This is a genomic window from Caulobacter endophyticus (assembly GCF_029543245.1).
GTDB lineage: Bacteria > Pseudomonadota > Alphaproteobacteria > Caulobacterales > Caulobacteraceae > Caulobacter > Caulobacter endophyticus_A.
Map to the genome: position 1 here is coordinate 55238 of NZ_JARQWV010000006.1, position 57671 is coordinate 112908.

At 69.2% G+C, this 57671-nt stretch carries 47 protein-coding genes (2 of these 47 running past the window's edge); 27 read left to right on the forward strand and 20 right to left on the reverse strand.

The annotated features are described in order from the left end of the window. Positions 1–724, forward strand: partial view of a Ku protein gene (locus P7A99_RS07390; RefSeq protein WP_277793267.1) — the 3' portion only. Its footprint begins 122 nt before the window's first position; the window shows 724 of its 846 coding nt (coding positions 123–846); its start codon lies beyond the left edge, outside the window; its stop codon occupies positions 722–724. A 116-nt stretch (positions 725–840) separates the two neighbouring features. On the opposite strand, the gene P7A99_RS07395 is transcribed toward P7A99_RS07390, so the two are convergent. Together P7A99_RS07395 and P7A99_RS07400 are read right to left on the reverse strand one after the other, a co-directional pair. Next, positions 841–2154, reverse strand: coding sequence for an MFS transporter (locus P7A99_RS07395; protein WP_277793268.1), 1314 nt, complete (start codon positions 2152–2154; stop codon positions 841–843). 86 nt (positions 2155–2240) lie between these two features. After that, positions 2241–4787: a TonB-dependent receptor gene (locus P7A99_RS07400; RefSeq protein ID WP_277793269.1), complete on the reverse strand. Its 2547-nt coding sequence runs from the start codon at positions 4785–4787 to the stop codon at positions 2241–2243. Between the two features lie 367 nt (positions 4788–5154). Between P7A99_RS07400 and P7A99_RS07405 the strand changes: the two genes are divergently transcribed. The 5 genes from P7A99_RS07405 to P7A99_RS07425 all read left to right on the forward strand — a co-directional run bounded on the left by P7A99_RS07405 (position 5155) and on the right by P7A99_RS07425 (position 9496). Further along, a complete protein-coding gene (locus P7A99_RS07405; protein WP_277793270.1) occupies positions 5155–5709 on the forward strand; it encodes a TetR/AcrR family transcriptional regulator in 555 nt (184 codons plus the stop codon). 146 nt (positions 5710–5855) lie between these two features. Beyond that, positions 5856–6683, forward strand: a complete 828-nt coding sequence (locus P7A99_RS07410) for a hypothetical protein (protein ID WP_277793271.1) — start codon at positions 5856–5858, stop codon at positions 6681–6683. A 1-nt stretch (position 6684) separates the two neighbouring features. After that, on the forward strand, positions 6685–7896 hold the full coding sequence (locus P7A99_RS07415) for a serine hydrolase domain-containing protein (RefSeq protein ID WP_277793272.1): 1212 nt from the start codon (positions 6685–6687) through the stop codon (positions 7894–7896). Next, on the forward strand, positions 7893–9068 hold the full coding sequence (locus P7A99_RS07420; protein ID WP_277793273.1) for an aromatic ring-hydroxylating oxygenase subunit alpha: 1176 nt from the start codon (positions 7893–7895) through the stop codon (positions 9066–9068). The genes P7A99_RS07415 and P7A99_RS07420 overlap by 4 nt, the downstream gene beginning before the upstream one ends. Positions 9069–9082: 14 nt before the next feature. Then, positions 9083–9496, forward strand: coding sequence for a DUF2141 domain-containing protein (locus P7A99_RS07425; RefSeq protein ID WP_277793274.1), 414 nt, complete (start codon positions 9083–9085; stop codon positions 9494–9496). 164 nt (positions 9497–9660) lie between these two features. On the opposite strand, the gene P7A99_RS07430 is transcribed toward P7A99_RS07425, so the two are convergent. Further along, the gene (locus tag P7A99_RS07430; RefSeq protein WP_277793275.1) at positions 9661–10575 is read right to left on the reverse strand and encodes a hydroxymethylglutaryl-CoA lyase; all 915 of its coding nucleotides are present in this window, start codon (positions 10573–10575) and stop codon (positions 9661–9663) included. Between the two features lie 182 nt (positions 10576–10757). Here P7A99_RS07430 and P7A99_RS07435 point away from each other — a divergent pair, with 182 nt between their 5' ends. From P7A99_RS07435 to P7A99_RS07455, 5 genes are all read left to right on the forward strand, one after another. Then, positions 10758–13241, forward strand: a complete 2484-nt coding sequence (locus P7A99_RS07435; protein ID WP_277793276.1) for a TonB-dependent receptor — start codon at positions 10758–10760, stop codon at positions 13239–13241. Positions 13242–13369: 128 nt separating this feature from the next. Continuing rightward, complete coding sequence (locus P7A99_RS07440) at positions 13370–15427, forward strand: hydantoinase/oxoprolinase family protein (protein WP_277793277.1); 2058 nt, start codon at positions 13370–13372, stop codon at positions 15425–15427. A gap of 3 nt (positions 15428–15430) precedes the next feature. Next, on the forward strand, positions 15431–17314 hold the full coding sequence (locus tag P7A99_RS07445; RefSeq protein WP_277793278.1) for a hydantoinase B/oxoprolinase family protein: 1884 nt from the start codon (positions 15431–15433) through the stop codon (positions 17312–17314). An 8-nt stretch (positions 17315–17322) separates the two neighbouring features. After that, on the forward strand, positions 17323–18516 hold the full coding sequence (locus P7A99_RS07450) for a CaiB/BaiF CoA transferase family protein (protein ID WP_277793279.1): 1194 nt from the start codon (positions 17323–17325) through the stop codon (positions 18514–18516). A gap of 144 nt (positions 18517–18660) precedes the next feature. Then, complete coding sequence (locus tag P7A99_RS07455) at positions 18661–19302, forward strand: isochorismatase family protein (protein WP_277793280.1); 642 nt, start codon at positions 18661–18663, stop codon at positions 19300–19302. Here P7A99_RS07455 and P7A99_RS07460 read toward each other — a convergent pair. Then, positions 19299–19754, reverse strand: coding sequence for a hypothetical protein (locus P7A99_RS07460; RefSeq protein ID WP_277793281.1), 456 nt, complete (start codon positions 19752–19754; stop codon positions 19299–19301). The two genes, P7A99_RS07455 and P7A99_RS07460, sit on opposite strands and share 4 nt — an antisense overlap. Before the next feature lie 103 nt (positions 19755–19857). After that, positions 19858–20472 (reverse strand): TetR/AcrR family transcriptional regulator, encoded by a 615-nt coding sequence (locus P7A99_RS07465; protein ID WP_277793282.1) that lies wholly within the window; start codon positions 20470–20472, stop codon positions 19858–19860. Between the two features lie 138 nt (positions 20473–20610). Here P7A99_RS07465 and P7A99_RS07470 point away from each other — a divergent pair, with 138 nt between their 5' ends. The 3 genes from P7A99_RS07470 to P7A99_RS07480 are packed head-to-tail and all read left to right on the forward strand — an operon-like array spanning position 20611 to position 24812. Further along, the gene (locus tag P7A99_RS07470) at positions 20611–22050 is read left to right on the forward strand and encodes an efflux transporter outer membrane subunit (protein WP_277793283.1); all 1440 of its coding nucleotides are present in this window, start codon (positions 20611–20613) and stop codon (positions 22048–22050) included. 23 nt (positions 22051–22073) lie between these two features. Then, positions 22074–23234, forward strand: a complete 1161-nt coding sequence (locus P7A99_RS07475; protein WP_277793284.1) for an HlyD family efflux transporter periplasmic adaptor subunit — start codon at positions 22074–22076, stop codon at positions 23232–23234. 24 nt (positions 23235–23258) lie between these two features. After that, positions 23259–24812, forward strand: coding sequence for a DHA2 family efflux MFS transporter permease subunit (locus P7A99_RS07480; protein WP_277793285.1), 1554 nt, complete (start codon positions 23259–23261; stop codon positions 24810–24812). 82 nt (positions 24813–24894) lie between these two features. On the opposite strand, the gene P7A99_RS07485 is transcribed toward P7A99_RS07480, so the two are convergent. From P7A99_RS07485 to P7A99_RS07520, 8 genes are all read right to left on the reverse strand, one after another. Further along, positions 24895–26130, reverse strand: a complete 1236-nt coding sequence (locus P7A99_RS07485; protein WP_277793286.1) for a histidine-type phosphatase — start codon at positions 26128–26130, stop codon at positions 24895–24897. An 88-nt stretch (positions 26131–26218) separates the two neighbouring features. Beyond that, positions 26219–29122, reverse strand: a complete 2904-nt coding sequence (locus P7A99_RS07490) for a TonB-dependent receptor (RefSeq protein ID WP_277793287.1) — start codon at positions 29120–29122, stop codon at positions 26219–26221. Positions 29123–29232: 110 nt separating this feature from the next. Further along, entirely contained in the window at positions 29233–30171 is a 939-nt protein-coding gene (locus P7A99_RS07495) for a FecR family protein (protein ID WP_277793288.1), read from the reverse strand. Next, positions 30168–30677 (reverse strand): RNA polymerase sigma factor, encoded by a 510-nt coding sequence (locus P7A99_RS07500; RefSeq protein WP_277793289.1) that lies wholly within the window; start codon positions 30675–30677, stop codon positions 30168–30170. The genes P7A99_RS07495 and P7A99_RS07500 overlap by 4 nt, the downstream gene beginning before the upstream one ends. 98 nt (positions 30678–30775) lie before the next feature. Next, complete coding sequence (locus P7A99_RS07505; protein ID WP_277793418.1) at positions 30776–32188, reverse strand: glycoside hydrolase family 30 protein; 1413 nt, start codon at positions 32186–32188, stop codon at positions 30776–30778. After that, on the reverse strand, positions 32188–34473 hold the full coding sequence (locus P7A99_RS07510; RefSeq protein WP_277793290.1) for a beta-glucosidase family protein: 2286 nt from the start codon (positions 34471–34473) through the stop codon (positions 32188–32190). Before P7A99_RS07510 ends, P7A99_RS07505 begins: the two co-directional genes overlap by 1 nt. Positions 34474–34609: 136 nt before the next feature. Beyond that, on the reverse strand, positions 34610–37363 hold the full coding sequence (locus P7A99_RS07515; RefSeq protein WP_277793291.1) for a TonB-dependent receptor: 2754 nt from the start codon (positions 37361–37363) through the stop codon (positions 34610–34612). A gap of 147 nt (positions 37364–37510) precedes the next feature. After that, the gene (locus P7A99_RS07520; RefSeq protein WP_277793292.1) at positions 37511–38554 is read right to left on the reverse strand and encodes a LacI family DNA-binding transcriptional regulator; all 1044 of its coding nucleotides are present in this window, start codon (positions 38552–38554) and stop codon (positions 37511–37513) included. A 97-nt stretch (positions 38555–38651) separates the two neighbouring features. Here P7A99_RS07520 and P7A99_RS07525 point away from each other — a divergent pair, with 97 nt between their 5' ends. From P7A99_RS07525 to P7A99_RS07575, 11 genes are all read left to right on the forward strand, one after another. Then, positions 38652–39887: an MFS transporter gene (locus tag P7A99_RS07525; RefSeq protein WP_277793293.1), complete on the forward strand. Its 1236-nt coding sequence runs from the start codon at positions 38652–38654 to the stop codon at positions 39885–39887. 158 nt (positions 39888–40045) lie between these two features. Then, positions 40046–41128 (forward strand): hypothetical protein, encoded by a 1083-nt coding sequence (locus P7A99_RS07530; RefSeq protein ID WP_277793294.1) that lies wholly within the window; start codon positions 40046–40048, stop codon positions 41126–41128. Then, positions 41125–41709, forward strand: a complete 585-nt coding sequence (locus P7A99_RS07535) for a hypothetical protein (RefSeq protein WP_277793295.1) — start codon at positions 41125–41127, stop codon at positions 41707–41709. The genes P7A99_RS07530 and P7A99_RS07535 overlap by 4 nt, the downstream gene beginning before the upstream one ends. Beyond that, positions 41702–43504, forward strand: a complete 1803-nt coding sequence (locus tag P7A99_RS07540; RefSeq protein WP_277793296.1) for an OmpA family protein — start codon at positions 41702–41704, stop codon at positions 43502–43504. Before P7A99_RS07535 ends, P7A99_RS07540 begins: the two co-directional genes overlap by 8 nt. Then, positions 43501–43992 (forward strand): hypothetical protein, encoded by a 492-nt coding sequence (locus tag P7A99_RS07545; RefSeq protein ID WP_277793297.1) that lies wholly within the window; start codon positions 43501–43503, stop codon positions 43990–43992. Before P7A99_RS07540 ends, P7A99_RS07545 begins: the two co-directional genes overlap by 4 nt. A 12-nt stretch (positions 43993–44004) precedes the next feature. Then, the gene (locus P7A99_RS07550; RefSeq protein ID WP_277793298.1) at positions 44005–44802 is read left to right on the forward strand and encodes a hypothetical protein; all 798 of its coding nucleotides are present in this window, start codon (positions 44005–44007) and stop codon (positions 44800–44802) included. A 21-nt stretch (positions 44803–44823) separates the two neighbouring features. Further along, a complete protein-coding gene (locus tag P7A99_RS07555) occupies positions 44824–45408 on the forward strand; it encodes a hypothetical protein (RefSeq protein WP_277793299.1) in 585 nt (194 codons plus the stop codon). Further along, positions 45405–46544, forward strand: a complete 1140-nt coding sequence (locus tag P7A99_RS07560; protein WP_277793300.1) for a hypothetical protein — start codon at positions 45405–45407, stop codon at positions 46542–46544. The genes P7A99_RS07555 and P7A99_RS07560 overlap by 4 nt, the downstream gene beginning before the upstream one ends. Continuing rightward, complete coding sequence (locus P7A99_RS07565; RefSeq protein ID WP_277793301.1) at positions 46544–47197, forward strand: hypothetical protein; 654 nt, start codon at positions 46544–46546, stop codon at positions 47195–47197. The genes P7A99_RS07560 and P7A99_RS07565 overlap by 1 nt, the downstream gene beginning before the upstream one ends. Then, positions 47194–48762 (forward strand): hypothetical protein, encoded by a 1569-nt coding sequence (locus tag P7A99_RS07570; protein ID WP_277793302.1) that lies wholly within the window; start codon positions 47194–47196, stop codon positions 48760–48762. The genes P7A99_RS07565 and P7A99_RS07570 overlap by 4 nt, the downstream gene beginning before the upstream one ends. Before the next feature lie 3 nt (positions 48763–48765). Then, positions 48766–49407, forward strand: a complete 642-nt coding sequence (locus P7A99_RS07575) for a PASTA domain-containing protein (protein ID WP_277793303.1) — start codon at positions 48766–48768, stop codon at positions 49405–49407. A 55-nt stretch (positions 49408–49462) separates the two neighbouring features. On the opposite strand, the gene P7A99_RS07580 is transcribed toward P7A99_RS07575, so the two are convergent. The 3 genes from P7A99_RS07580 to gpmA all read right to left on the reverse strand — a co-directional run bounded on the left by P7A99_RS07580 (position 49463) and on the right by gpmA (position 52969). Beyond that, on the reverse strand, positions 49463–50725 hold the full coding sequence (locus P7A99_RS07580; protein ID WP_277793304.1) for a pentapeptide repeat-containing protein: 1263 nt from the start codon (positions 50723–50725) through the stop codon (positions 49463–49465). 106 nt (positions 50726–50831) lie between these two features. After that, a complete protein-coding gene (locus P7A99_RS07585) occupies positions 50832–52091 on the reverse strand; it encodes a pentapeptide repeat-containing protein (protein ID WP_277793305.1) in 1260 nt (419 codons plus the stop codon). A gap of 164 nt (positions 52092–52255) precedes the next feature. Then, on the reverse strand, positions 52256–52969 hold the full coding sequence (gene gpmA, locus P7A99_RS07590) for a 2,3-diphosphoglycerate-dependent phosphoglycerate mutase (RefSeq protein ID WP_277793306.1): 714 nt from the start codon (positions 52967–52969) through the stop codon (positions 52256–52258). 99 nt (positions 52970–53068) lie between these two features. Between gpmA and P7A99_RS07595 the strand changes: the two genes are divergently transcribed. Further along, a complete protein-coding gene (locus tag P7A99_RS07595) occupies positions 53069–53311 on the forward strand; it encodes a hypothetical protein (protein ID WP_277793307.1) in 243 nt (80 codons plus the stop codon). A 34-nt stretch (positions 53312–53345) separates the two neighbouring features. After that, on the forward strand, positions 53346–54842 hold the full coding sequence (locus tag P7A99_RS07600; protein WP_277793308.1) for a phosphomannomutase/phosphoglucomutase: 1497 nt from the start codon (positions 53346–53348) through the stop codon (positions 54840–54842). A 65-nt stretch (positions 54843–54907) separates the two neighbouring features. On the opposite strand, the gene P7A99_RS07605 is transcribed toward P7A99_RS07600, so the two are convergent. The 4 genes from P7A99_RS07605 to wrbA form a co-directional block, all read right to left on the reverse strand. After that, positions 54908–55894, reverse strand: a complete 987-nt coding sequence (locus P7A99_RS07605) for a hypothetical protein (protein WP_277793309.1) — start codon at positions 55892–55894, stop codon at positions 54908–54910. Between the two features lie 67 nt (positions 55895–55961). Continuing rightward, a complete protein-coding gene (locus P7A99_RS07610; RefSeq protein ID WP_277793310.1) occupies positions 55962–56345 on the reverse strand; it encodes a response regulator in 384 nt (127 codons plus the stop codon). Between the two features lie 105 nt (positions 56346–56450). Next, entirely contained in the window at positions 56451–57095 is a 645-nt protein-coding gene (upp, locus tag P7A99_RS07615) for a uracil phosphoribosyltransferase (protein ID WP_277793311.1), read from the reverse strand. 372 nt (positions 57096–57467) lie between these two features. Further along, on the reverse strand, positions 57468–57671 hold the end of the coding sequence (wrbA, locus tag P7A99_RS07620) for an NAD(P)H:quinone oxidoreductase (protein ID WP_277793312.1). It continues 396 nt past the right edge of the window; only the last 204 of its 600 coding nucleotides appear in the window; its start codon lies off the right edge, out of view; it ends in the stop codon at positions 57468–57470.

The window sequence follows — 57671 nt, forward strand, 5'->3', positions numbered from 1 at the left end:
CCACAACCGCATCAAGATGGTAGCCACCGATCCGGACCTGGGCCCCGTCGAGCGCTCGGATCTCGTCAAAGGGTACGAGGTCGAGAAGGACCGCTACGTCATCGTCACGCCGGAAGAGATCGAGAGCGTGCGGCTGGAAAGCACCCGCACCATCGACATCGAGCGCTTCGTCGACGTGGCCGACATCGACCGGCTGTTCTGGGACAATCCCTATTTCCTGGTCCCCGACGGCAAGCTGGCGGTCGAGGCCTACAGCGTGATCCGCGACGCCATGGCCGGCGCCAAGCGCATCGCCCTGGGCCGCGTGGTCATGCACACCCGGGAGCGCCTGCTGGCCATCGAGCCGCGCGGAAAGGGGCTGGTGGCCTGGTCGCTGCGTGCCTACGACGAGGTGCGCGATCCGGCCGACCTGTTCGACGACATCCCGGCCAAGAAGGCCGATCCGTCGATGATCGCCATCGCCCGCAAGATCATCGAGCAGCAGGACGGCCCCTTCGAGCCCGAGGACTTCAAGGATCGCTACGAAGAGGCCCTGCGCGACCTGATCAAGCGCAAGGAAAAGGGCGGCAAGACCAAGGTCACCGCCGCCCCTCCCGAGGACACCAACGTCGTCGACCTGATGGAGGCCCTGCGCAAGAGCCTGGGCGGCAAGGCGCCCGCCGCAAAGGTGCCGGCGAAGAAGGCTGCGGCCAAGAGCACTGCCAAGACCAAGAAGGCGTCCTGAGTAAAATTCCGAGTATCCCCCCGAAGGCGGGGATCCAAGCTGAGGCGGCCGTCGTGGCGCAGCACATGCCGCAAGCTCGACTTGGACCCCCGCCTTCGCGGGGGATCGGGGTGGGTTTAGGCCTCCTGCCCCACCGGCGACCTGGCCTCCTTCAGCCGCAGGTAGATGCAGCCGAAGCCGACCACGGCGTTGAGGATGCCGACCAGCACGAACGGCGAGGCCGGGCTGATCACGTCGAACAGCACGCCGCCCAGCGTACCCAGCACCAGGATGCCGAAGGCGCCGCACAGGTTGAAGAAGCCGATCACCGCGCCCCGGCCCTCTTCCGGCGCTTCCTTGCCGATCAGGGCCTGGGAGCCGATGAAGGCGCTGATCTGGCCCACGCCCAGCAGCACGAACAGCGGCAGAGCCGCCTTGCTCAGCGGATCGTCGATGAACATGGTCGCCAGATAGCCGACCGCGCCCAGCAGCATGCAGGCGGCCAGGGCCGTCAGGCGGTGGGCCTTGTCGATCATCAGGGCCACGACCACCGGCCACAGCAGCGCCGCCGACTGGGCGACGATGAACGGGATGCGACCCTGGTCGAGGGCGTCGGCCAGGCTGGCGCCGTCCTCCAGCGCCGCCTTCTTGCCCCACGCGATGGCGTAGGCGCCGACGATGGCCAGGTCGCCCCGGGCCACGAAGGCCGAGGCGTAGGCCAGGACGATGCGCGGGTTGGACTTGGCGGCGGCGACGCCTACGCCCAGCTGGGTCGAGAGCTTGACCCGCTCGACCGAGCGCGTCGCCGCGCCCGGCTTGAGGCCCAGCCACATGACCGCGGCCGAGACCAGGCAGATGGCGGCGGCGATGGCCAGCGCGGCCTGGCCGGCGGTCTTTTCGTCCATGCCCTGGCCGACGAACACGGCCGGCAGCTTGCCGATGGCCAGGGCCAGAACCACCACGCCCAGGCCGTTGAGGATGCCCGACAGGGCGACGATCTTGCCGCGGTCGCGGGCCTTCACATAGTCGGCCAGGATGGTCGACAGCATGCCGGTCGTGGCGCCGATGCCGATGGCGTAGACCACCTTGTAGAGTGACAGGTCCCAGATGTTGGTGGCCAGCGGAAACAGCAGATAGCCGGCCGCCGTGGCCAGGAAGCCGATGGCGTAGACCGCACGGCGGCCGACCCGGTCGGCCAGGGCGCCGGCCAGGCCGAACACGAATAGCAGCGCCACCTCGTTGACGAGGTTCAGGATGCCCAGGACCGAGCCCTGACGATCCAGCGGCACGCCGAGATTGGCGCTGAGCACGTAGGGCGTCATCACCGCGACCGTCGTGGCCAGGCCGATGTTGACGAAGGCGGCGTAGAGCGCGGTCCACATGTGGCCGGCGCGCACGCCGGGCTCGGTCGCCAGAATGCCGAACCGCTCGGGGTTCTTGGGCGCTGCCATCGGGAACTCCAGAAAGAACTTTGGGGGCAAGGAAAAGGCCCGGCGCGCAGGGGCGCCGGGCCTTGAAGGTCACGCGATCAGCGCGATCAGAAGGTCTTGCTGATGCGGATCGAGGCGGCGCGCTTCTCGGGCAGAGAAACCACGTAGGAGCGCGGCGGCGTGTTGTTGTTCAGATCGAAGAAGCCGAAGTCGGTCGCCGCGATGGCGTTCTTCGGGGTGTCGTCGTCGAACAGGTTGGTGACGGCCAGATCGATGCCCCACGACCCGTCGGTGATCCCGGCCCGCAGATCCGAGACGAAGTAGCTCGGCAGCCAGGTCAGGTTGTTCTGGGTCATGTAGCGCTTGGACTGGTAGCGGCCCGACAGTTCGGCGGTCCAGGACCAGTTCGACATCTTCGGCAGCTCGCCGGTGACCAGCGCCGAGATGTTGAAGCTGTGCTTGGGCGTCAGCGGAACGGCCTTGCCGGTGTAGTCGCCGTTGGTGGACTCGATCCGGTCGAAGTAACCGGGGGTCGGGACCTTGTAGTCGGTGAACTCGGCGTCGGTGTAGGTGTAGTTGCCACTCAGCGTCAGCCAGTGGGTGGCCCGCCAGTCGCTGGTCAGGTCGATGCCCTTGCTTTCGCTTTCACCGGCGTTCTCGACCGACGGCACCGAGGTGCCGCCGAGCACCTTGGTGGTGCCGATCTGCTGGTTCTTGTAGCGGTTGAAGAAGATCGCTCCGTTCAGGACTAGGTCGCCGTCGAGGAAGACGTTCTTCGAGCCGATTTCGAAGCTTTGCAGCTTTTCCGGCTTGAAGGTGGAGTCGACGCTGCCGCTGGTGCCGGTGGTGTCGACGCCGCCCGGCTTGAAGCCTTCGCCGTACGACGCATAGACCGAGTTGCGCGAGGTAAGCTTGTAGTTGGCCACGAAGTTCGGCGTGAAGGCGTCGGCGCGGACGGTCTTCTTGTCGATCTGGGTGGTCCTGGCCAGCTGGGCGTTGCGAGCGGCGACGGTGCCGGCCGGACCGGCGGCGCAGCCCAGCTGCTGCAGGCAGACCAGCTGCACGCCGAACAGACGGTAGTACATCGGCTGGTACGGGCTGCCGCGATAGGCGACGCGTTCCTCGATATAGCGACCGTCGAAGCGCAGGGTCAGGGCGTCGGTGACGTCGTATTCGACGCTGCCGGCCCACGACAGCGAGTCCGTTTCGCGCGAGATCTTCAGCGGATAGTCCGCCGTGGCCTTCGCGGTCGTGGTCGGCGCCTGGAAGGCCCCGGTCGCCGTGGCGCCGCCGCCCATGAAGAGCGCCGTCAGGATGGTCAGACGCGGGTCGGAACCCTCGCGCATCCAGAACTGGTCCTTGTTGATCTGGCTGGCGGTCTCGTGGAAGTACAGGCCTTCCAGCGAGGTGCGCAGCTTGCCGAAGTCCTTGCTCCAGCGCAGGGTCTGGCTCTGCTGCTTGGTGTCGAAGTCATCGTCCAGCATCACCGAGAAGCCGATGGCCGGCAGGCCCCCGGTCGGCGCGACGGTCGAGTAGTTGACGCCATAGGCGCGCAGGAAGCCCAGGTACTGGTAGAGCGAGCCGTAGAACGGCGCCATGCCCGCATAGAGCGGCAGGACATTGCCGCTGAGGCTGTTGTTGGAGTTGTCGAAGTCCTGGATCTGGGTGGTCTCGCCGCGGGTGATGCCGGTCAGCGAGGTGAAGGTGCCCCAGTCGCTCTCGTAGTTGACCTCGAACGAGGCGCGGGTCGCATCCGTGACCGTGCCCTTGAAGTCCTTGCCCGTGCGCGGATCCAGCGAGTAGGCGATGGTCTGGCTCTTGACCACCGCGGCGTCGCTGAGGTCGCCCTTGACCGTGAAGCCGGGGCGATTGTTGCTGGGATCGGTGACCGCGACGCCGAGATTGGCGGTGTTGGCCGTGCCGGTCCGCGGGTTCACCGCCGTGATGTAGGCGCGGGCCATCTGGTCGTATTCTTCGTGCGAGGTCTGCACCCGGGCGAAGACGCTCAGCTTCTCGGTCGGCTTCATCAGCACGCTGAAGGCCGCGCCCTTGGCTTCACCGCCGCCGACGCGCTTGCCGCTGACGCTGTTGAGGTACTGACCGTCGTTTTCCCAGGCGCCGGCGTTCAGGTTGATCGCCAGCTTGTCCTGCACGAGCGGGACCGAGAGCGAGACCTTGCCTTCCTTCAGGCCGAAGTCGCCGGCCTCCAGGCTGAGCTTGCCCTCGAACTCGCCAAGGTTCGGACGCTTGGAGATGTAGTTGATCGCGCCCGAGAAGGCCGAACGGCCGTAGAGCACGCTCTGCGGACCCTTCACGATCTCGATGCGCTCGGCGTCGACGAAGCGCAGGGACGCCAGGGCGCCGCCGCCGGCGGTGGCGAAGGCTTCCGACGACGTGTCGACCCCATCCACCAGGATGGCCACGTTCGGACGGCCGCGCACGGCCTGCACGCCGCGGATCGCCGGGCGCGTGTCGCTGGGCGTCAGGCCCTGATCGAAAGTCAGGCCGGCGGTGGATTGAGCCACGCGGCTGATGTCGGAAATATTGCGACGCTCGATCGTCTCGGCCGAGACCGCGTTGATCGTGATCGGAACCTCTTGCAGAGATTCAGACTTGTTACGCGCCGTGACGGTGATCTCCCCAATCACCGTCATATCTTCTGAAGTCGTCGTTTGCGCGAGGGCTTGCCCCGAACAAATCAGAAGCGTAAGAGCGCTCGCGCTCGCGCCATAGATACTCATAGCTGACTTGGTCATGACTCCCCTCTTCAAATCTTGACCACACCCCGCCGCGTTCCCCGCGACTGTTCCCCGACGGTCAAGATGATGGAGCCGGACCAATACAGGTCTTGCGATAAAGCGTTTGTCCGTCCATCGGATAGGAGTTCAGGAAAGTCCCGCCATGCTGACAGACGTAGCGCCCGCAACCAAGCCTCGGCAATCGCGCCGGATCGCCACAGAAGCAGCGATCGTGGAGGCGTTCGGGCGTCTTATGGAGCGCGGAAGCGTCCACGACGCGGGTGTGAATGCCCTAATCAAGGAAGCCGGCGTCGGCAAGAAACAAATCTATGACTATTTCGGCGGCCTGGGCGGGGTGGCTGACGCCTGGGTGCGTCGCACCGGGATCTGGCCGCGACTCTCCGACATGCTGGACGAACCGCTGGAGACCTTTCACCAGCGCCCGCCGATGGAGCGCCTGCGCATGCTGGTGCGGACCTACGCCTCGTCCCTGCGCGCCCATCCGGCCGTGGCCACGATCATGGCCGGCGAATTCGCGGGCCCGCCCGAGCTGCGCGACGCCGTCACCGCCGTGCGCATACGCATCTGGGAAGAATATGAGCGCCTCTTCATCGGCCAGCGCAGCGAGGACAAGGAATTGCTGGCCATCGCCATGACGATGCTGTCAGCTGTCTCCTACGTCGGCATGCGCGCCAAGTTCGAACCGAACTTCTTCGGCTTCGACCTTCACGACGACGTGGCGTGGGAACGGGTCGTGGGCATGCTGGACCACGTGATGGGCCGCTACCAGACCGGCGTCGACACCGCGACTTCTCGCCAGGTGGATAGCGCCGATTGAAAAATTGACCGGTCGGTCCCTTTTTGAAAGCCTCCGAGCATCCCGCCAAGCGCGGGCCTGAGCGCACGGAGACCCTCTATATGTTCGGCGACCCTCTTTCCCTCCCCGTCAATCCCCAGGCGGGCGACCTCTGGGTAGCCGCAACGATGGTCACCGACGACAAGCTCAAGCTGGGCCTGTCGCGGATCCTGCTTCTGGGACCCGACCTGCAGATCAAGGCGGCGCTGCATACGGGCGATTTCGGCATGGTTTCGGGCCTGGCGGTGAATCCCCGCACCGGCGAGCTCAACGCCCTTGATCCGTTCGCCCGCAACGTGACCCGCATCGACGCCGCGGGCCGCCGCGTCCCCGGCCAGGCCTCGCTGCTCCCCGGCCGAGGCCTTGGCTCGATGGTCTTCCTGCCCGATGGCGGCTCGCTGGCCGGCGAGCATCTTTCGGGCCAGGCCCCGCCCTTCACCGGTGACGGCCGTCTGGTGCGGTTCGACGCCGACGGCCGCGTGGTGCGCTTCTATCGTCCCGAGTACCACGGCGGCGTCATGGGCTTCCTGGGCGTCACCCACCTGACCGTGCTGTCGGACGGCAAGACGGCCGCCTACGTCTCGGAGACCGGCAACACCGTCTTCCGCTATGACATCGAGGCCGACGCCCAGCTTTCGCCGCTCTATGTACGCACCGACCCGCCGGGCATGGTGTTCGGCATCGCCGCCACGCCCAGCGACGACGTGCTGGTCAGCTGCGGCAATGAAGTGCGCCTCGTGGCTCAGGACGGTTCGGTGGTGCGCACCTACGCCGTGCCGGAAGGCCGCGGCTGGTCGTTCCTGCGCGTCACCGACGACGGTGCCCACTTCTGGGCCGGCGACTTCTTCTCAGGGCAACTGGCCAAGATCGCGCTGGACAGCGGCGAGCTGGTCGCCAGCGTCAAGCTCGACATCCCGTTCGGCGTGACGTCCATTGCCGAAGTGAAGGCGGCCTGAGGTGAAGAAGCGCAAGATCCTGCTGATCGGCCTTAGCGCCGTCGTCCTGGCGGGCGCGGCGACCTATGCGACCGCCCCGCTCTACTGGAACCGCTATTTCCGCGCCCTGACGGTCAACCCGCTCGAACCGCCGATCGACTGGTACAAGCCGGTCGCCGTGGTGAAGGGCGCGCCCGGCGCGGCGCTGCCGAAGACGACGCCGGAAGCGGCCGGGATCGATCCCGCCGCGCTGGAGGCCGCGGCGAGCTATGCGGGCGCGCGCAAGTCCGACGCGCTGATCGTGGTCAAGGACGGCGCCATCGTCTACGAGCGCTACTGGAACGGCATTGGCCCCAACAGCGTGATGAAGGCCCACTCCTTCACCAAGACCATGACCGGCATGCTGATCGGCGCGGCCATCGCCGATGGCAAGATCAAGTCGGTCGACCAGCCGGCCGCCGACTTCATCACCGAGTGGAAGGACGACGAGCGCTCGAAGATCACCATCCGCGACCTCCTGCAGATGTCGTCGGGCCTGGAGCCGCCGGACTATTCCTACGCCCCCTGGTCCAGCACCATCCGCACCTTCCTGTCGCCGGACCTGGCCAAGGACAACCTGGCCCTCAAGGCGGTGCACCCGCCGGGCACGGTGTTCGGCCACCACAATCCCGACCCGGTGGCGCTGAGCGTCATCGTCGAGCGGGCCACGGGCAAGACCTTCGCCGACTACATGTCGGAGAAGCTGTTCCAGCCGCTGGGCATGCACGACGGCTCGCTGTGGCTGGCCAAGGAAGGCGGCCTGGCGCACGGCGACTGCTGCATGATCTCGCAGGTCCAGGACTGGATGCGCATCGGGATCATGCTGGCCAATGGCGGGTCGTTCGAGGGCAAGCAGGTCCTGCCCGCCGACTACGTCGCGGCCATGAGCGCGCCGGGCAAGGCCAATCCGGGCTACGGCTTCCAGATCTGGCGCGGCCGTCCGTTCGCCAAGAACCGCATCTACTCGCCCGAGCGTCCCGACAAGGCCAGCGTCTCGGCCGAGCCGATCGCCGCCGAGGACGCCATCTTCCTCGACGGCTGGGGCAAGCGGCGGCTCTGGATCGTGCCTTCGCAGAAGCTGGTCGTCCTGCGCGACGGCGTCGATCTCGACGACTGGGACGACACCAAGATACCAAACCTCATTCTTCGCGGTCTGGCGGCCCCCGCCGCCCCGCAGCCGGAGAAGGCGCCATGATCAAGAACCAGTGGTACGTCGCCGAGTACAGCGACGAAATTCCCAATGGCGGCCACAAGCGGGTGAAGATGCTGGGCCTGGAGTTCGTGGTGTTCCGCGACTCCAAGGGCAAGGTCAGCTGCCTGTCGGACGTCTGCATTCACCGCGGTGCCTCGCTGGGCAGCGGCATGGTCGTCGACGACGCCATCGAGTGCCCCTATCACGGCTGGCGCTTCAACGGCGGCGGCAAGTGCGTGAAGATCCCGTCGCAGGAGCCCGGCGTGAAGATCCCGCCGCGCGCCAAGGTCGACTCCTATCCCGTGCAGGAGAAGTACGGGATGATCTGGGTGTTCATGGGCGACCTGCCCGAGGCCGAGCGCCCGCCCCTGCCGCCCTTCCCCGAGTTCGAGGATCCGGCCTGGCGCTGCATCCGCGGCACCTACGAGTGGAAGGCCAACTACGCCCGCATCACCGAGAACGGCATCGACCCCTCGCACGCGGCCTTCGTCCACCCCAGCTTCGGCGACAAGGAAGCCCCGCAGGTGCACGAGTTCACGCTCGAGCAGGACGAGTGGTCGGCCTATGCCGAGCTGAAGTTCGTGCCGCCCGAGTACAAGGGCATGTGGAAGTTCTTCCGCAAGGCCAAGCGCAGCATGGTCACCGTGCGCAACGGCTTCCACGTCTCGGGCGCGCACGTGCGCATCCAGATCCGCCCGACGCCAACCTGGTCGACGGTGATCTTCGACGTCAACACGCCGATCGACGAGACCACCACGATCACCCGCTGGATCATGGCCCGCAACTTCCTGACCCAGAAGATCTGGGACGGCGACAGCCGCCGCCGCACCCTGCGCATCTTCGAGCAGGACCGCGTGATCATGGAGAAGGTCTGCCCCGAGCTGCTGCCCGTCTATCTGCACGAGGAAGTCAGCGTGAAGTCGGACGGCATCATGGTGGCCTGGCGCAACAAGCGCCGCGAGCTGATCGAGAAGGGCTGGGCGCTGGACGTCGACGCCATGGAGCGCGACATCCAGGGCAAGCGGGCGATGGTGATCCCCTCGCCCGACCGCGCCAACCCTGCGGAAGCCAAGGACTTCCTGCTCAAGACCGTGCCGCTGGTCGATGGCGAGCGGGTGCGGGCCGAGGCCCTGAAACAGCGCCACGGCGGCTCCGCGCCGGCCGCGGCCCAATAGCCGGAGCGACGCGCATGAGACCGAGCATCCTCATCCTCGTCGCCGCGCTGGCCGTCACGGGGGCTGCTCACGCAGCCTCCGTGGAGGTCAAGGTTTCGGGGGTCCAGAACACCAAGGGCCAGGTCGTGGTGTCGGCCTGCGACAAGGCCACGTTCCTGAAGACCTGCCCCTACAATGTGAAGGTCCCGGCCGCCTCGGGAGCGGTAAGCGCCAAGTTCGCCAGCCTGCCGGCGGGCCGCTGGTCGTTCCTGGCCTTCCACGACCAGGACGGCGACGGGGTGATGAAGAAGACCGCCCTTGGCCTGCCCGCCGACGGCGTAGGCCTGTCGCGCGATCCCAAGGCGAGGTTCGGCCCGCCCAAGTTCGAGGACTCGGCCGTGGACGTCGGCGCCGATGGCGCGAGCGTGGCGGTTGGACTGAAGTACTGATCCCTCTCCCCTTGCGGGAGAGGGTGGCCTCCGAAGGAGGTCGGGTGAGGGGTCGCACAGACCTCAGACGCCGCGAGAGCCGATCAGCTTTCGCGGCGTTTGCTTTTTGAGAGACCCCTCATCCGTCGGCTTCGCCGCCACCTTCTCCCGCAAGGGGAGAAGGGTCACGAAGGAAATCCTCCCGCCTTAGACACCATCCCCGGCAAAGCCGGCGCGCCCAGCACGCCCTTCAGCCAGCTGGCCGTCTCGATCAGGCTCGGCAGGTCCAGCCCCGTCGACACGCCCATCCGCGCGAACATGTAGGCCAGGTCCTCGGTCGGCACATTGCCTGTCGCCGCCGGAGCGAACGGGCAGCCGCCGATGCCGCCGATCGAGGCGTCGAGGCTCTCCACGCCCGAGCGCCAGGCGGCGAAGGCGTTGGCCAGGCCCGTGTTGCGGGTGTTGTGGAAGTGGGCGCGCAGCACCGCGCCCGGCGCCACCGCGCGAACGGCGCCGAAGCGGGTCTCGACCGCCAGCGGGTCGCCGACGCCGATGGTGTCGGCCAGGGTGATCTCGGTGACTCCGTAGTCGGCCAGCTCAGCGGCGATACGCGCCACGTGCTCGACCGCCACCTCGCCCTCGAACGGACAGCCGAAGGCCGCGGCGATGGTGACGCCCAGCTTCAGCCCGGCCTGACGGGCGACCTGCGGCGCCTCGGAAATCTGACGCAGCGTCTCGCTGATCGGGACGCCCTGATTGCGGGCGTTGAAGGTCTCGCTGGCCACGACCACGAAATTGACCTCGTCGACATCGGCGGCGATGGCGCGGTCCAGGCCCCGGCGATTGAGCACCAGGCCGATCAGCGACACGCCCCGCGCGCGCAGGTCCTGCTGGCCGCGCAGCCGGGCCATCACCTCGTCGGCGTCGGCCATCTGGGGCACGGCGCGCGGATTGACGAAGCTGACCGCCTCGACCCGCCGGGCGCCGGCCTCGACCGCTTTCAGCACCAGGGCGGCCTTGTCGCCGGCCGAGACCATTGCCTTTTCGTTCTGCAGGCCGTCGCGGGGCGACACCTCGACGATCTCGATGCTGGCGGTCATGGCGTGTCTCCCGGCGGACGCCCGCGAGGCGGGCAGGCATGGCGCGCGAGGATGCGTGGCGGCGCCCGCGAAGCCAGCGCCCCGCCCCCGGCGCCCGACAGGCGGGGAGCGCGCGCGACCGCGCGGCGAACATCGGTATGCGGCGCAAGCTCCTCCCCGATCATTGGAGGGGAGCCTGATCGATGAAACCTGATAAAACCGCCGCCCTGATGGGCGCTTCGCTATTGGCCCTGGCGTGGACGACTGCCGCGTCCGCGCAGGAGGCGCCCACCGCCGTCGACGAGGTGATGGTCACCGCCCGCCAGCGGGCCGAGAACCTGCGCGACGTGCCCGCCGCCGTCTCGGCCTTGAGCCAATCCACGCTGGAAGCCGCCGGCGTCGCCCGCGCCGCCGACTTCGTGGCCCTGACCCCGGGCGTCAGCCTGGTGCAGGCCGCCGAACAGGGCGACGCCCAGGTCAATATCCGCGGCGTCAACGGCGCCCGCGACGCCCAGGCCTCGTTCGCCTTCGTCGTCGACGGCGTGCAGATGGCCAACCCAGCCGCCTTCAACCGCGAGTTCTCGGACCTGCGCCAGATCGAGGTGGTGAAGGGCCCGCAAGGCGCGGTCTACGGCCGCAACGCCGCCGCCGGCGCGATCATCGTCTCGACCGTCGAACCCGGCGAGGCCTTCGAAGGCGCGGGCAAGATCAGCGTCGGCAACCGTGACAGCTTTTCCGGCGACATCCGCGTGGCCGGGCCGCTCAGCGAACGGATCTCGGGCAGCCTGTCGGCCGACTTCCGCAGGACCGACGGCTTCTGGGGCAGCGACTTCGGCGGCGGCGCGGTCGACCGCTTCGAGGGCTACAATCTGAACGGCCGTCTTGTGGCCCGCCTGGACGAGAAGACCAAGCTCGACCTCAAGGCTCGCTATGGCGAACTGACCGCCGGCTCGATCGCCTACAACGCCGTCTTCGCCCTGCCCTCGTTCGCCTCGGTGTTGGCCACGCCCTCCTACTACGAGGACGTCAACGACCACCACTTCGCGTTCCAGAACAACGTGCCGCACACCAACGAGCAGCAGGCGCTGGAGGTCTCGGCCAAGCTGGAGCGGGACCTGGGCTTCGCCACCCTGACGGCTTGGACGCTCTATTCCGACATCGACAACGACCTGGTCGCCGACGGCACCTCGGCCTCGTTCGGCTTCTTCAACGCCAGCGCCGCCTGCGCGGCCTCGATCGCCAACCTCACCGCCAAGGGGATCACCCTGCCCGCGCCGCAGTACCTGGCGCCGACGGCGGCGGGCTCGTTCTTCGGCCCTTACACGCCGACCGCCTGCGACGGCTATCAGTACCAGAAGCGCGACCAGAGCGACGTCTCGGGCGAACTGCGCCTGACCTCGCGCTCGGACCAGCCTCTGCGTTGGATGGTCGGCGCCTACGCCCTCCGCATCGACCGCGAGGTCGGCGTGGCCACCGGCCTGGACGGCGGCGGCGAGGTTCCGCGCGTGCTCTACGTGCCCGCCTCCTCGGCCTATTCGACCGAGCAGCTCTATTGGGACGACTTCCGCAGCGACGTGGCCGCCGTGTTCGGCCAGTTGGCCTACGACATCACGCCCGGCCTCGAAGGCTCGCTGGCCCTGCGCTACGACCGCGAGGAGCGCAAGGTGCACAACCTGGTGCCGACGACGGCGCGCACCAAGTACATCGACTTCAACGGCCCGCCCTACACCGGCGGCGCGGCGCTGAACCCGGGCCTGGACGCCACGATCAATCCGGGCGGCATCAAGGACCAGAAGAAGACCTACGACCAGGTCCAGCCCAAGATCGCTCTGCGCTGGAAGGCCAGCGACGACTGGACGCTCTATGGCGACTGGGGCGTGGGCTTCAAGTCGGGCGGCTTCAACAGCCAGGGCAGCGCCGCCACCGTCAACCTGTTCGTCAATCCGGTGCGCACGGCGGCCGGCTACAAGCCGGTGAGCATCCGCGACGACTTCGACAAGGAGGTCTCCAGCAGCTTCGAGATCGGGGCCAAGGGCCGGATGCTAGACGGCCGCCTGACCATCGACGCGGCCGCCTATCACACCGACGTCGACGACATGCAGTTCTTCGAGTTCTTCGTCGGCCCGTTCGGCCTGCTGCGCGTGGTGTCCAACATCGACGAGGTGCGGATCAAGGGCGCGGAGCTGGGCCTGCGCTACAAGGCAAGCTCGCGCCTGACGCTGGAGGCCTCGGGCGCCTATACCGACAGCGAGATCCGCAAGAATAGCGTGCGGCCCGACACCATCGGCAACGAGTCGCCCTACACGCCGCGCTACACTTGGAACCTGGCGGCCGACTACGTCCATCCGCTGCCCGACAACCTCGCCTTGCGCCTGCGGGCCGACGTGCGCGGCACGGGACCGACCTGGTTCCACGTCGTGCAGGACCAGGACGCGCCCACAGTGTTCGAACTGAGCTACGGCGCCCTGGGGCGGGCCAACTACGCCAAGAGCCGCCGCGACGCCTACACCACGCTGGACCTGCGGGCCGGCCTGGAAGCCGACACCTGGAGCGTCACGGCCTTCGGCAAGAACGTGACCGGCGAGAAGTACCTGACCGAGGTGATCCCGGCGCCGGAGTTCGGCGGCAACTTCGCCTCGCCCGCCGCCGGCGCGACCTTCGGCGTCGAGCTCGCCGTGAAGTTCTGATGGCGCCCGCACAGCGGTGAAACCCCTCCCCCGATCCGGCGCGCGCCGCCCGATCGGGGGAATGTCGCCCCATAGGCGTCGCGCCGTCACCCTGGGGGGAGTTGGCGCGCCAGCAATAGAGGCTGACGATGGCTTACCGATTGGGCGTGGACGTAGGCGGGACCTTCACCGACCTGCTGTTGCTGAACGAGGCGACGGGCGATTTCTGGCGGCACAAGACGCCATCGACCCCGCATGACAGCTCGGTCGGCGTGATGACCGGCGTCAACGCGGTCTGCGAGAAGGCCGGGGTCAAGCCGTCGGACGTCGACGTCTTCCTGCACGGCACCACCGTGGCCACCAACGCCGTGCTCGAGGGCAAGGGCGCCCGCGTCGGCCTGGTGACCACCGAGGGCTATCATCAGGTGATGCAGATCGCCCGCTCGCTGGTGCCGGGGGGCCTCGCCGCCTGGATCATCTGGCCGAAGCCCGAACCGCTGGCCAAGCTGGAAGACACCGTCGAGATCAAGGGCCGCATCGACGCGGTGGGCAAGGAGATCCGCCCGCTCGACGAGGCCGACGTCCGCGCCCAGCTGACCAGGCTGAAGGACCAGGGCGTCGAGGCGGTGACCATCGCCCTGATGAACGCCTATCTCAACGGCTCGCACGAGCGCCGCGTCGCCGAGCTGGCCGCCGAGATCCTGCCGGGCGTGCTGGTCTCGCTGTCGCACGAGGTCCTGCCGGAAATGCAGGAATACGAGCGCACCCTGACCACGGTCGCCAACGCCTCGGTCCGCCCCGTCGTCTCCAAGTACGTCAAGAACCTGCGCGACAAGCTGCGGGGCCTCGACATGCAGGGCCGCATCGCCCTGCTGCGCTCGGACGGCGGCCTGATGTCGTCGGAAAAGTCCGAAGAGCATCCGGTGTCCTTGCTGATGTCGGGTCCCGCCGGCGGCGTCACCGGCGCCCTGTGGGTGGCCCGCAATTCGGGCCTGAAGAACATCCTCACGCTCGACGTCGGCGGCACCTCGACCGACGTCGCTTTGATCGAGAACGGCGAGCCGCGCCGCGTGCGCACCACCGACGTCGGCCACCTGACGGTCCGCGCCTCGTCGCTGGACGTGAAGACGGTCGGCGCCGGCGGCGGCTCGATCGCCAAGGTGCCGGAACTGACCCGCGCCCTGCGCGTGGGCCCCGAGTCGGCCGGCGCCGCGCCGGGCCCGGCCGCCTATGGCAAGGGCGGTACGGCCCCCACCGTCACCGACGCCAACGTCGTGCTCGGCTATCTGCCCGAAGACCTGCTGGGCGGCGCTTTCAAGCTGGATCGCGAAGCGGCCCGCACGGCGGTTCAGACCATCGCCGACGCCCTGGGCATCGACCTCTACGAGGCCGCCCGCGGCATCATCGACATCGTCAACGAGAACATGTTCGGCGCGCTGCGCATGATCTCGGTGCAGCAAGGCTATGACCCGCGCGACTTTGCTTTGATGGGCTTCGGCGGCGCGGGCCCTCTGCACGTCAACGCCGTGGCCAAGTTGATGGGCTCGTGGCCGGCCGTGTCGCCGGTCTCGCCGGGCGTACTGTGCGCCCTGGGCGACGCCACCACCCGCATGCGCACCGAAACGGCCCGCTCCTATTCCAAGCGCCTGTCGGCGGCGACCGAGGCCGAGGTGCTCGGCCTGTTCGGCGAGATGGACGGCCAGATCCGCGACACGCTGAAGGCCGACGGCGTCACTGACGCCGAGATCGAGACCCGCTTCGAGATCGACGTCCGCTATCACGGCCAGGCCTTCGAAGTGCCGATGCACGTGACGCTGGACAGCCTGAAGAACGGCGGGCTGCAACGCCTGGCCGCCGCCTTCGACGACGAGCACCGCCGCCTCTTCACCTTCAACATGGACGCCGAGCACGAGCTGGTGAACCTGCGCGCCGTCGCCATGGGCAAGGTGCAGGAAATCCCCAGCCTCGAGATCGAGAAGGGCGACGGCGATCCGTCGCGCGCCAAGATCCGCGACCACGAGGTCTGGGCCGACGGCGGCATGAAGCCGGCCGCCATCTACGACCGCTCCAAGCTCCGCGCCGGCGACCGCGTTCCGGGTCCGGCGATCATCACCGAGATGGATTCGACCACCCTGGTGCTCCCCGACTGCGAGGCGCTCGTCGACGCCTACGGCGTCATCCTGATCAACCCGACCAAGGAGGGCTGACACATGCCCGCGCGCATCCTGGAAACCAATTCCACGCCCTTCGGCAAGGTCGCCGTCGATCCGGTGACCCTCGACATCATCGAGAACGCCCTGCGCAACGCCCGCGTCGAGATGGACGCCACCCTGTTCCGCACCGCGCTGTCGCCCGGCATCCGCGAGCAGGGCGACGCCTTCCCGCTGATTGCCGACCGCGACGGCCGCATGGTGGTGGGCCAGTTCGGCTCGTTCATCGACGGCTTCCTCAAGGGCTATGACGGCGAGATCGAGGAAGGCGACATCATCCTCGTCAACGACCCCTACTCGGTCGAGGGCGCGATCAGCCACGCGTCCGACCAGCTGTGCATCGCTCCGATCTTCCGCGACGGGCGCCTGGTGGCCTGGTCGGCGATGTTCGGCCACATGACCGACGTCGGCGGCAAGGTGCCCGGCTCGCTGCCCACTGACGCGGCCTCGATCTTCGAGGAAGGCTTCCGCCTGCCGCCGGTGAAGCTCTACCGCAAGGGCGAGCTGCAGAGCGACATCGTGCGGATCGCCGCCCACCAGTCGCGCATGCCCGAATGGTTCAAGGCCGACCTGCACGCCATCGTCGCCTCGTGCCGCGTGGCCGGCCGCCGGGTGGTCGAGATCTGCGAGCGCTTCGGGGACGACGTGTTCGCCAGCGCCCTGGACGAGCTGCTGGCCCGCAACCACCGCGCCATGGCCCACCTGATCTCGACCGCGATCGGCGAGGCCCCGGTGTCGTTCGAGGACTACATCTGCGACGACGGCAAGGGCGCCGGCCCGTTCAAGATCAAGTGCACCATGTGGCGTGAGGGCTCGAAGGTCGTTCTCGACTTCGACGGCACCGATCCGCAGTCGGACAGCTCGATCAACTTCCTGCTGAACGAGAACATGTTCAAGATGTTCTTCGGCATCTACATGATCATGGTCTTCGACCCGCAGATCCTGTTCAACGATGGCTTCTACGACCTCGTCGACGTGCGGATCCCGGAAGGCAGCCTGCTGAAGCCGAAGTTCCCGGCCGCCCTCTCCTGCCGCACCCACGCTCTCGGCCGCATCTTCGACGTGCTGGGCGCCCTCTTGGGCCAGAAGACCCCGGAATTCCTCTGCGCCGCCGGCTTCTCGAGCTCGCCGCACCTGATGTTCTCGGGCTTCGACGGCAAGGGCGAGTGGTTCCAGCTGTTCCAGATCGGCTTCGGCGGCATTCCGGGCCGTCCGTTCGGCGACGGCGCCGACGGTCACTCGCTGTGGCCGGGCTTCACCAACGTTCCGAACGAGTTCCTCGAGCGCTACTTCCCGATGGTGATCGAGCGCTACGAGAGCGTGGCCGACAGCGGCGGCGCCGGGCGCTTCCGGGGCGGCAACGGCATCCACATGACCTACAAGTTCACGGAAGCCGGAACGATCGCCATCCACGACGACCGCTGGTTCGTGCCGCCGTGGGGCGTCAACGGCGGCGCCCCCGGCGCCCGCTCGTGGAAGCGCCTGGACAAGGCCAATGGCGAGAGCATCGCCCTGCCCTCCAAGTGCGACGGGATCCAGGTCGACAAGGGCGACCTCCTGCACTTCGTCACCTGGGGCGGCGGCGGCTGGGGCGACCCGCTGGAGCGCGAGGTCGAGCTGGTCGAACTGGAAGTTTCGCGCGGCCTGGTCAGCGTCGAAGGCGCCAAGCGCTTCGGCGTGGTGCTGAACGCCGCCGGCAAGGTCGATGCGGCCGCGACCGAGGCCCTGCGCGCCAAGATCCGGTCCGAGCGCGGCCCGCTTGAAGTGTTCGACCGTGGCCCCTCGATCGAGGAGCTTCGCGCCAACTGCCTCGAGCAGACCGGCCTGCCGGCGCCCCGCGCGCCGGTCTGGCGCAGCGCCCCGCTGGCCCTGGCGGCGGAGTAAGGCGCGTCATGACGGTTGAAAACACGGGTCCCCTGAAGGGCCTACGCGTCGTCGAGATGGGCCAGCTGATCGCTGGTCCGTTCTGCGGCCAGCTGCTGGGCGACATGGGCGCCGACGTGATCAAGATCGAGCCGCCCGGCAAGGGCGACCCGATGCGCGACTGGGGTCGCGGCGACTATCCGCTGTGGTGGGAGGTCGTGGCCCGCAACAAGCGCACGGTCTCGGCCAATCTGCGCGTGCCGCAAGGCCAGGCCCTGGCCCGCAAGCTGATCGCCACCGCCGACATTCTGATCGAGAACTTCCGGCCCGGCACGCTGGAGGGCTGGGGCTTGTCACCCGAAATCCTGCACGCCGAGAACCCGGGCCTGATCATCGTGCGGGTGTCGGGCTACGGCCAGACCGGTCCCTATGCCGACCGCGCCGGTTTCGGCGGCATCGGCGAGGCCATGGGCGGCTGGCGCCACATCGTCGGCGATCCCGACCGCGCGCCCTCGCGCATGGGCATCTCGATCGGCGACGCCCTGGCGGCCACCTACGGGTGCCTCGGGGCGCTGGCCGCCCTGCGCCACCGCGACAAGACCGGCCAGGGCCAGGTGGTCGACAGCTCGCTCTACGAGGCGGTGCTGCAGGTCATGGAAAGCCTGGTCCCCGACTACAAGGTCATGGGCTACATCCGCGAACGCTCGGGCTCGGTGCTGCCCGGCATCGCGCCGTCGAACGTCTATCACTGCAAGGACGGCGACTACCTGATCGCCGCCAACCAGGACACGGTGTTCGGGCGCCTCTGCAAGGCCATGGGCCAGCCCGAGCTGGCCCAGCACCCCGACTACGTCAACCACGTCAACCGCGGCCGCAACATGAAGGCGCTCGACGCCCTCATCGAAGAGTGGACCAAGACCCTGACGGTCGACGAGGTCGAGGCCAGGATGATCGAGGCCGGCGTGCCGGCCGGCAAGATCTATCGCGCGCCCGAGATGCTGGCCGACCCGCATTTCGCGGCCCGGGAGTCGATCATCACGCTGGACCACCCGCGCTGGGGCGAACTGCCGATGCAGAACGTCATGCCCAAGCTTTCCAAGACCCCCGGCGTCGTCCGCGCCATCGCCTCGCAGGCGGTCGGCCAGGACAATGCGGCGGTGTGGAGCGAGCTGGGAGTGAGCGAAAGCGAACTGAAGGCCTTCGCCGAACAGGGCGTAGTCTAGGACCTCCCCTTCGCTTCCTTCTTCCCCAGCATCCCCGCGCAGGCGGGGATCCAAGCGGGATTGGACGGACCTACGCCGTCCTTCAAAGTGAACCTTGAGAGTCAGCTTGGATCCCCGCCTTCGCGGGGAAGAGCGGAGTTTGAGATGGCCGAAGACCTGAACGCGGACTACCACAAGGCCGGCTTCGGCGGCCGCCTGGCCTTCGGCAAGAGCCCGGCCCTGCTGATCATCGACGTGGTCGACGCCTATCTGCTGCCGGACTCGCCGCTCTATGCCGGCGTGGAAGAGGCCCTCGCCAGCAACGCCCGCCTGCTGCAAGCCGCCCGCAAGGCCGGGATCCCGGTGATCCTGACCAACGTCGTCTACCAGGCCGGGGTCGGCGGCCGCGACGGCGGGGTGTTCTATCGCAAGGTGCCGGCGCTGAAGGCCTTCCAGGAAGGCTCGCCGCTGGGCGCGTTTCCCAAGGAGATCACCCCGATCGAGGGCGAGATCGTGCTGTCCAAGCAATATGCCTCGGCCTTCTTCGGCACACCGCTGGCCTCGACCCTGCGAGCCATGGGCGTCGACACCGTGATCATGGGCGGTTTCTCGACCAGCGGCTGCGTGCGCGCCAGCGCGCTGGACGCCCTGCAGCACGGCTTCATCCCGTTCGTGGTGCGCGAAGCCTCCGGCGACCGCGACGAGCGGGTGCAGGAAGCCAACCTCTTCGACCTGCAAGCCAAGTACGCCGAGGTGGTCTCGGAAGCGCAGGCCCTGGACCTGATCGCCGGCGCAACGAGCGCCTAGCGCCCCCAGGCGGCGGCCAGGTAGTCGTAGCCCTCCTCGCCGCCGCAAGGCTCGACGGCCTTGGGCGAGCGATCGCCCCTGGCGAGCGCATTGGCGCAGGCGGCGTTGAACGCGGCCTGGCCCGGCGAGACGTCGTAGCGGGGCACGAAGATCATCGACACCCGCCCGGGCTTGCCGTTGATGCCGGCGATGTAGGTCGTGATGGGCGTCGAGCCCCGCTGGGCCGTGGCGCGCTGGCGCAGCAGGGTGGCCTGGACGGGATTCTTGGCGACGCCGCCCTGTCCGTATTGATAGAGCAGCGATAACGCCATCTGGGCGTTGGCGTCGTTGCGGTCCGCCCGCTCGCGCAGCGTCTGGGACGGCGTGCTTAGCGCGGTGCGCAAAGGACCCAGGCTGGCGAAACGCGCCTCCGGCGTCGTGGCGCAGCCCACCAGCAGGACCGCGCCGGTCAAGCCCGCCAATCCAGCGATCCGCCCGCTGCGCCCCATTCCCGCCCCGCAAGTCAACCTTCGAGAGAATGATTACGCCAGATCGCCCCAGGCGCAACAGTCGAGGTCAGCCGGCGGCCGCCTCGTTCCCATAGGCCCGCATGAAAACGTCGACCGCGGCGTCGACCGCCGTGTCGATCATCTCCGGCGTCAGTTCGGGCAGCACGCCCTCGAGCAGGCGGTAAAACGCCCCGGACTCGCACAGCGCCTGGAAGTGCATGGCCGCCTGCCAGGGGTCGACGCGCCGCATCTGGCCCTGTTCCATGAACCACTCGAACCGGGTGGTCATTCGCGTCCAGCCGCGCCGGGGGCCGTTCTCGAAGAACAGCTTGCCGAGGTTCGAACGCGCGCCCTCGGCGATGATCATCCGTCGGAACGCCAGCACCTCTTCGCTCGACACGAACGCCAGGAACACCCGACCGAACCGGCTGAGCGCAGTGCGCAGGTCTTCCTCGGTCTCGAAGGTCGAGAACACCGGGTCGATGATCTGGGCGCCCTTCTCCAGCATGGTGGCGACGAAGAGGTCGTCCTTGGAGGCGAAGTAGCTGTAGAGCGTCTGCTTGGAGCCGCCGGCGCGCGCCGACACCTCGGCCATGCTCGCCCCCAGGAAGCCACGCTCCAGGAACACGGCCTTGGCCGCTTCCAGAATGCACTTGCGCTTTTCCTCGGTCTTGACGCGCACGCGCCCTCCTCCCGTCTCCGATAGGCCAGTTAACCAGGCCCAGGCGTTTTCTGGACCAGACCGTACACTTTTCACTTGACGCCGTCACGTCAAGTTATATTTGGACCGCACTGTACGGTTTGATATCGAGCAAATCCGATGGCAAACGCCCTCCCCCGGACTTTCCCCCTTAAACTGGCCCTCGCGGGCCTCCTGGCGACGACGGCCCTGGCGGGCTGCGCCGCCGTGCCCAAGCTGCCGCCGGCCCAGGCGCTCAAGGCGCCCGACGCCTACGCCTCGCAACAGAGCCTAGCCGCGCCCGCCGCCGACTGGCCGGCCGACCGCTGGTGGACCGCCTATGGCGACGCCCAGCTCGACGCCCTGGTCGAAGAGGCCCTGGCCGGCTCGCCAGACCTGGCCGCCGCCGAGGCCCGCGTCCGCAAGGCCGAAGCATTGGCCGGCCAGGCCCGCTCGGCCACCCTGCCCAGCCTCAGCGCCGGCGCGACCTACGCCTCGGTCAAGCAGAGCTACAACAACGGCATCCCGGCCGCCTTCGTGCCCAAGGGCTACAACGACACCGGCCGCGCCACGCTCGACTTCTCCTGGGAGCTCGACTTCTTCGGCAAGAACCGCGCGGCCCTGGCGGCGGCGACCTCGCAGGCCGAAGCCTCCAAGGCCGACGCCGCCGAGGCGCGCCTCGTGCTGTCGACCAGCGTCGCGGCCGCCTATGCGGATCTGGCCCAGCTGTTCGCCGACCGCGACGCGGCCGCCGACGCGGTCAAGACCCGCGAGCAGACGGCCCAGCTGACCGCCGACCGCGCCGCCAACGGCCTGGAGAACCGCGGCTCGGCCGAGCAGTCGAAGGCGGGCCTGGCCTCGGCCCGCGCCCAGCTGGCCGCCGCCGACGAGGCCGTTGGCCTGACCCGCAACCGCATCGCAGCCCTCCTGGGCGCCGGTCCCGACCGGGGTCTCGCCCTCCAGCGCCCGAAGGTCGGAACGCTGAAGGCCTTCGGCTTGCCGGCCAACCTGTCGGCCGACCTGATCGGCCGTCGTCCCGACGTCGTCGCCGCTCGACTGCGCGCCGAGGCCGCCGGCCAGTCGATCAAAGAGGCCAAGGCCGAGTTCTACCCGAACGTCGACCTCTCGGCCTATTTCGGCCAGCAGTCGCTGGGCCTCGACCTCCTGACCAAGGGCGGTTCGCGCATCGGCTCGATCGGTCCGGCCGTGCGGCTGCCGATCTTCCAGGGCGGCGCGCTGCGGGCCAACTATCGCGGCGCCGCGGCGGACTACGACGCCGCCGTCGCCAGCTATAACGGGACCCTGGCCCAAGCCCTGAAGGACGTCGCCGACGCCGCCGTCAGCGCCCGCGCCCTCGACGCCCGCCTGGACGAGACCCGCAAGGCCGTCGCCGCCTCGTCGGCCGCCCACGACATCGCCCTGCAGCGCTATCGCGGCGGCCTGGCCACCTACCTGGAAGTCCTCTCCGCCGAGGACTCCCTGATCGCCAACCAGCGGACGCTCGCCGACCTCGAGACCCGCGCCTTCACCCTCGACGTGGCGCTCGTGCGCGCCCTCGGCGGCGGCTACCGCGCCGCCTGACCCGTTTCCCGGAGCCCTCCCCCATGTACGATTCCGAAGCCTCCGCCGACGCCCCCGCCCAGGACGCCAAGAAGGCGGCCGCCGCCAAGGCCGCCGCCGGCGCCAAGCGCAAGAAGCTGTTCCTCGGCCTCGCCGCCGTCGTCCTGATCGCCGGCGCCGGCTATGGCGCCTACTACGCCCTCGTGGGCTCGCACCACGTCGAGACCGACAACGCCTATGTCGGCGCCGACGTCGCCCAGGTGACGCCGCTGGTCGGCGGCCCGGTGCGCAGCGTCGCCGTCCATGACACGCAGGTGGTCAAGGCCGGCGACGTGCTGGTCGTGCTGGACGACAGCGACGCCCGCATCGCGCTCGCCTCTGCTCAAGCCGACCTGGCTCGCGCCGAACGCCGGGTGCGCGGCTACCTCGCCACCGACCAGAGCCTGTCGGCCCAGATCGCCGCCCGCGACGCCGACCAGGCCCGCGCCGCCGCCAGCCTGACCTCGGCCCAGGCCGACCTCGAGCGCGCCCGCATCGACCTGGACCGCCGCAAGGCCCTGGCCGCCACCGGCGCCGTCTCGGGCGACGAGCTGACCCGCGCCCAGAACGCCTTCGCCAACGCCCAGGCCGCCTTCGCCTCGGCCAAGGCCTCGCAAGCGCAAGCCCAAGCCAACCGCGCCGCCGCCGCCGGCTCGCTGGCCGCCAACGCCGTCCTGACCGATGGCACGACCGTCGACACCAACCCGGAAGTCGCCGCCGCCCGCGCCAAGTTCGAGCAGGCCCAGCTGGACCTGTCGCGCGCCGTGATCCGCGCGCCGATCGACGGCGTCGTGGCCAAGCGCGCCGTCCAGGTGGGCCAGCGCGTCGCCGCCGGCACGCCGGTCATGCAGGTGGTTCCGATCGCCGCGGCCTATGTGGACGCCAACTTCAAGGAAGGCCAGCTGCGCAAGGTGAAGATCGGCCAGCCGGTCGAGCTGACCGCCGACCTCTACGGCAATTCGGTCACCTACCACGGCAAGGTCGCCGGCCTGTCGGGCGGCACCGGCGCGGCCTTCGCGCTGATCCCGGCCCAGAACGCCACCGGCAACTGGATCAAGGTGGTGCAGCGCCTGCCCGTGCGCGTCGCCATCGACCCGGCCGACCTGAAGGCCCACCCGCTGCGCGTGGGCCTTTCGATGAAGGCCACGATCGACACCCGCGGCTAAACCCGAGCAGCAAGGACCGCCGTCATGGCCAGCGCTCAAGCCGCCCCCGCAAGGGCGGCGTCCGAACCCGCGCCGCTCAGCGGGCCGGCGATGATCTTCGCCGGCCTGATCCTGGCCGCCGCCAACTTCCTGGTGGTGCTCGACACCACCATCGCCAACGTCTCGGTGTCCAACATCGCCGGGGCCCTGGGCGTCTCGCCCAGCCAGGGCACCTGGGTGATCACCTCCTACGCCGTGGCCGAGGCCGTGGTCGTGCCGCTGACCGGCTGGCTCTCGGCCCGCTTCGGCGCGGTCCGGGTGTTCGTCTTCGGCATGATCGGGTTCGGGATCTTCTCGTTCCTGTGCGGCCTGGCCCCGTCGCTGGGCTTCCTAGTGCTGTTCCGCATCCTGCAGGGCGCCTGCGGCGGCCCGTTGATGCCGCTTTCGCAGACCCTGCTGCTGCGCGTCTTCCCCAAGGAAAAGGCGGCCGCCGCCACGGGCCTGTGGGCCATGACCACCCTGGTCGCCCCGATCCTCGGGCCGATCCTGGGCGGGGCCCTGTGCGACAGCGTCGGCTGGGCCTTCATCTTCTGGATCAACGTGCCGATCGCCATAGCCTGCGCCTGGTTCGCCTGGAACCTGCTGAAGGGCCACGAGACGCCGCTGGCCCGCGCGAAGGTCGACCTGGTGGGCCTTGGCCTGCTGGTCGTCTGGGTCGGCGCGCTGCAGATCATGCTGGATCTCGGCAAGGAGCACGACTGGTTCGCCTCGCCGATGATCATCGGCCTGGCCATCGTCGCGGCCGTCGGCTTCGCGGCCTTCCTGATCTGGGAGCTGACCGAGGAGAACCCGATCGTCGACCTGAGGGTCTTCCGATACCGGGGCTACACCGCGGCGGTCATCACCCTCAGCGTGGCCTTCGGGGCGTTCTTCGGGATCAACGTCCTCAACCCGCTCTGGCTGCAGCAGAACATGGGCTACACGGCCACCTGGGCCGGCTACGTCTCGGCCCTGCTGGGCGTCACGGCCGTCATGGTCGCGCCGCTGGCGGCCGGCATGTCGGCCAAGTTCGACGCCCGCCGGCTGGTGTTCCTGGGCCTGATCTGGATGGCGGTCATGACCTTCTTCCGGGCCCAGGCCAACCAGCAGATGGGCTATTTCGACATCGCCCACTGGCTGCTGTTCCAGGGCTTCGGCATGCCGTTCTTCTTCGTGCCGGTGACGGCTCTCGCCCTCGCCAGCGTCAAGGTCGAGGAGACCGCCAGCGCCGCGGGCCTGATGAACTTCTGCCGCACGCTGTCGGGGGCCTTCGCCACCTCGGTGGTGACCACGGTCTGGGCCGACGGCGCCAGCCGCAACCACAACGAACTGTCGGGCGTGCTGAACGGCGCGCAGGGCACGATGGACCAGCTGAAGGGCTTAGGGATGAGCGCTGACCAGGCGCGCGGCACGCTGGACAACATGGTCCAGAGCCAGGGGGTGATGCTGGCCACCAACCAGGTGTTCATGGCCATGGCCGTGCTGTTCGTGGTGGCGGCCCTGGTGGTCTGGCTGGCCCCCAAGCCGACGCGGGTCGCCGATACGTCGGCCGTGCACTAGACGAGTTGGGGAGCGGCTTTGGTCGCTCCCCTTTTCTTGAACCCTCTCTCTAAGAGAGAGGGTTTCAGTGTCAGCTTCCCCCTTAGTGGGCGATCGCCTCCTTCACCACCGCGCCGAACCGATCCAGCGGACAATCGAGGCTCGCCTCGCTGCACCCCGGCACGAAGATCGGCGAGACGGCCGGCGGCGCGGCCAGGGTCAGGGGCGTCTTCTCGCGCAGTTGCGACAGGCTCTGCACCGTGTAGCGGGCGCGGATCACCCGCGCGCCGTCGTCGCGCTTCCAGCGCTCGAACACCAGCGCCCCGCCCGGCGCGATCTGGCCCGGCTGATAGCCCGGCGCCACCCAGTCCAGGCCCAGCAGTCCGCCCAGCATCGCCAGGGTGCCGTCGTGACCGACGATCACCACCATCTTCGCCCTGGCGTCGCCGACCGCGCCCGGTCCATCGTTCAAGGTCGCCGATACCCGCTCGGCCAGATGGCCGGCGCCGATCCGGGCGACCTCGGGCGTGCGCAGGCGCAGGTCGAACTCTGCCTGGTGCAGCGGGAAGACCCGCAGCAGCGACGCCTCGTTCAGCCCTCTCCAGCCCAGGCCCGCGAAGTCCTGGCCGTCGGCCCAGGCCATCAGCAGGCTCTCGGTCACCCCCGAGGCGAAGGCTTCCGGACCATCGATACCGACCGTGGCGTCGGCCTCGGCCGAGAAGCCCGGCTTGGCGTCGTACACCCGGCGCTTGCCGGCGACCGCCGGGCACGGCGCGACGTCGCACTGCATCAGAAGTTGGTCGAGGCTGGCGATGGCGTCGCCATGACCCGCGCTCCAGGCGGCGAGATCTCCGCCCACCCGGCCGGCGACGGCGGCGCGGGCCTTGGCGATGTCGGGCTTGACCACGCCGGCCGCGACCGGCTCGAACATCGGATCGGCCTTGCCCTCGCCCACGGTGTGGACCTGCGCGGCGCAGCCGGGCGACAGCCCCTGCCCCAGCGCCTCGGCCGTGGCGATCGTGCGCTGGGTGACGTTGGCCCAGTAATAGACCTGGCCGCAGTCGGCGACGGCCAGCAGGCCCTGCTTCACATAGAGCGCGCGGTAGTAGCCGCCGAACAGCGTCGACAGCTCCGCGCCATTGGCAGTCAGGTGACCGGCGGGGACCGAAAAGCGCGGCCACGGGCGAGCCGTAGCCGTCTCCAGGCGCTCCGGGCTCGACATCGCGGCGCGAACGCCGTGGCGGGTGACGATAACCACCTTTTCCAGGGTGTCTGCGGCGGCGGGCGCGGCTGAAATAACGGCCATGGCGGCGAGCGCCAGGCGGGCGAGAACGCGCATGGGCGAAGGCTCCTTGCGAAAGAAAAAGAGGCCCGCGCGGGGGAGCGCGCGGGCCAGTCGAGGGGAACTTCGGAAGAGGAAAGCCGACCTAGAACTTGGCCCGCAGGCCGAAGCTGACGGTGCGGCCATAGTGGGTGTAGCCGCCGAACCAGCCGCCCTTCACGAACTGCCACTGGGCGGCGTTGGTCAGGTTCTGGCCTTCGAGGGCCGCGGTGATGTTGTCGGTGATCTTGTAGCTGACGCTGGCGTCCAGCGAGCCGAAGGCCGCGTCGTTCAGGGCCGACAGGCCGGCGCCGCCGACGTCCTGAAGCACGTCGTCCACCCAGCTGTAGCTGGCGCGGGCGGCGATGCGGTCCTTCTCGTAGAAGCCGGTCAGGTTGAAGCTGTTCTTGGCCACATTGACCATCTCGTCCGTCAGGGTCGGCGAGTAGGTCGCTTCGGTGTCGGTGTAGGTGTAGTTGGCCAGGAAGCCGAGACCGTCGAACGGCGCGGGCAGGTTCTTGAACAGGTGCTGGTAAGCCAGCTCCACGCCCTTGATGCTGGCTTCACCACCATTGGTCGGCGAGGTCAGCTGATAGGTCTGGGCGTCGACGACGATGTTGGTCTTCTGGCTGTAAACGAAGGTGGTGATGTCCTTGTAGAAGGCGCCGGCCACCAGGGCGCTGCCCGGAGCGAAGTACCATTCCAGCGTGGCGTCGTACTGCCAGGCCTCGAACGGCTGCAGCTGCGGATTGCCGCCGACGGCCGTCAGCACCGTGCCCGACGAGTTCAGCGTCAGGCGCGGGGCCAGATCGGCCAGCGACGGACGGGTGATCACCTTGGCCGCCGCGAAGCGGGCCTGCAGGGTGTCGGTGATGTCCATGGCGAAGTTCAGCGTCGGCAGGACGTCGGTATAGGTCTTCTCGTAGCGGACCGGGATGGCGGCGCTGCCGGTGTCGGCGTGGCCGGCCGAGACCTGCTTGGTCTGGGCGACGCGGACGCCCAGCTGGCCGCGCAACGGACGACCGAAGACCTCCGTGTCCATGTCGGTCAGGCCGTAGCCGGCCAGGATCTCTTCCGACACGAAGTAGGAATTGCGCTGGTCGGCGCGGGCCGTGCCCTTCTGGGTCTTGTCGGCCAGGGCCCAGAACTTTTCCGGGTCGGGCATCACCCAGGTTCGCGGCAGGTTGCCGCCCACCTCGCCCAGGAAGTCGCCGGCCGGGAAGGCCTCGAAATAGCTGGCGTCGAAATATTTGTTCGCCAGGTTGGTGGTGAAGTTGATGTCGGCGCGATTGTAGCTGCGCTCACGCTCGCGGAACTTCACGCCGAAGGCCACGCGGCTGAACGGACCCCACTGCACCGGACGCTCGGCGTCGGCCTGGATGGCCTTTTCGAGGTCCAGGGAGTCATTGGTGCGCCACTCGATGCGGCGGAACGGCAACAGTGACGGGGTCGACAGGTTCGCCGTGGCCAGGGTGACGCTGGGCAGGACATCGTCGTCGACCTTGGTCATGTTGAAGGTCGTCTGGCCGATGGCGCCCAGCAGGCGGGTGCGGGTGATCGGCTTAGAGGTCTCGCTGTAGGCGCGGGCGTAGGCCGCGTCGCCAGAGAAGGTCCACTCGCCGATCCGCTGCTTGCCATTGATGGCCAGCATCAGGTTGTCGTGGGCCAGGTCGCTGACCTCTCGGCCGATCTGGCTGGTCGAGGTGACCGTGCCGCCGACCAGCGTGCCGTCGCGCACCACCGCCGAGCCCGGAACCAGGGTCGAGACCGTCTGGTCGACCGAGTAGGTCAGCTCGTCATAGTGGTCGTCGAGGTGGGTGTAGCTGGCGTCGAAGGTGATCTCGGTGGCGTCGGTCGGCCGGTACTGGGCCGAGAACACCAGGCCCTTGCGTTCGCGGTCCTCGCGCTCGAGGGTCGGGCGGATGGCGGTCGGATAGAGCTTGATCCCCTGCGCCGCCAGGCTCTTGCCCAGGGTGGTCGAGGTGTCGGTGTAGCTCCAGCTAACGCCGGTGACGCGGTCCTGGCGCAGGGTGCGCTGGTCGTAGACGAGAGCCAGCAGGGCGCCGAAGCTCTTGTCGTCGTTGACCCAGCTGAGCAGGCCCGACACGCGCGGGTCGGTGGCGCCGGCCAGCTCCGGATGGCTGGCGGTGGCCGAGGCGGCGATGGTGTTCTTGCCCAGGGTCAGCGGGCGAAAGGTCTTGATGTCGACCACGCCGCCGATCGCGCCTTCGTCCAGCGAGGCCAGCGGGGTCTTGCCGACCTCGACGCCGGCGACAAGCTCGGACGGCAGGGTGTCGAAGCGGAACTGGCGGCCGCTCTGGCCGCTGTCGCGCATGTTCTCGTTCACCGCAGCGCTACGGCCGTTCAGGGTGACGATCTGGAAGTTGGGGCCAAGGCCCCGCACACGGACGAACAGGCCCTCGCCGCGGTCGCGGGTGATGGCCACGCCCGGCACCCGCTGCAGCGCCTCGGCGATGTTGTTGGACGGGAACTTGCCGATGTCCTCGGCCGAGATGGCGTCGACGACATTGGCGGCCTTGCGCTTGTCGGCCAAAGCACGAGCCAAGGAGTTGGCGAAGCCGCCGGTGACGACGATCTCTTCAACCGTGGCGCTGTCGTCGGCGGTCGGTTCGGCGGCGGCGACGGACGCGGCGGCCTCGGCGCGGCGAGCCGGGGCCGGAGCGGTCGAGATCTTCTGGACGGCGGGACGCAGCACGGCCGCGCCGCCGTTGCGGACATAGGTCAGGCCCGTGCCGCGCAGCAGCTGGCTCAGGCCCGTCTCGGCGTCGAGCTCGCCGCGCACGCCGGCGGTGCGCTTTCCGGCCAGCAGAGCCGGATCGGCCAGGACTTGCAGGCCCGTGGCGCGTGAGAAGGCCGGAAGGGCCGTGGCCAGGTCGCCGGCCGGAATGGCCAGGGCCGGCTTGGGCGCCGGAGCGGCCATCGCCGTCGTCGCCGACATCAGGACGGCGGCCGAGGCCGTGCTCCACAGGGTCCAGGTCTTGAAGGTCATCGTACTATCCCCGAATGCGCGGCGTCAGGCCGGCTTCGGCGGGGAAGACGTCGCCGCCCTCCCTTTCAGGACAGGGAATTTTGTGAAGTTTCGGCGACGACGCGCTCATGTCACCGGCTGATCACCAGGCCGCCCTGCGCTTCGCGGACCTCGAAGCCGTGAACCAGCGCCAGGTTGCGGACCAGGGTCGCCGGCTCGTCCAGGCGGAAGCGACCGGCCACCCGCTGGCGGGCCAATTCGGGGTCGGCGATGACGATGCGGCGCTCGGAGGACCGGTTCACCCGCTCGACCAGCCGCCCCAGGCTCACCCCGTCGGTCTCCAGCCAGCCCGAGCGCCAGTCGTCGGCGGCCGGGTCGAAGGCCTTCACCTTCGATAGCCGTCCCTCGGTGGCGAAGGCCCGCTGGCCGACGGTCAGCACGGCGGTGCGGCGGATCAGACCGTCGGGCGCCAGGCGCACCCGCCCCCGATGCACCGACAACTCCAGCCGCTCGGGCCCGCGCTCGTCGCTGATCTCCAGGTCGAAGGCCGTGCCCAGCACGCGGGCCGAGCCGGCGGCGGTCCTGACCGTGAATGGCCTGGCCTCGTCGTGGGCGACATCGAAGAAGGCCTCGCCTTTGCTCAGGGCCACTTCGCGGCGACCGGTCCCCAGGCGCACCTCCAAATGGGTGTCGCCGTCGAGCATGACCTTTGTGCCGTCCTCCAGCACGACGGCGCGATGTTCACCGCGCACGGTCTCGAAGGCCGTCGGCGTCACGGTCAGCAGTTGCAACTGGGGCCAGGCCAGCGCCACGGCCAGGCCGCAGGCCAGCACCCCGCCCGCCAGGGCCGCGATCGGCCCCGCCCCTCGCCGCTTGGCCTCGCGGCGCTGCTCGCTGAGCTTCATGGCCTCGGTCAAGGCCGCGTCCTGGTTGACGCCCCAGACCTGGTCGAAGGCCTGGGCATTGGCCGGATCGTCCGACTTCCAGGCCTCGAAGCCGGCCTCGTCGTGGAAGGCCGGGTCCATGCGGCGAGCGGCCCAGAGGGCGGCGGTGCGGCGGGCGCGGCTCATCGGCGGCCTCCCGCCACGGCCCGGCGCTCGGCCTTGGTCATCTCGCGGTGCAGCTGCTCCAGCGCCCGCACCACGTGTTTCTCGACGGCGGCCTCGTTCATGGCCAGGGCGTCGGCGATCTCGCGCGTCGACTGGCCGTGCAGGCGCCGCCGGATGAAGACGTCGCGACGCAGCGGCGGCATGGCGTCCAGCGCCCTGCCGAACACCTCGACCTTCTGGCGATGCATGAGGATCTGCTCCGGCGCCGGGGCTTGGCAGGGGATCTCCTCGTCCAGCATCTCGGTGGGCCGTCGCTTGCGGCTGCGGAAATGGTCGCGGACGAGGTTGAGGGCGATGCGATAGCCGAGCGCCGCCCGGTCGGCGACGGTGCGCGCCTTCTCGTAGGTCAAAAGGCGCGCGAAGGTCTCCTGCACCAGGTCGTCGGCGGCGGCCGGGTCACGGGTGCGGCGGACGATGAAGTGATAGAGCTCGTCGCGCTGGGCGCGCAGGGACGCCAGGTCGGTCATGGCGCAAGGCGCGTCGCCGGCGCGGAAAGAGCGGCCTTGGGGAGCATGGGGCGGCGGCTACCACGGCTTCGTGACAGTTCTTCCGCCGCCCCTTTGAGTCACCAGGTGAAGGTGCCCGCCGACCTCGCCGGCAGCTTGCCCTTCAGGCGCCGGGCGCCGTCGACGATGGCGAAGGTCTTCTCCTCGCCCGTCTGGTTCAGCACGATCAGGGCGCGGCCGCCGTCGGGATTGACGAAGGCCACGGTCCTCAGGCCCGCGACCTCGGCCGGCGAGCCGACGCGCACCGCGCCCGGCTTCACGAAGCGGCTGGCGTGGCCGAAGGCGTAGTATTCCTGGTTCCGCTCGACCGCGCCGGTGGTCTGGTCGATGGTCACCACACCCCGGCAGTCGCCGCAGCCGCCGGCGTGCGGGCCGTACTTTTCATCGAGCGCCAGGTTCCACATCAGCACGCCGCGCGCCCCGCCCCGGGTGGAGCCGACGATCAGCTTGTCCATCATCCACAGGAAGCTCTCGTCGAACTTGGCCGCCCACTGGCCGCCCGAGCATTCGGTGAAGAACACGTCCTTGTCGGGATGGGCCTTGCGCACCTCGTCCTGCGCCGCGACGTCGCCGGCGTAGCAATGCCAACCGACGCCAGCGACAAACGCCCGGGCCTTGGGATCGGCCAGAACCGTCATCGGCTGCTGCGGCTGGTCCCAGTTATGGTCCCAGTCGAGCACCTTGGTCGCGATCCGCTCGCGGGCGAAGACGGGCCCCAGGTTGTCGCCGAAGAACCGCGCCCGGTCGGCGGCCGGCCAGCGCATTCCGGGATAGTTCTCGGGCTCGAAGTCCGGCTCGTTCTGGATGCTGAGATAGTCGGTCGGCACCCCCTTGGCCTTGGCCGCCTTGACGTACTTGGCGAAGAACTCGGCATAGACCGGATAGGCGTCGGGCTTCAGCCGGCCCTTCACCAGCGAGCCGGTGGTCTTCATCCAGGCCGGTGCGCTCCACGGCGAGGCCATGACCTTCAGGTCGGGATTGATCTTCAGCGCCGCCCGCACGGTGGGGAAGACGTACTGCTCGGGCCGGGCCGTCGAGAAGTGCGCGAGCGCCGGATCGGCCGCCCCGCCCGGCGCGTCGTCCAGGCTGTAGTGGTCGAGCGAGAAGTCCGAGGCGCCGATTGTCACGCGGGTGAAGCTGAAGCCGAGACCGCCCTCCCCGCGCCCGAACAGCTCGGACAACAGCGCCTGCCGCTGGGCGGGCGACATCCTGGTCTGGATCAGCCAGGCCGAGGCGTCGGTGATCGACGCCCCGAAGCCGACGATCGACTGGTCGCGCTGGCCCGTGTCGACGGCCACGACCGGCAGATCGTCGCCCGCCGCCGGGGCGGCCAACGGCGGCTGCTCGGCCAGAAGCTGAGCCTTGTCACCGGTCGTCACCCAGGCGCGGGCGGCGCGCTCGGGCGCCGGGGAGACGCTGACGCAGCCTCCCAGGGCCAGGACGGCCGCCGTCGAGATCAGGGCGATGCGCATCACGGCTTGCGGCTCCAGGCCTTCAGCTTGGCCGAACCGGTCAGGGCCGGGTCGCCCGCATGCGCGCCGACATAGAGCGGGTACGAACCGGCCGGCAGGGTCCAGCCCGGCTTGGCCGTGTCATAGTCGGCCAGCACGCGCGGATCGACGCTGAGGGTCACCCGCTTGGTCTCGCCCGGTTGCAGGTCGACCTTCTGGAAGCCGGCCAGCCGCACCATCGACTTGCGCTTGCCGGCGGTGACGTAGAGCTGCGGCGCGTCGGCGCCGGCGACCTTGCCGGTGTTGGTGACGTCGAAGCTGACCTTCAGCCCGTCGCCGTCCTCGACCTTGAGGTTCCTGTAGCCAAACGTCGTGTACGAAAGGCCGTAGCCGAACGGATAGAGCGGCCGGAGCTTCTTCTCGGCGAACCAGCGATAGCCGACGGCCGCGCCTTCCGGATAGTCGACCGGGAAGCCCTTGATCGGCCCGGCCTCCTTGCCGGCCCGACGGGCGTCGTCGATGGCGGCCTGCTCGGCATAGCCGGGCGCCGAGGCGCGCGGCGCCTGATCCTCGGCTTTCGGGAAGGTCATCGGCAGGCGGCCCGACGGATTGACCGCGCCGCTGAGGATGCCGGCGATAGCCTCGCCGCCGCGCTGGCCCGGGTACCAGGCCTGCAAAACGCCGCCCACGCGGTCCAGCCACGGCATCAGGACCGGGCCGCCGGTCTCCAGCACCACCAAGGCGTTCTTGTTGGCGCCCGCGACGGCGTCGATCAGGGCGTCCTGGTTCTCGGGCAAGGCGATCGAGGGCGCATCTTGCGCCTCGGTCTGCCAGTGCCAGGCGAAGACGATGGCGAGATCCGCGCCCTTCACGGCGGCTGCAGCGGCCGCCGGGTCCTTGCCGTCGACGTAAGAGACCTCGGCGTTCGGATAGGCCGCCTTGATCGCCTTAAGCGGCGAGGAGGCGTGCCAGGTGACGCGGACGAACGAGGCCGCCTCGCCGCCGTTCAGCGGGATCTCGACCGGCGCGCCGCCGACCGAGCGCACCTGCGAGGAACCACCGCCCGACAGCACGCCGACATCGGCATGGGCGCCGACTAGCACGATCTTCTTCGCGCTCTTGGCCAGCGGCAGCAGTCCCCGGTCGTTCTTCAGCAGCACCGCGCCGCGCTCGGCCAGGGCCTGGGCGACCTTGGCGTTCTTGGCGTAGTCGATCGGCTGAGCCTCGGCCGGGGTCGGGTTGTCGATCAGGCCGGTGGCGATCACGCCGTAGAGGATGCGACGGACCATGTCGTCGACCCGCGCCTGGCTGACCTCGCCCCTGGCCACGGCGGCCTTCAGGTCGTCGCCGAAGTAGATCTGCTTGTCGAGCTCCTGGCCCGACTGCTGGTCGAGCCCCGCCAGGGCGGCCTTGGTGGTGCTGTGCACCGCGCCCCAGTCCGACATCACCCAGCCCGGATAGTTCCAGTCGCGCTTGAGCACCTTGTTGAGCAGGAAGTCGTTCTCGCAGCCCCAGTCGCCGTTGATCTTGTTGTAGGCGCACATCACCGAGGCCGGCTGGCCCTTCTCGATGGCGATCTGGAAGGCCAGCAGGTCGCTCTCGCGCAGGTCGGCCTCGCCGATGCGGGCGTCCATCACGTGGCGGCCGGTTTCCTGCGAATTGATGGCGAAGTGCTTGATGGTCGAGACGATGTGGTTGCTCTGCACGCCACGGATTGACGCCCCCGCCATCTCGCCGGCCAACAGCGGATCCTCGCCCAGATACTCGAAGTTGCGCCCCGCCCACGGGTCGCGGGTCAGGTTGACGCCGCCGGCCAGCAGCACGTTGAAGGTCTTGGCGCGGGCTTCGGCGCCGATCATCGCGCCGGACTCGTAGGCCAGCTTCGGCTCGAAGGTGGCGGCCAGCGCGAGGCCCGACGGCAGGGCCGTGGCGGTGTCGCCCTTGCGCTGCTCGACCTGGTTGGCGACGCCGAGGCTGGCGTCGCTCTCGCGCAGGGTCGGTATCTTCAGGCGCGGCACGCCGGGCACGTAGCCGGCCGAGGGGATCATGTCGGCGGGTGCGGGCTTGGTGTTGGGCGGAAACAGGCCGTGCAGGTACGTGATCTTCTCGTCCAGCGTCATCTGCTTCACGAGCGCGTCGGCACGCGCCCAGACCGGATCATTGGCGCGCGCGGTCAGCGGCGCGCTGTCCTTGGCCGGCATGGTCTGGGCCAGGCTCGCGGCCGGCAGCAGGGCCAGCAGCGCCACGGCGGCGGAGGTCCGGCGCAGGATCCGCAGGGCGGATGAAGGCTGGGCGGCGGTCGTCATGGGCTACTCCGTGTCGTGATCGGGGGCGCCGCAACCGGGCGCGAGGGGGCCCGCGCCTCTTGCGAAGCCGGGCCGCGTCGAAACGAAAAAAAACGCGGAGGGCCAGGGGAAGGGATCGGCCCTCCGCGCGCAGGGGTCAGAACTTGTAGTTCAGACCGAAGATGTACTGCCGGCCGTACTGGTCGTTGGTCTCGGGCAGCATGGTGCCGTCCGAGAGCACGCCGGTGCGGGTGCGGTAGGGGCTGTTGTCGAGGTTGTTGACCTGGAGCACGGCCGACAGGCCCTTCAGCGGCCCGTCCTGGAACTCGTAGCCGATCTGGGCGTCGACCTGCTCGTCGGCCAGCACCTGGGTGAAGCCGCGATAGGCGAACAGCTGCACCACCTCGCCACGGAAGGCCGAGCGGTGGCGCTTGCTGATCCGGGCCGAGAAGCCGGCCCGCTCGTAGTAGCCGGTGACGTTGTAGACGTCGCCTGACAGGCCCGGCAGGGCGTTGCTCGAGCCGGGGCCGTCCGGCTGGATGTCGGTCTTGGTGTGCGACATGCTGCCGACGAAGCCGAAGCCCTTGAGCCACGGCGTGATCAAGCCGAAGTCGACCGCGCCCGAGATCTCGTAGCCGTAGAGCTTGCCGCCCTCCCCGTTCTCCGGGCGGGTCAGGAGGCCGATGTTGCTGACCGGCGTGACCGTGCCGGTGTTGGGCACGTTGGAGAAGTCGTAATCGACCGACTTGTTGTAGATGTAGGTCTCCAGGTCCTTGTAGTAGCCGGCGACGGCGATGTAGGTCCCCGGCGCGAAGTACTTCTCGACCGACAGGTCGAAGGCGGTCGCCTTCCACGGCTTCAGGTACGGATTGCCGCCCGAGCCGCTCCAGCGGAAGGTCAGGGCGTCGACGCCGGCGGTGATGCTGGCGCGCATGTCGTCGAGGCGCGGACGGGCCGAGGTCTTGGCCACACCGAAGCGGACATAGAGGTTCTCGACCGGCTCGGCCGTCAGGTTCAGGCTCGGCAGCAGCTCGTCATAGGTGTCTTCGACCGAGACCAGGCTCGGGGCCTGGGCCGTGCCGCCGCTGACGGTGTAGCCCGTCGATTCCTGCTTGGTGGAGATGTACTGCAGGCCGATGTCGCCCTTGATCGGCAGCGCGCCGACATGGGTGTCGATCTTGGCCATCAGGTAGGCCGTGGTCAGGCGCTCCTGGATCTTCCAGTCCTTGTTGTAGTCGTCGGCGTTCCCGATCGGCACGATGTCGTAATAGACCGGCAGGGCCTTGGGCAGATTGATGGCCAGCACCTGGTCGATGCCCGCGAACGACAGCGAGGCCGGCGACAGCAGGTACTGCGAGGCCACCGTCGTCGGCGCGCGGCCGTTCTTCAGGAAGAGGTCGTTGTCGTCGACCGTCTTGTCCTTCTTGCGGTCGGTGTAGTTGATCCCGGCCTGCACGCTGCTCAGGAAGCCGCCGAGACGGGTCTCGGAGACGTCGTGGTCGATGCGGAAGTCGCCGGTGAACATCCGGTCCTCGACCTCGGGGAAGCGGATGGCGCCGTCATGGCCCCAGCCGCCCCAGGCCGCCGGATCGCCCAGCTGCACGCGGGAGGCGTCGGCGTAGTCGAGGCTCGTCGTGTACTTGCCCACGCCGTTGAAGTTCAGGTCGTAGCCGATGTTGTCGAAGGTGCGGATCGGGCCGTAGCCGGCATAGGTCTCGAGGATCTGCTCGCGACGCTCGACCTTCGAATAGCCGATGTCGGCGGTGTAGGTGGTCGCGCCCGAGACGTAGGACGTGTTCCAGCCCACGGCGAACTGCTCGTCCTTGCGGGTGTTGAGGTCGTTGCGGACCACCGGGGTGACGTTGGTCGCCGTGCCCGAGGTGTTGATCAGCGAGTTGCCGACCTTGGTGAAGCCGGGGTTGAGGAACACCGTGGCGTCAGGCGTGCTGGGGCTGGAGAACCACTGCATGCCGCGGCGGATCTCCTTCTGGTCGAAGGTCGAGTAGAACAGGTCCAGCGTCGAGTGCAGCTTGTCGTTGGGCCGCCATTCCAGCACGCCCATGTAGCCGTCGCGCACCTGGTCGCGGTTGGTGGCGAAGATCTCCTGGCCGCCCAGGCTGTAGGCCCCGGCGTTGGCGCCGGTGAACTGGGCCGGCTGCTCCCAGTACCAGGCCTTGTACTGCTGCACCTGGGTGGGGCTGTCGAGGTGGGCGTAGCCCAGCGCGACGCCGATCGTGCCGTCGGCGAACTGGTCGATATAGGAGGCGCTGAAGCGGTAGCCGCTCTTGGAGCCGTCGGGATTGGCCTTGTCGAGGTCGCTGATCTCGCGGCGGGCGTTCAGCGTCATCACCCGGCCCTTCTGGTCCAGCGGGCGGACGGTGCGCATGTCGACCGTGCCCGACAGGCCCTGGCCGATCAGGGCGGCGTTCGAGGTCTTGTAGACCACGACGCTGTTGAGCAGCTCGGACGGATACTGGTCGAACTCGGCGGCGCGGTTGTCGCCGGCGCTGACCTGCTGGCGGCCGTTCAGCAGCGTGGTCGAGAAGTCGGGCGACAGGCCGCGGATCGAAATCACCTGCACCCGGCCGTTGACGCGCTGGCCGGTCAGGCCCGGCAGGCGCGCCAGGGACTCGGCGATCGACACGTCGGGCAGCTTGCCGATGTCTTCGGCCGACACGGCCTCGACCACGCCGACCTCGCGGCGCTTGATCTCGGCCGACTGCTCCAGGCTGCGGCGATAGCCGGTGACCACCACCTCGTCGACGGCGGTGTCTTCCTGGGCCGGGGCGGCGTCCTGGGCGTGGGCGGCGCCGGCCAGCAAGGCAAGAGCCCCGGCCGAGGCATAGGCCAGCTGCTTGAAGCGCTGGGCGCCGGCGCGAACGCGCGCGACCGAATGGGCGTGATGGATCAAGGTACTCTCCCCTACTGCGTCTCTTCCCTGGCCCTCCTCGCCCCGTCTCTTGCGGATTCGGCGTCGAAAAGCCGCGCTTACGTGAATTGGAAGCGCTTCCAACAAAGGCCGCAACGCGTCGGCCTTGTCAAGGGGAACGGCGATCGATCAGGGAGCGGAGGCTGCGGTGCCCCGCTCGACCACCGCGTGGTCGAGGCAGTTGAACTCGGGTTCGGCCTCGGCCCGGCCGCCCGTCAGGCGGCTGGCCAGCAGGGCCACGGCGCGGCGGCCCATGTCCTTCAGCGGCTGGTGCACCGTGGTCAGCGGCGGCCAGACGATGGCCGACACCGGCGTGTCGTCAAACCCGGTGACGGACAGGTCCTGCGGCACTTTCACGCCGCGTCCGTGGACCACCGAAAGCGCCCCGGCCGCCATGTCGTCGTTGGCGCAGACCAGGGCCGTCGGATGCAGCGGATCGTCCAGCAGGCGCGGCGTCAGCTCCACCCCCGAACGGAAGGTGAAGTCGCCGCGCACCTTGATCAGGTCTGACGCCCCCAGCCCTGCCTCGGACAGGGCCCGTATCAAGCCGTCCAGGCGCCGGTCGGCCGACAAGTGGCCCTCGATGCCCCCCATGAAGGCGAATCGGCGATGGCCCAACTCGATCAGCCGGCGGGCGATGTCGTAGCCGCCGGCCTCGTCGTCCATGCCCACGCCGTCGGCCAGGTCCCTACCCGCCCCGCCCGGCGAGATCGACACCACCCTGCAACCGCGCCGCAGCACCTCGGCGATCAGGGCCGCGTCGTCCGAATAGGGCGGCGTGAAGATCAGCCCCTCGCAGCGCTGGGTGGCGATCAGGTCATAGACCTGCTGCTCGCGGTCGGCGCTTTGCAACGGGATGTGGCGGGTCACCAGCTGGTAGCCCAGCTCCAGGCAGCCGCGCAGCGCGCCCAGCTCCAGGGCCGAGTGATAGAACGAGTTGGGCTCGCTCTCGAGGTCGGAGGCGAACACCAGGCCCAGCAGCCGGCTGCCGCCGCCGGCCAGCGACCGGGCCTGCGGATTGACCTTGTAGTCCAGCGCCTTGACGGCCTCCATCACCCGGGCCCGCACTTCGTCGCGAACATTGGGGCCGTCGTTGAGCACCCGCGAGACCGTCGTCCGCGCGACGCCCGAAAGGCGCGCCACGTCGTCGATGGTGGGCCGTCTTGCCGTCAATGAACTCTCCGAACCGAACGCGGTGCGACACGATGGGGACGAACGGCCGCGCTGACAATAGCTCGACCGCAAGCTGTCCTGATCGCATAAACCACGGATGGATCAAGGCGGCCGCCCATTTACAGAAGCCGAGCCCTCCAAGGGACGCTCGCGACTTTTCCTCGCCGGCTACGGCCTGGCCAATGCCGGGGCCTTCGTTTCCTTCATCCCGTTCCTGACCCTGCTGGCGCCGCTGAAGGCGGCCGAGGTGGCCCCGCACGCCCGCGACCTGACGCTCAGCCAGGTGTCCATCGTCGGTGCGATCACCGCCGCCGTCGCCCACATCGCCTTCGGCGCGCTCAGCGACGCCACCCGCGGGCGCTTCGGACGGCGTAGGCCCTGGATCATCGGCGGCTGGGCGGCCACGGCGCTCAGCCTCGCCCTCGTCGGCCTGGCCCAGACCCCTTGGCAGATGCTGGGCGCGGTGGTGCTGCTGCAACTAGCGGTCAACGCCCTCTACGCGCCGCTGGCCGCCGTGCTGCCCGACCTCGTGCCCGACCACCAGAAAGGCGCGGCGGCCGCCTGGGCGGGCCTGGCCCTGCCCGCCTCCAAGCTCTTCACCGCCCTGGTGGTGGGCGCGCTGCTGGTCTCGGCGACCAGTCGCTATGCCGCCGTTATCGCCGCCACGGCCCTGCTCGTCCTGCCCTTCGCCCTGACCCTGCGCGAGCCGCCCGCCCCCGCCCGCGCGCCCATCGCCTGGCCCGGCCTGCGCCTGACCGCCTTCGCCGACGGACGCTTCCGCATGGTCTTCGCCTCGCGCCTGCTGGTCGAAACCGCCGTAGCGCTGCACACCCTCTACCTGTTCTTCTACCTCAAGGACCGCGGCGACCTGGCCAGCCGCCTGCCCGGCGTCACGCCCGAGGCCGCCTTCGGCCTGCTGCTGACCGCCTCGACCCTGGGCATGCTGGCGGCCGGCGCGGCGAGCGGGCCGCTGTCGGACCGCCTGGGCCGGCGGCCGGTGGTCATCGCCGGCGGCCTGCTGATCGCCACCGGCGTAGCACTCCTGCTGCTCGTTCCCGGCTGGCCCGGCCCGCTGGTCGCCCAGATCGTGTTCGGGATCGGCCACGGGGTCTATTCGACCAGCAATCTCGCCCTCGTGGCCGAGGTGCTGCCCGACAACGCCCGCAACGGCCGCGACCTGGGCGTGATGAACGTGGCGGTGGCCGCCTCCCAGGCGCTGGGCCCGCTGCTCGGCATCGCCGTGGCGTCGGCCGGAGGCGATCTGCGCGGCGTCTTCGCGGCCGCCGCCCTGGCGGCCCTGGCCGGCGCCGGAGCCTTGCTGGTGAGGCGTTAGAACCGATCGTCAGCACACGATCGATCGCACATGGCGCAAATTCACCACGTGCAACACTTCCGAACTTTACAAAGCTATACAACTCTGACACGAGTCCAGCGCCGCGCCAACTAGAGCGTGGATATGCCCGGTCGAAACCAGCCTTGAGGGAGGTGTTGGTGCTCGAGTCGTCGGTGTCCCCCAGCGTAGCGTATCCAAGCGTCGAACCTGAGGCCGCCGACCTGCTGATCACCAGCATCGGAAATGCGTCGCCGCGCGCGGCCTCTGTGCTCAGCCAGGCCCTGGAACTGCCGGTCGAGACGGTGGTCGACGCCCTGTATCGCGCCCCCGCCCGGTTGCTGGCCAACCTGCCGGCGGCGGACGCAACACGCCTGGCCGCGCTGATCGGCACGCTCGGCGTGGAGGCCTCGGTGGCCCCCGCCGGCGCCGCTCTGGTCCGCGCCCCGACCATGGACCTGGCTGGCGAACTGCTCGACTTCGACGCCGCCGAGGCGGTGGGCGCGACCCTGGGCCGCTTTCTGGGCATGGAACCCTCGGCCGCGCTCGACCTGCTGCTGACCCCGCCCGGCGTGATCCTGGGCGCGGTGACCGAGCCCACCGTCCGCGCGCTGGAGGCCGCCCTGCCCAGCGGCGCCGTGCGCCTGACCGCCAGCCGTCCGGACGAAGCCCGCTTCGCCCTGTTCGCCAGCGACCTGTCGCACCTTCAGGTCGGCGTCCTGCGCCAGCGGCTGCCGCCGGGCGCGGACATCTCGCCCGGCGGCTCGGCCACCGTCTTCGACCTGGGCCGCGGCGAGGCCGACGCCCTGTGGCGGCGGCTGAAGGCCCCCGAGCAGGTGCGGATCGTCGATCAGGCCTTCCTGCGCTTCACCCTGACGCTCGTCGCCGCGCCGCCGGAGGCCGCCGCCGCGCTGGAGACCCTGGCGGGCGTGCCGACCGAGGATTTCGAGCTGCTGCGCCAGGCCCTGCCCGTTCCCATCGAGGCCGGCGTGGCCTTCGCCGACCTTGAGGTCCGGCTGGCCGCCTATGCCGAGGCCGGGCTGACGGTGCGCGCCGAGCTGGAGACCTTCGCCTGCCAGGCGCTCGACGTGCTGTCGGCCCCTGCCGGGCTGCTGGCCCAGATGGGGCTGTCCGGCGTCGCGCCGGTGTCGACGGGGCCGATGCCGCGTCCCCGCGCGCTGCTGCTGCGCCACCGGCTGGAAGCGGCCGGCGCAGAGGTGCTGTTCTCCGAGGCCCTCGCATGACAAGCGCACTCGACGTCCATCGCCTGCACGCCGGCGTCGCCGAGGCCGGCAAGATCCTGGCGCTCAAGGGCCGCCACGACCAGGCCCTGGCCAAGTATCGCGAGGCCCTGCGCCTGGCCCACGGCGTGCGCGCGCCGCAGATCTTCGCCCGCCACTACCTGCACTGCGTGCTGGAAAGCCTGGAGCGCACCGGGGCCCACGAGCAGGCCGCCATCCTGGCCGGCGAGGCCGCCAGCAGCGCCGCCGCCGAGCTGGGCGACGGAACGCCCAGCGATTTCCAGCGCCGCGACCGCGCCTGCCTGCTGGAACGCAAGGGCGTCAACGAGCTGAAGGCCGGCGACCTGACCGCCGCCCGCGAGAGCCTGACCGCCGCGCTCGCCCTCGACGAGGCCCTGCCGCTGTCGCGCAGCCTGCTGGCCTGGACCGCCCGGGGCCTGGGCGTTCCGGCCGGCCGCCTGTCCGAAGCCCAGCGCGTCCACGGCTACTGGACCGTACGCGCCGACACCGTCGACGGGGCCCGCGCCTGCGCCTCCCCCGTGCCGTCCAGGCAGCCGCTGACCAAGGAGCCGATGCATGGCTGACCAGAACCCCATCGAGAAGATGACGCCCGGCCAGATCCTGGCCGACGCCAGCGTCGCCGAGTTCATCAAGGCCATGGGCCTGTCGATCGCCGACGCCCAGAAGGCCCTGGACCTCAACAGCCTGGCCCAGGTCGGCGAGTACGTCGAGCCGCGCCCCGGCCTGGGCGGAAAAAGCCTGCTGCAGCTGGGCCTGTCGCCTCCCTTCTACCACTACCAGCACGCCGACCTTTCGGTCTCGATGCAGCTGACCATGAAGGTCGGCGAGGCCAGCGCCTTCGGCATCGGCGGCAAGCTGGACTTCGGCTTCGGCCAGGGCGGCCCCCAGGCCCCCGCCAGCGCCCGCGAGGCCCAGATCACCATCAAGAGCCTGCCGGCCAGCGCCACCGTCGATGGAACCAAGAGCGACGCGACCGGCGCCGATGTCGAGGCCGCGGCCGAGGACCTGGCCAAGAAGCTGGGCACGCCGACGGGCAAGTTCGAGCGCGCCTACGTCACCGCCAAGCGCACCAAGGTGCCGTTCAAGCTGCTGCCCGAAGCCGCCAAGAACCCGATCAAGACCGAAACCAGCGTGGCGTTCTACGCCGCCACCGAGTCCAGCTTCGGCGTGATCCGGATCATCGAAACCCCGCCTGACAAGACCAGCGAGGAATTCGTGCTGGCGGCGGGCAAGAGCACCAAGGTCGACGCCCAGTCCAACAATCTGATCTACGCCCGCGCCGTGGTCAGCCAGATCAACGCCCTGGGCGGCTTCAAGGCCAAGCTGCTGCGCGATCCGGTGGGCTCGGACATTCCGGTCGGCGGCGGCACCCTGGGCCTGGCGCTGTTCGACACCAACAAGTCCGACCTGAAGAAGGAAGCCGTCGACGAACTGACCCCGATGGCCCGCGCCCTGAAGGACAGCGGCGCCACCGTCGACGTCGTCGGCTTCGCCGACCGGCAGGGTGAGATCAAAGACAATCAGGAACTGGGCCTCGACCGCGCCAACAAGGTCGCCCTGTTCCTGAAGGAAAACGGCGTCAAGGCCAGCCAGATCCGCAAGGTCGAAAGCCGTGGCGAGACCGCCTGGCTCAAGACGACCGACAGTGTCGCCAACCAGCAGTTCCGTCGCGCCGAGGTGATGCTGGCCGACTCCAACGACCTGCTGGTGCTGGTCGAATCCGCCGGAACCCAGCTGCAGGCCACGCCGACGCCGGACAAGACCTCCGCCGGCGGCGGCAACGGCTTCATCATCGCGCGCCACTTCGCGGCCACCCCCATCGACGGCAAGTCGGTGAAGGTTGGGGCCTCGGAAACCGAGATCGCCATCACCGATGCGGCCGCCAGCGCCGGCGGCGCGACGCTGGAGGCCGGCTCGCCGGAGGCCTACGCCTTCAACCTGGCGCGCGACGTCAACGCCGGCAGCGCCACCCATGGCGTGCGCGCCGTGCGCAAGGGCGGCGTGGTCAGCTTCACCGACGCCAAGGACGCGGTGATCATCAACCTGGTCACCCTCTCGGCCAACGACATCGCCCTGTCGGCCGCAGAAGGCGCCAGCGTCACCAAGGCGCTCGACAAGATCGCCGCGGCTCCCACCGCCAGCGCCGACAAGCCCAAGGTCTCGGTCGCGGTGGGCCTGTCGGTCGACTACCGCACCAGTCGGCAGTTCGAACAGTCGATCAACGGCAACAGCAGCATCTCGGCGCGCATCGTCGCCGTGCCCGCGCCCGTCGAGTTCCTGGAAGAGATCAAGACCTTCCTGACCCCGGCCAAGGACTCGACCCCGACGCCCACGCCGACACCGACGCCCACTCCATGAGCGAGACCGCCTCCGTCAGCCGGCAGCTGCTCTCCGCGCCGCTGCCTCAGATCATCGAGCGCCTGGGCATCGCCATCGCCCAGGCCCAGTCGGCCCTCGACCGCAACAGCATCGAGACCGCCAAGGCCATGGCCGAGGCGGAGGTCGAGCTCGGCGGCGAGACGCACAACCTGATCTCGCTGGGCTTCACGCCCACCTTCTACAGCTTCACCGAGGCGACGGTGGAGGCCAAGCTGTCGTTCAGCATGACCGAGACCACCGAGTTCGGGATCGAGGTCGGCGCCAGCGTCGAGGGCAATGTCGGTTTCGTCGTCGTCGCCGCCTCGGTCAATGTCAGCTACGCGCGCAAGTTCTCGGTCAGCGCCGAGGGCATGAGCTCGATCGCGGCCCGGCTGGTCAGCCTGCCGCCGCCCGAAACCCTCGAAACCCTGCTTCGCAAGATCAGCGAGCCCGCCCCCGCGCCGGCGCCCGCTCCCCCCGCTCCGTAGGAAGGACCAGACATGTCGATCGGAAGAGAGCTTCTGAACGTCCCCATGGGGGACATGATCCGCCAGATGGCCTTCGCCATCGCCGAGGGCCAGATCAAGCTGGACGCCAACAGCATCGAGGTCGCCGAGATGATGGGCGGCCTGCAGGCCGTCACCGACGACAAGGGCGTCACCACCTTCGACGACAGCCGGATCTTCTTCGGCTACGACCTGATGAGCCCAGAGGACGCCGTCGCCTATATCGAGGCCGACAACGCGATCTCGGGCGGCGACACCAAGGCGCTGCTCAAGGTCGTCGAGGATCAGCAGACGGCGATCCTGGCGAACGGTGAAGCCTCCAGCACGCTCATTCGCGTGCCGACCCGGCTGTCGATGCTGGAGCTGGGCTTCTCGCCCACCTTCTACCAGTTCGTCGACACGATCATCGAGGTGAAGATCGCCATCAAGATCACCCACACCAGCGAGTCGAGCGTCACTTCGCGCTACTCGAACCAGGTGACCACCAAGGGGTCCAGTTTCAGCTGGAGCCTGTTCCGCGGCAACGCCGGCGCCAGCAACACCACCCAGGTCACCACCAGCCAGGTCGACGCCACCTATTCGTCGAAATACAGCTATTCGGCCGAAGGCTCGAGCCTGCTGCGCACCAAGCTGGTGCCGATCCCGCAGCCCGCCATCCTGGAAGAACGCATCCGCCGCCAGTTGGACGAAGAGGTCGAGCGCCGCCGCCGGCTGCTCGACATCAACCTGGTGAAGGCCGCCGAGAAAAAGAAAAAAGAAGCAGAAGAAAAAGAAGAAGAAAACAAGCCCTGATCCCCGAACGGAGGACGCGCCATGAGCGTAGGTACGGAACTGCTCGCCGTCCCCTTCCCGGAGATGGTCCAGCGCATGGGGGTGGGCATCGCCACCGCCCAGCTGCAACTCGACCTGGTGTCTCTGCGCATCGCCCGGATGATGGCGGGCTACGACGAGGACGCAGACGAGGAAAAGGAAGGCGAAGGCGCCAAGTCCAAGAGCTACATGGTCAAGTTCGGCGACGGGCAGGAATACAGCCTGCTGGAGCTTGGCTTCACCCCGACCTTCTACCAGTTCGTCGACACCGTCATCGAGCTGAAGATGTCGATCTCGTTCAAGTCCGAGACCGAGATCAAGCGCAGCAGCAGCGCCACGACGGTCAAGGCCGGCGGGTTCTGGACGCCGTTCGGCGGCGGCGGGGCGGTCAGCGCCAGCAGCGTCAGCGCCAGCTATGCGGCCAAGTACCAGTACAGCGCCGAGGGCTCGAGCCTGATGCGCACCAAGCTGGTGCCGATACCGCCGCCGGCCCTGTTTGAAGAGCGCGTCCGCGCCCTGATCGAACAGCGGCGCACGCCCGCGCCGACGCCTCCCTCCGAACCGGCCAAGGACGACGACGGCGGATGAGCAACCCGCCCTGGAAGGACGCCCTGCGTCGCGTCAAGACGTCCGCGCCGAAGCCTGTTCGCGCCGCCCCCTCCCCGCCCGCCGGCCTGTCGCCGGACGCCGATCCGTCCACCCTGTCTCCGACCCTCGCGCGGCTGATGGCCGAGCGAAAGGCGCTGGAGGACCGGATGGCGCGGCTGACGGGCCAGGGCGGCCAGGTCGATCCGCGCTACGCCGTCACCCCGCTAAGCCAGCGCCGGGCCGAGCTCGACCGCTGGGGCGCGGCCCGCGACGCCGCGCGCGAGGCCGCGCCGTCACGCCCGAACCCGCAGCCCCCTCCGCGCGCGCCGATCAAGCCTTCGGCCACGCGCGCCGCGGTCGAGGCGCTGCGCGCCACGCCCGGCGAAGGCCTGCGCCCGACGCCCGGTGAACAGGTGCGGCCCACACCGGGCGGCCTGACGCCGGACCTGCGGCGCTTCAATCCGGCCGAGGTCTTCGAACGCCCTGCCCCATCCGCGCGCGCGGCGCCGTGGGAACGCTCGCCCGCGCCGCCTCGAGAGGCGCCCTGGGAACGTGCCGCCGCCCAGCCGCGCCAGGCCGCCGATGAGCGCCCCCCTTCGCGCGAACGCCAAGCCCCCTGGGAACGCCTGGCCGCCCGCCGCGAAGACGCTTCCCTGACCGAGCCGTCGCGTCGCCTCTCGTCCCTGGCCGAAGCGGGCCGCGGCCTGCGCGACGCCGGCCGCACCCTGCCCGACCCCGCCGAACGCCCGCGCGCGGCCACCGCCACCGACCCGCTCGACCGCCGTCTGGCCAAGGCCCGCGACATGGTCAGCCGCGGCCGCAAGGCCTACGCCGCCGCCGAACGCGCGCTGGACCGCGCCCGCGACGCCATTCCCTCCGACTGGGTCGAGCGCGCCCGCGAGCGTATCCCCGGCCTGGGCCGCGCCGATCCGTACGTGCGCGAGACGGCCCGCAAGCTGTCGGCCTATGTCGGCGATATCGCCGACTACGCCGAGAAGGCCGATCGCCTGCGCGAAATGGCCGGCGACGTGCGCGAGCTCAAGGAAGCCGACGAGGCCCGCGACGACGCCCGTCGCGACCGCGCCCTGGAGCGCCTGAAGTCCAAGCGTTCCGAAGAGTCCGAGGGAGACGCCTGATGCCGGCCGAGAGCCGCTTCGTCGGAAATTCGATCGAAGAGCTGCTGGTCGCCCTCGCCGAAGGGGTGCGCGAGGCGCAGCTGGCGCTCAACAGCGGCCCGAAGGTCGACGCCAGCGGCGCGCCGATCGGCGGCTACCAGCTGCCGTTCCTCGACTTCTCGATCAAGGTCGACATGCAGACCAAGACCGACAACGGCGGCCGGCCGATCGCCCTGCTGTTCACCGCCAAGGACCAGAACAGCACCAATCAGCAAGTCAGCAGCACGATCAGCGGACGGCTGGTGGCCACCCCGCCGGGCGAGGGCCTGCCCACGCCGCGCATCGCCGTCTCGGGCGGCGGCAACATCGGCGGCTTCGCCCACGTCTCGGTGCTGGTCACCAACAGCGCCGGCGAGGTGCTGGCCGACCAGCCCGTCGAGCTCAACATCGACGATGCCGCCGGCGGTCAGTTGTCGGCGGCGCGTGGCGTGGCCCACTTCGTGCGCCAGCCCGGCACCCGGCTGCAGCAGGCCGTGCTGCGCACCGGCGCCGACGGCCGGGCGCTCGCCACCCTGTCGATCGCCAAGGAACCGGCCCGCGCCGTCGTCGTCGTCGTCGCCTCGATCGGCGCCTACAGTGGCCGCGGCGTCGTCGGCATGGAGGAGATCGGATGAGCACCGCCTTCTCCTGGACCGCCAGGCTGACCGACGCCGCCGGCGCCCCGGCGGCGGGCGCGGTGCTCGACGTCCAGCTGTTCGATCTTAAGAGCGGCGCCTGGGCCAGCCTTTCCAGCGCCAGGACCGATGCGGCCGGCACGGCCAAGGGCTCGGGAACCGTCGCCGACGACACCCTGCCGTTCGCCCCGGCCTTTCGGCTGGTCGAGGGCGCGGCGGTGATGTCGGCCGCGCCCGAGTTCACCCGCAACGCCCGCACCGGGGCTCTGACCATAGACTTCGGCCAGATGCGCCGCCTGGCCGTCGCCGAAACGGTAATCGCCCGCACCGTGTCGAAAGCCACCTTGCGGACGGCGACGCCGATCGGCGGCCTGGTCGCCACCGACGCCCCGATCACCTCGCCTCCCGTGGTCGACACCGCAGCCATCCGCGCCCAGGCCATCGACGACACCACCAGGACCTTCAGCGCCCGCCTGGCCCAGAGCGATGCGGACCTGGCCGCTCGCGATGTTCAGATCTCGACCCAGACCCGGGAGCTGGCCGACCTCGACGCCGAGATCGCGGCCCTGCGCGCCCAGAACGACCTGGACCTCGCCGCCCGCGACGTCCAGATCTCGACCCAGACCCGGCAACTGGCCGAACGCGACGCCCAGATCACCGCGCTGCGCACCCAGAGCGCCAAGGATCTCGCCGCCCGCGACGCCCAGATAGCCACCCAGACCCAGCAACTGGCCCAACGCGACACCCAGATCGCCGCCTTGCGCACCCAGACCGCCCAGGACCTGGCCGCCCGTGACGCCCAGATCTCGACCCAGGCCAAGCAGTTGGCCGAGCGCGACAACCAGATCGCCATCCTGCGCGCCGAGCAGGTCGACGTCGCCGCCGTCCGGGCCCAGGCGATCGAGGAAACGACCAAGGTCTTTGACGCCCGCCTGATCCAGCGCGATCAGGAACTGGCCGCACGCGACGCCCAACTGGCAGACCGCAACCGCCTGACGGCCGAGCAGCAGGCCGAGATCGCCGGCCTGCGCATGACCCTCGCCGAAAGGGACCTCGAGCTCGCCGACATCAAGGCCGCTCAGCCCAAGCCCGGCACGACCTCGGGCCCGGCCAAGATGGCGGTCGACGACCTGGCCACGACCATGGCTATCCAGCTCGACAAGGCACAGACCACCCTGAAGCCCGTCGGGTTCTCGCTGGGTGCGATCCAGATCAGCGCCAAGGGGGTGCTGCGCGACAAGGGCAATGTCGAGTTCCCCGACACCGAGACCCTGAAGGCCCTGCCGGCGGACTCGCTGAGCGACCTGAAGATGCAGTTCATCCCCGAGAAAGTTCCACTCGGCGACGACGGTCCGCGCGTGCCCGACGTGCTGCAACTGACCGAAAGCGCCGTGCGCCGGGTGCTGACCTCGGTAGGCCTTGTGCTGGAGGCCAGCACCGGACCGCGCGGCCTGAACCCCGCCGTCGCCCCGGGCCAGGCCATGGTGCAGTCGCCCGGCTCGGGCAGCATCGTCGCCCGCGGGGCCCGCGTGATGGTCATCTTCGCCGACGAACAGGGAGCCTGATCGATGTCTCAGAACGCCTCGGAGCTGCTCAGCGAAAGCCTGGCCACGCCGCTGGGCGAGGTGATCGCCGCCGTCGGCCGTGGCGTGGCCGAGGCCCAGGCCGCCCTAGACCAGGCCTCTCTGGCCGCCACCCTGGCCATGTACGAAAGCGACGGCGACGAGGGCCTGGAGGCGCTGCGTTCGATCGGCTACCAGCCGACCTTCTACGTGCTGCCCGAGACTACCTGCGAGGTGCAGGTCTCGATGCAGATCGGCGGCACCGGCGGGGCCGACGGCAGCGCCGGCACGGCCGGACAATCCGGGGCGATCGGCAAGGCCCGCACCTATGTCACGCCCGTCGATGCGGCCTTCCAGCAGCGCTACGCCTTCCAGGCCAGCGGCGCGGCCAAGCTGACCTTCAAGATCGTGCCGGTGCCGCCGCCCGCCGCCCTCGACGACGCCGCCCCGATGCCGGACGTGCGCGGCCTGACCGGCGAAAAGGCCGTTGCGGCGCTGTCGGCCCGCGGCTTCACCGCGGCATTCGTCGACGCCGAGGGCGCGACCGTGACGGCCGAGAACGCCGCCGACCAGACCGTGGCCTCTCAGGACGCCACGCCCAAGGCGCTGGTGCGGACAACGAATACGGTGACGCTGGGGCTGAAGTAGGCGCCTATCGAGACGCTCCCCCTTCAGGGGGAGGGTCTGGGACAGCGACCGCCCGCTACCCTACCCCGAACTCCAGTCCCTGGGCCTGGCCGACATCGCAGTCGCGGAAGCTGGCCTTGGCGATGCGGGCGCCGGTGAAGTCGGCGCCGCGCAGGTCCGCGCCGTCGAGGACGGCTTCGGACAGGTCGGCGGTTTGCAGCATGGCGTAGCGCAGGCGCGCGGCGGCGAGATTGCCGACGGTCTTGCGTTCAGGCCCCAGCGGCAGCGGCGACAGGAAGGCCTGGCGCAGGTCGGCCTTGGTCAGGTTGGCGCCGGTCAGCTTGGCCCCGCGCAGGTCGGCGCCGCGCAGGTTGGCTGCGCGCAGGTCGGCGTTCTGCAGATTGGCCCCCTGGAGCTGGGCGCCGGAAAGGTCCATGCCGACGAAACAGGCCCCGCGGGCGCTCATGGCCGTCAGGCGCAGGCCCTTCAGGCGATCGCCGATCGGGCGCAGGTCTTCGCCGTCGAGCCGGGCGGCCGAGCCCTCCTTGCCGCCGGTCTGGCACCATTGCTGGTTGGCCAGGCAGCGGGCGTAGAGCTCGCGCGCCTTGTTCACCGCCTCGACCGTCGAGGCCGTGAGGGCGCCGGTCATGTGCGCGCCGTGGATGCGGGCCGTCGAGGTGTCGACCCCCGACATCACCGCCCCTTGCAGGTTGGCGCCTTCCAGGTTCGCGCCCTTCACATCGGCGTTGTCGAGGATGGCCCCGACCAGGTTGGCTTCCTTCAGGTTGGCGCCCGACAGCTTTGCCCCGCGCAGGGAGCAGTCGGAAAAGTCGGCCTTGAAGGCCGAGACGCCGGTGAACTGCGAGCCGTCCAGCGTGGCGCCCGAGAAGTTGACCTCGTCGACCTCGCCGTTGCGGACCTCGTGCTTGACGGTGTCCAGGCCCTTGCGCGGATGGGGGATGGCGATCTGGCCCTCGCGGAAATCGGCCTGGGTCAGGTCGGCCTGCGAGAGATTGGCCCCGCGCAAGCAGGCCCCGCGCAGGTCGGCGCGCTGAAGGCTGGCCTGGCGCAGGTCGGCCTTGCGCAGGTCGCAGCCGAACAGGCTGGCGCGATCGAGCTTGGCCCGCACCATGCGGCAGCCGTCGAGGATCGAGGCGGAAAGATCGGCGTCGGTCAGGTTGCGGAACGACAGGTCCAGCCCCGACAGGTTCATGAACCGAAGCGAGGCGCGCTTGCCGCCCTGCTTGCCGGTCACGAACTTCTCGTGGGCGGTGACGATCATGTCCAGTTCGGCCTGACTGAGCTTGCGGCGGCCCGCGAGGCTCTGTGCGGCGTTCATTGCGGGACCCCCTCCCGGCGATACTCGGATCTTCTACTGGCCATCGGATAACAGGAATCGACGAGCGAACGGTTAAGGTCGCTCCACACTTCTCAAATTGTGTAGCTTAGATGAGGTCTTCGAGACCTCGCGCCCCCAGGCGGACGGCGCCGGTTATGTCGACGTCCTTGAGGTTGGCGCTGGTGAAATTGGCGCGCGAGAGGTCCGAGCCGACCAGGCAGGCCCCACGCAGGTCTGCCCGGGCAAGGTCGGCGTTGGTCAGCAGCACGCCGGTCAGGTCGGCCGGCAGCAGCCGGTCCTTGCCGATCAGCAGCGGGCCCAGCTGGGCGTCGCGCAGGTCCGAGCCGGAAAGCTTGGCGCCCTTCAGCCGCGCCCCCCGCAGGTCGGCGCGTCGCAGGTTGCAGGCCCGCAGGTCGGCGCCTTCCAGCTGCGCGCCCTGCATCTGCACGCCCTCCATGTCGAGGCCGTAGAACACCGCGCCCTTGGCCGACAGGGCCGTCAGGTTGAAGCCGCGGATGCTCTTGAGATTGCGCAGGTCGGCCTTGTCGAACACCGAGGGCTTGCCCTCGCCGCCGCCGGTCTCGCACCAGCGGGCGTGGTCGGCGATCATCTGCTCGTACGGCATGTCGGAGACGTCGACGCCCGAGGCCTTGTCGGTCAGGGCGCCTTCCATGCTGGCCCCGGTGACGTTCCAGGACATGGTCTTGACGCCCACTAGAACGGTGTTGCGCAGGTCGGCTCCGGCCAGGTTGGCGCCCGAGAGGTCGGCCCCGGCCATGTTGGCGCCGTTGAAATTGGCCTGCTTGAGATTGGCGCGGACCAGCTTGGCGTCCTTGAGGATCGCGTCGCTGAAGTCGGCCTTGGTGGCGACGATGCCCGAAAGGCGCGAGCGCTCCAGATTGGCGCCCGACAGGTTGGCGCCCATCGCATAGGCCTCGCGCTGCACAGGCTCAAGGATGCGATAGCCCTTCTCGCGGTCGGCGGCGGCGATCTGGCCCTCGCGCAGGTCGGCCTCGAACATATCGGCGCCAGTCAGGTTGGCGCCCCGCAGGCTGGCCCCGCGCAGGTCGGCCCGGCGCAGCGAAGAATCGGTGAGGTCGGCGCCCTGCATGTCGGCGCCGTAGAGGTTGGCGTTGTCGAGCTTGCAGCGGCGCAGGTCGGTGCCGACCAGCAGCGCGCCGGTGAAGTCGGCGTCGCAGAGATTGCGGCCGTGCAGAACAAGGCCCGACAGGTCGCAGAAGGCGAAGACCGCACGCGCGCCGCCGAGCCTAGCCGACCACAGGCGGTCGTGCTTGGCGCAGATCACGTCGACTTCTTGTTGCGTCAGGCGCCGGTGTTCCTGGCCCGCCGCTGCCGGGGTGTTCATGCAAGCTCGCGTCGTTTCCCCGAAGGGTAGACCAACTTGATGCGCCCATCAGCATTAACGTCGTGTTTCCAGGCACTTCCCGCGCGTAGCAATCACCTGAAACGACCTAGGGTTCCTTTCGTCCGCGGACGAAAGGAACCCCGGAAGAACCTGCCCGAAACGGGTCAGCCGATGGCAGGCAGCTTCTCGGCGCGGGCCTCGTCGAGGTAACGGGCGCCCACCGGCTTCAGGGCCGCGTCCAGTTCGATGGCCAGCGGGTTGCCCGTGGGGATCTCGACCTTGACGATCTGATCGTCGGGCACGGCGAACAGGTGCTTGACGATGGCGCGCAGCGAATTGCCGTGGGCGGCGACCAGAATGTTCTCGCCGGCCTTCAGCTTCGGGGCGATGGCCTCTTCCCAATAGGGCAGCACGCGAACCAGGGTGGTGGCCAGGCTTTCGGTGGTCGGCAGGGTCGCGCCCTTGTAGCGGCGGTCGCTGGCGAAGTCGTACTCGCCGCCCGGGGCCAGTTCCGGCGGCGGAACGTCGTACGAGCGGCGCCAGATGGTGACCTGCTCCTCGCCGTGCTTCTCGGCCGTCTCGGCCTTGTTGAGGCCGGTGAGGCCGCCGTAGTGGCGCTCGTTCAGGCGCCAGTCCTTGGTCACCGGCACAAAGCTTTGCGACGCCGCGTCGAGAGCCAGGTTGCAGGTGCGGATGGCGCGGGTCTGCACCGAGGTGAAGGCCTCGTCGATGTCGAGGCCCGCGGCCTTGATCAGTTCGCCGCCCTTGCGGGCCTGGGCCTCGCCTTCGGCGGTCAGGTCGACGTCGACCCAGCCGGTGAAGCGGTTCTCGAGGTTCCACTGGCTCTGGCCGTGACGAAGCAGGACGAGGACGGGCATCTGCGCTCCTTGAATTAGGTCATGGCGGGCTAAGGCCCGCGCGCGCCCACGTCAAGCATCGCCCCTATCCAGCCACGAGGGGCGTGGTATAGGCGGACCATGCCCGATCGCATCTTCATGCCCCTCTGCACCCTGGTCGCCCTGGCGATGATCGCCCTGTCCATGGTCTGGCCGCAGGGCTATGGCGACCGCTCTCCGGGTCCCTTCGGTTCGACCCCGATTCAGCAGACCCCGGAAATGAAGGCGCTGATCCAGAAGGAAAAGGACGCCGCCCGTCGCAGCGAGCAGCGCCGCGCCCAGGACGCCGCCACGGCCGCAGCCGCCGGCGAGCAGGCGCAATAGCGCCCGCGCACCTCACGCATTGAAGCGAGCGCCGATGTTCTCGACTCCCCGCGCCGATCTGGTTCCCAACACCGCCGCCTACGAGAACGAGCCGCTCATCAAGCCGACGGGCTTTCGCGAGTACGATGCGCGCTGGCTTTTCGGCCCCGAGCTCAACCTCCTGGGCGTGCAGGCCCTGGGCCTGGGCCTCGGCTCCTACATCCATGAGCTGGGCCAGACGAAGATCGTCGTCGGCCACGACTTCCGATCCTACTCGGCCTCGATCAAGAACGCCCTGATCCTGGGCCTGATGAGCGCCGGCTGCGAAGTGCACGACATCGGCCTGGCCTTGTCGCCCACCGCCTATTTCGCCCAGTTCGACCTCGACATCCCCTGCGTGGCCATGGTCACCGCCAGCCACAACGAGAACGGCTGGACCGGCGTGAAGATGGGGGCCCAGCCTCCCCTCACCTTCGGTCCCGACGAAATCGGCAGGCTCAAGGAGATCGTGCTGGGCGGGCAGTTCGTCGAGCGCGACGGCGGCAGGCTGATCCGCGTCCAGGGCCAGGCCGAGCGCTACATAGCCGAGGTTGCAGGGCGCGCCAGCGTGACCCGCCCGCTGAAGGTGGTCGCCGCCTGCGGCAACGGCACGCCAGGCGCCTTCGCCGTCGAGGCCCTGCGGCGCATGGGCGTGTCGGAGGTGATCGGCCTGGACGCCGAGCTCGACTACACCTTTCCCCGGTACAATCCGAACCCGGAAGACCTGGGAATGCTGCACGAGATGGCCAAGGCCGTCCGCGAGCACGGCGCGGACCTCGCCTTCGGCTTCGACGGCGACGGCGACCGCTGCGGCGTGGTCGACGACGAGGGCGAGGAGATCTTCGCCGACAAGATCGGCCTCATGCTGGCCCGAGATCTCGCCCCGCTGCATCCGGGCGCGACCTTCGTGGTCGACGTCAAGTCGACCGGCCTGTTCGCCACCGACCCGATCCTCGCGCAGCACGGCTGCAAGGTCGTCTACTGGAAGACCGGCCACAGCCACATGAAGCGCAAGAGCGCCGAGACGGGCGCCCTGGCCGGCTTCGAGAAGAGCGGCCACTTCTTCCTGAACGCGCCCCTGGGCCGCGGCTACGATTGCGGCCTGACCGCCGCCGCGGCCGTGCTGTCCATGCTCGACCGCAACCCGGACAAGAAGCTTTCAGACCTGCGCAAGGCGCTGCCGATCGCCTTCACGTCGCCGACCATGAGCCCGCACTGCGACGACGAAAAGAAGTACGGCGTCGTCGCGCAGGTGGTGAAGGAATACGAAGACCTGCTGGCCGCCGGCGGCTCGATCCTGGGCCGCAGGATCACCGAGGTGATCACCGTCAACGGCGCCCGCGTTCACCTGGAAGACGGCTCTTGGGTTCTGGTCCGCGCCTCGTCGAACAAGCCCGAAGTCGTCGTCGTGGTGGAAAGCACCCAGTCGGAAGACGACATGCGCGCCCTCTTCCGCCAGGAAGTAAAGCCGCGCCTGGCCGACCGGGTCGGGGCGTACAACCAGGAAATCTGAGCCGCCGCGGGCGCTGAAAACAAAAGGCCGGAGAGCGATCCCGGCCTTTCCCCTGCGGCTCGTCGTCAGCCCAGGCGCTCGATGCGCAGGGCCACATCCATCTGCTCAGAGCCGAGCCGCTCCATGACCCTGCCTTCCTGCTCCAGCGGCGTCATGTCCTGACGCAGCGAGATGCGTTCGCTTCCGGCAGCCTCGAGCTTTCCCGCGGCGGTCTCGATCACGCCGATGCAGCGCTCGATCGACTGCACGAACGCCTCGTTGATCGCGTAGCTGCGCTCCACCAGGGTCACCAGCTCTCCGCCCTTCGGCTCGCCGGCCAGCGCCTCCAGGTCGATGCGCTTGGCCTCGGCCGAGAGCGCGCGGGCCCGCGCCACCATGCGACGGCCGTTGGCCTCGATCCGCCGCAGGCGCTTGGCGCTGGCGGCGCCGTCCCTGACGCGGCCTGCATAGCCGACCATGACCGCGATGCCGTCCAGCACCTCGCCCTGGGCCAGTATCAGCTCGCGATCCGTCGAACCAACCGGCAGCAGGGCGGCCCGTGACCGGGCGCCCAGGGCCTGGCCTTCCATCAGGCGGACGCTTCCTGCCTGAACCAGCAGGGCCGCGCTCTTCAAGGTCGCCTGATCGCCCTTGAGCATCGCGCTCACCATCTGGCGAAGGTCGCGCGCCAGCTTGGCCATGTCGGCGGCGAAGGCGGCCGCATCGCGGGCGGTCTGGTCGACCAGCCTGTCCTCGTCGCTGTCTCCGGGCCAGGCCGGCATGGCCGCGAGTGTTCGGGCGGCCGACGAGGCCTGGGCTTCGGCCTGCGCCAGCAGCGCTTCTGACCGCTGCAGGGTCGCGCGGTCGGGCGAACCCAGCAGCGCGCGAAAATCGATGCTTCCAAGCGCCGTGGAGGCCCGCTCCATTTCGACGGAGATCGCCTCGGTGCGCGCCACGATCGCCTCGCTCACGCTCTGTGGCGCTTGCTCGGCGGCCACCGCGACGCCGGGCGCGACCTGAACGACGCCGAGCGTCAGCACGACGGCCATCGCCGTCAGAGTTCTCAAAAACACTTAACGCCCCCGCGTACAAAGACCGCGACGCAGCTATGGCGTGTCCCACCTCGCCCCGCAATCGCGCTCACGCGCCGGCGTTGAGAACCTCGCCGATCTTGTCGACCAGGGCCTTGCCGGTGAAGGGCTTCATCACATAGCCCACAGCGCCCAGCTGCAGGGCCTGGACGATGCGATCCAGCCGCCCCTCCCCCGTCAGCATCAGCACGGGGATGTCCTCGGCGCCCTGGGCCGACTTCAGGCTGCGCAAGGCGTCCAGGCCCGAAAGGCCCGGCATGCGCACGTCCAGCAGGATCAGAGACGGCGGGGCCGAAGCCACCGCCGACAGCAGTTCCTCGACCGTCTCGAACGTGCGCGCGCCATAGCCGCCGCGGCCGAGCTGGATCTCGACCAGCTCGCGCGTCAGGGCGTCGTCGTCGGCGACATAGATCTGAGGCGGCGTAACCAGCATGCAAACTCGAAAAAGGTTAACGCTGCTGCTTAGCGCGCCTTGGGAGTCGTGCAAGTGCGCAAGCGCACAGCCGCCCCCGATCCGGGGGCGACGCGCGTCTTCGGATCAGCGGGTGCCGAAAGTGCGATCGCCCGCGTCGCCCAGGCCCGGCACGATGTAGCCGTGATCGTTCAGCTGGGGATCCACCGCCGCCGTCCAGATCTCGACGTCCGGATGGGCAGCGCGCAGGGTCTCCACGCCCGGAACCGAGGCCAGCAGGCAGACGAAGCGCAGGTCGCGCACGCCGCGCTTCTTCAGGAGGTCGATAGCCGCCACGGCCGTGTGGCCGGTGGCCAGCATCGGGTCGACGACGATGACCAGGCGGTCGGCGATGTCTTCGGGCGTCTTGAAGTAGTACTCGACCGCTTCCAGCGTTTCGGGATCGCGATAGAGGCCGATGTGGGCCACGCGGGCGGCCGGCACCAGGTCGAGCATGCCCTCGGCCATCCCCAGGCCCGCCCGCAGGATCGGGGCGAAAACCAGCTTCTTGCCGGCGATGACCTTGGCCTTGGTCGGCGCGACGGGGGTCTGGATCTCGACCTCGTCCATCGAGAGCTGCCGCGTGACCTCGTAGCAGATCAGGGTCGCGGTCTCGCGCATCAGGGCGCGGAAGGTCTTGGTGGAGGTTTCCTTGTCCCGCATCAGGGTCAGCTTGTGCTGCACCAGCGGGTGGTCGACGATGGTCACGCCCGGAAGGGATTGGGTCGTCATGGGCGGCGGCATCCTGATCTTGAAACGGTTTTCCCGTTCAAGTGCCGCCTTCCGGCCTTCAGGCCAAGCGCTAATCAGCCGCCAAGGCCGACGATTGTCCTGAAGGCCCAGACGGTGCAGCCGACGCAGACCAGCAGCGTCATGAAGTCGGCCATTCCCGACCTCCGCTTCGCTGCTTTGATCTTCTTCGCCACGCCCGCCTCGCTGTCCCCTGCGTACGGGCACTTTCACGCATCAAGCTGAACGCGACGCTCACAAACGCGGTTAAGCGGCCGTTTTCCAAAAGAAAAGCCGCGCCGCGCTTCCTGGGGGGAGGATGAAGCGCGACGCGGCCTAGGACCGGGTCGTTGGGGGAGAAACCCGGTCTGGTTCTTAGCCGTGCAGCTTGATGGCCGCGGCGGCGATCAGTTCGCCCTGGTGGCGGGCGCCGTCCAGGTCGATCTGGGTCGGCTGGCGGCTGCCGTCGCCGCCGGCGACCGTGGTGGCGCCGTAGGGCGCGCCGCCGACGATCTCGTCGTTGCTCATCTGGCCCTGATGGCTATAGGGCAGGCCGACGATCGTCATGCCGAAGTGCAG

Excerpts from the sequence above, each read along its gene's own strand:
- P7A99_RS07535 (WP_277793295.1), top strand. The coding sequence starts at position 41,125 with ATGACAAGCGCACTCGACGTCCATCGCCTGCACGCCGGCGTCGCCGAG.
- P7A99_RS07545 (WP_277793297.1), top strand. The coding sequence starts at position 43,501 with ATGAGCGAGACCGCCTCCGTCAGCCGGCAGCTGCTCTCCGCGCCGCTG.
- P7A99_RS07430 (WP_277793275.1), bottom strand. The coding sequence starts at position 10,575 with ATGACCGCCAGCATCGAGATCGTCGAGGTGTCGCCCCGCGACGGCCTG.
- P7A99_RS07575 (WP_277793303.1), top strand. The coding sequence starts at position 48,766 with ATGTCTCAGAACGCCTCGGAGCTGCTCAGCGAAAGCCTGGCCACGCCG.
- P7A99_RS07445 (WP_277793278.1), top strand. The coding sequence starts at position 15,431 with ATGCCCGCGCGCATCCTGGAAACCAATTCCACGCCCTTCGGCAAGGTC.
- P7A99_RS07495 (WP_277793288.1), bottom strand. The coding sequence starts at position 30,171 with ATGAGCCGCGCCCGCCGCACCGCCGCCCTCTGGGCCGCTCGCCGCATG.
- P7A99_RS07410 (WP_277793271.1), top strand. The coding sequence starts at position 5,856 with ATGGTCACCGACGACAAGCTCAAGCTGGGCCTGTCGCGGATCCTGCTT.
- P7A99_RS07480 (WP_277793285.1), top strand. The coding sequence starts at position 23,259 with ATGGCCAGCGCTCAAGCCGCCCCCGCAAGGGCGGCGTCCGAACCCGCG.
- P7A99_RS07610 (WP_277793310.1), bottom strand. The coding sequence starts at position 56,345 with ATGCTGGTTACGCCGCCTCAGATCTATGTCGCCGACGACGACGCCCTG.
- P7A99_RS07550 (WP_277793298.1), top strand. The coding sequence starts at position 44,005 with ATGTCGATCGGAAGAGAGCTTCTGAACGTCCCCATGGGGGACATGATC.
- P7A99_RS07485 (WP_277793286.1), bottom strand. The coding sequence starts at position 26,130 with ATGCGCGTTCTCGCCCGCCTGGCGCTCGCCGCCATGGCCGTTATTTCA.
- P7A99_RS07595 (WP_277793307.1), top strand. The coding sequence starts at position 53,069 with ATGCCCGATCGCATCTTCATGCCCCTCTGCACCCTGGTCGCCCTGGCG.
- P7A99_RS07600 (WP_277793308.1), top strand. The coding sequence starts at position 53,346 with ATGTTCTCGACTCCCCGCGCCGATCTGGTTCCCAACACCGCCGCCTAC.
- gpmA (WP_277793306.1), bottom strand. The coding sequence starts at position 52,969 with ATGCCCGTCCTCGTCCTGCTTCGTCACGGCCAGAGCCAGTGGAACCTC.
- P7A99_RS07500 (WP_277793289.1), bottom strand. The coding sequence starts at position 30,677 with ATGACCGACCTGGCGTCCCTGCGCGCCCAGCGCGACGAGCTCTATCAC.
- P7A99_RS07565 (WP_277793301.1), top strand. The coding sequence starts at position 46,544 with ATGCCGGCCGAGAGCCGCTTCGTCGGAAATTCGATCGAAGAGCTGCTG.
- P7A99_RS07400 (WP_277793269.1), bottom strand. The coding sequence starts at position 4,787 with ATGACGGTGATTGGGGAGATCACCGTCACGGCGCGTAACAAGTCTGAA.
- P7A99_RS07440 (WP_277793277.1), top strand. The coding sequence starts at position 13,370 with ATGGCTTACCGATTGGGCGTGGACGTAGGCGGGACCTTCACCGACCTG.
- P7A99_RS07555 (WP_277793299.1), top strand. The coding sequence starts at position 44,824 with ATGAGCGTAGGTACGGAACTGCTCGCCGTCCCCTTCCCGGAGATGGTC.
- P7A99_RS07425 (WP_277793274.1), top strand. The coding sequence starts at position 9,083 with ATGAGACCGAGCATCCTCATCCTCGTCGCCGCGCTGGCCGTCACGGGG.
- upp (WP_277793311.1), bottom strand. The coding sequence starts at position 57,095 with ATGACGACCCAATCCCTTCCGGGCGTGACCATCGTCGACCACCCGCTG.
- P7A99_RS07395 (WP_277793268.1), bottom strand. The coding sequence starts at position 2,154 with ATGGCAGCGCCCAAGAACCCCGAGCGGTTCGGCATTCTGGCGACCGAG.
- P7A99_RS07490 (WP_277793287.1), bottom strand. The coding sequence starts at position 29,122 with ATGACCTTCAAGACCTGGACCCTGTGGAGCACGGCCTCGGCCGCCGTC.
- P7A99_RS07510 (WP_277793290.1), bottom strand. The coding sequence starts at position 34,473 with ATGACGACCGCCGCCCAGCCTTCATCCGCCCTGCGGATCCTGCGCCGG.
- P7A99_RS07475 (WP_277793284.1), top strand. The coding sequence starts at position 22,074 with ATGTACGATTCCGAAGCCTCCGCCGACGCCCCCGCCCAGGACGCCAAG.
- P7A99_RS07450 (WP_277793279.1), top strand. The coding sequence starts at position 17,323 with ATGACGGTTGAAAACACGGGTCCCCTGAAGGGCCTACGCGTCGTCGAG.
- P7A99_RS07455 (WP_277793280.1), top strand. The coding sequence starts at position 18,661 with ATGGCCGAAGACCTGAACGCGGACTACCACAAGGCCGGCTTCGGCGGC.
- P7A99_RS07580 (WP_277793304.1), bottom strand. The coding sequence starts at position 50,725 with ATGAACGCCGCACAGAGCCTCGCGGGCCGCCGCAAGCTCAGTCAGGCC.
- P7A99_RS07470 (WP_277793283.1), top strand. The coding sequence starts at position 20,611 with ATGGCAAACGCCCTCCCCCGGACTTTCCCCCTTAAACTGGCCCTCGCG.
- P7A99_RS07435 (WP_277793276.1), top strand. The coding sequence starts at position 10,758 with ATGAAACCTGATAAAACCGCCGCCCTGATGGGCGCTTCGCTATTGGCC.
- P7A99_RS07570 (WP_277793302.1), top strand. The coding sequence starts at position 47,194 with ATGAGCACCGCCTTCTCCTGGACCGCCAGGCTGACCGACGCCGCCGGC.
- P7A99_RS07505 (WP_277793418.1), bottom strand. The coding sequence starts at position 32,188 with ATGCGCATCGCCCTGATCTCGACGGCGGCCGTCCTGGCCCTGGGAGGC.
- P7A99_RS07540 (WP_277793296.1), top strand. The coding sequence starts at position 41,702 with ATGGCTGACCAGAACCCCATCGAGAAGATGACGCCCGGCCAGATCCTG.
- P7A99_RS07420 (WP_277793273.1), top strand. The coding sequence starts at position 7,893 with ATGATCAAGAACCAGTGGTACGTCGCCGAGTACAGCGACGAAATTCCC.
- P7A99_RS07525 (WP_277793293.1), top strand. The coding sequence starts at position 38,652 with ATGGATCAAGGCGGCCGCCCATTTACAGAAGCCGAGCCCTCCAAGGGA.
- P7A99_RS07585 (WP_277793305.1), bottom strand. The coding sequence starts at position 52,091 with ATGAACACCCCGGCAGCGGCGGGCCAGGAACACCGGCGCCTGACGCAA.
- P7A99_RS07560 (WP_277793300.1), top strand. The coding sequence starts at position 45,405 with ATGAGCAACCCGCCCTGGAAGGACGCCCTGCGTCGCGTCAAGACGTCC.